Consider the following 57,671-nt stretch of genomic DNA (forward strand, 5'->3'; position numbering starts at 1 on the left):
AAAAAAAAACATCTATAAATTATATAGATGTTTTTTAGTCTACCTTCTAAAATTAACGAAGTATTAATTATAAAAGTAAAAATTCATTTCGATCCACGAATATATTACTATTTAAAATCTAGAAGCTAATAAAGTTGCTTCCTCTCTTAATAAATCATTTTTATCTTCTTTTGCCTTATTTATAAAATCCCAGGCCAATGCATCTGGTTGTTGATTCGTGTCAAACAAAATCTCACCTAATGCAACCATGACAGCAATTCTTGTACCTGCTTTCTTTACTGCCGTATTATATAGGGGAACCAATTCTTCTATTGGTACTTTTTTAGCAAATTCTTTAATTTTTATTTTAAGCGCTTCTCTCTTCTCTTCAGGTAAATTTGTATACTTCTTACCAGCTCTCTTTATTTCTTCTAAAGGAAGTATCTCTTTTTGCGTTTTAGGGATATTATTAGTTACTGTATTTGAATTTTTAGGCTGTGTTTTAGCCCAAGTATCTTTTAATCCAACTGTTTTATTAAAAACCAATGTATCTTCCGTACTATCTGTGTCGACATTAAAATATCCTAGTCGCTGAAATTGAAACTGCTCTAATGCCTTTGCATTTTGCACAGCGGGTTCTATATAACCTGTAAGAACTTTTAAAGAATCAGGATTGATGTAATCCATAAAACTTTTATCCTTATTTCCATCAGGAGCTTCGTGATTGAATAATCTATCATACACGCGTACTTCACATGCAATGGCATGTTTAATCGATACCCAATGTAATGTTCCTTTTACATTCCTTTTAGATGCTTCAGTACCACTACCCGACTTACTTTTTGGATCATAAGTACAGTGTATTTCAATAATATCTCCAGCATCATTTTTGACAACACTTTCTCCTTTAATGATATAAGCATTTTTAAGACGAACTTCTTTTCCTAATGTCAATCTAAAAAACTTTCTACCTGCTTCTTCTTTAAAATCTTCTCTTTCTATATACAATTCTCTAGAGAAAGGAACTTGTCTGCTTCCTGCATTTACATCTTCTGGATTATTCTCTGCTTCTAACCATTCTTCTTCTCCTTCAGGATAATTAGTAATTACCAATTTTACAGGATTTAAAACTCCCATAATACGGTGTGCTGTTTTATTAAGATCTTCCCGAACACAAAACTCCAATAGAGAAACATCAATTACATTTTCCCTCTTAGCGACTCCTACTGTATCCACAAACTTTCTGATAGAATTAGGAGTATATCCTCTTCTTCTCAAACCTGAAATAGTAGGCATTCTTGGATCATCCCACCCAGAAACAATACCTTCATTGACTAATTGTAGCAACTTACGTTTACTCATGATAGTATAACTTAGGTTTAATCTGGCAAATTCTCTTTGTTTAGGTCTTAATAAACTACTATCATAGATTTGATCCAAAAACCAATCATATAATTTTCTATGTGGTTTAAACTCTAATGAGCACAATGAATGTGATATATTTTCTATATAATCACTTTCTCCATGTGTCCAGTCATACATAGGATAAATACACCAATCATTTCCGGTACGATGATGTTCTTTCTTTAGAATTCTATACATCAAAGGGTCTCTCATTAGCATATTGGGGTCTGCCATATCAATTTTAGCTCTCACCACATGTGTTCCTTCTTCATATTTCCCTGCCTTCATATCTTCAAAAAGTCTTAGATTCTCCTCTACAGATCTATCCCTGTAAGGACTATTTGTACCAGGTTCCGTAGTAGTTCCTTTTTGAGCAGCAATCTCTTCAGAAGTTTGAGAATCAACATAAGCTTTTCCTTCCTTGATTAGTGCTACTGTCCAATCATATAATTGCTGAAAATAATCAGACGAGTAACATTCTTTATCCCATTCATAGCCTAACCAAGCAATATCTCTTTTAATAGCATCAACATATTCTTGTTCCTCTTTTGCCGGATTGGTATCATCAAAACGCAGATTAACCGGAGCATCATATTGCAACCCTAATCCAAAGCTGATTCCTATAGCTTTTGTATGTCCAATATGTAAATATCCATTGGGTTCCGGAGGAAATCTAAAGCGCAAATCATCCTTGCTCAAACCATTGGCAAGATCTTCTTCTACAATATGTTCTATAAAATTGAGTGACTTTTTATCTTCTATCATCAGTACGTTTAATAAACTACAAAATTACTAAATTTCTATACGAACTATCCTGCTTTACTATCAATAATACTGTAAGTTTTATCAATGAAATACGATTACTTATAAAAACAAATAATTATGAAAAACAATACAATACATAACAGTCATATTGGTAAAACGTATAAAGCACCAAAATATATAAAAAAGGAAGATTTTTGTCCTAATTGTTGGGGAAATCAAGAATATGAACATACTAGTTTATCTATGACATCTGTACAATGTCATAAAAACAATGTTCAGAAACCGCATTTTATTCAACGTTTCGTACAAACGTATATTGATGGTAACAGTAAACTATCTCAGTGTAAACACACAGTAAATAAATGTTAACTCGAGATAATCCGATAGAGATTATTTTTGTGTAGTATGAAGGAAACATTTATTTCAGGAATGTTCTACCTTTGCGTAAAAACAAATCACATTGGGTATAATTACATTACAAAATATCAAGGTCTACGCATACCACGGATGTTTAGTAGAAGAAAAAAAAATAGGATCTGATTACAGAGTAGATCTCAGAATAAAAGCTGATCTCACTAAATCAGCAAAAAGTGATCATCTTGCTGATACTGTAGATTATGTTCACCTCAATCATATTGTCAAAGAAGAAATGGCAATCCGATCAAAATTATTAGAACATGCTGCAGAACGAATTTTAAATCGTATCTTAGAGGAAATACCTTTGGTTAAAAAAGTTACTGTTGATCTTTCTAAAATAAACCCTCCTATTGGGGGAAATGTAGAAATGGTAACAATTACAAGAAGTAAAAAAAGATAATTTTATTTACGAATCGTTCTACAAAAACGTATAATTTTTTTTACATTTGCCAGCGAAACGATCAGGGTGTCGTGGCCGAGTGGCTAGGCAGTGGTCTGCAACACCATCTACAGCGGTTCGAATCCGCTCGACACCTCAAAAAAACCTTTATCAAATGATAAAGGTTTTTTTTATTTAATACGCTCTGTATTAATCTTTTCGATTCCTTTTTGGATATCTAATTTATCTTTTGGCAAGAACCCTTTTACGGTCATTATTATTCCACAGAGTATCAATATGAAGCCCAATAATTTCTTTATTTTAAAAATCCTTCTGGGTGTTAATTTTCTCTTTAATTGCTTTGCTAATATTATTTTTAGTAAATCTGTAGCAAAATAAACCCCAATTGTTACTCCAAAAAACAAAAACAACCTATTGGGATCATTATCCAGAGTAGGTCCTACAATAATAATTAAACCAAGCCAAAATACTAAAACACCAATATTTATAAAATTGAGTAAAAATCCTTTAACAAAAAGACTCAGGTAGTTATTCTTTTTTACTTTTAATCGATTAGGATCCAATGCTTCTCTACTCGGTTTTTTCAGATAGGTAATAAGTCCATAAACAACCAGGATCATCCCTCCAAAAACATATAATCCAGGTTGATTACTTAGGTTTTCTAATAACTGAAAACTAGTCAGGTAAGCAATTGCAATAAAAACTATATCAGCAAGAATCACTCCGAGATCAAAAGATATTGCTGCCTTTACTCCCTTAATAGCAGCAGTTTCGAGTAAAACGAAAAATACTGGACCTATTAAAAAGGCTAAAAAAAATCCTAATGGAATTGCTGCCTGAATATCTTGAAGCATAGTGCGTACTAAGTTTACTGCAAATTTAGAAAATACGATTTAGTTAACCTCTATTATTTTTCCTCCTAAAACTCTTTTTCCATCAATTTCTCTTGGATTACCATAGATCCGTATGGTTCCACCCGCAGTAGTTTTGGCAATCACAAAATCTGTAGCATAAATACTGGCATTTCCTCCAGCACTAATTCTGACATTGGTTACCTCTGATTGTAAATTTTTGGCTTCAAAACTCCCTCCAGAATTAATCATAATTTCCTGATCTGTGGCAATCCCCTTTAATTTTAAATGACCTCCAGAAATCGCTTTCACTAATAAATCATCTGTACGAATTGCTCCTTTGATAGAAGCTCCTTCCTGTGTTTTTAAAATCAACTTTTTATTGACTAATGTATCTCCTAAAAAAACTCTGGCTCCTTCATTCGCATCTATGATATCTATGTCTGTGTAATATACGGTTACTTTTGTTGTTTTATCACTACTCCAGAGATTATCGAGAGACATTCTTATTTTTAAAGTTCTGTTTTTTTCTACAATCTTAATTTGATCTTTTTGAATTCCTTCGATATCTACCCGATTCCATTGGCTTTTTTTTAGGGTAACAGGAATTTTATCAAATACTTTTAATTCATCGAAACTGTTAATTTCTCTTGTGATCATTCGCTGGGAATAAGAATACATTCCCATCAATAAACAAAGAGTCAACATTGCTTTTTTCATCTATATTTTTTACTAATTCTTACTCGATTATCGAAATATATGTTTTCATCTACTAAAGTAGATCACTTGTATCATATGATAGAAAACGAGATTAGAAATGTATTCTTATTCTTCAATTTCTTCTCTGCTTCCCTCTATGGTGAAATCCAAATGCATTTTTACGATATCAGCATTTTTAACTTTTACATATACTTCATCACCTAATTGATATGTTTTTTTAGTTTTTCTTCCCACTACTGCGTATTGTTCCTGATCAAAATCATATTCATCATCTCTCATATCCTTAATTCGCACCATTCCTTCGCATTTATTATCTATAATTTCTACATATATTCCCCATTCGGTAACGCCTGATATTACTCCCAGAAAACGCTCTGTTTCATGATCCTTCATAAACTTAATTTGCATAAATTTAATAGAGTCACGTTCTGCACTAGCTGCGAGATTTTCCATATCACTACTATGATTACATTTTTCATTGTATTCTTCTTCTGATACAGATTTACCGCCATCCAGATAATGTTGTAACAATCTATGTGCCATAACATCTGGGTATCGTCTTATTGGAGATGTAAAATGAGAATAGTAATCAAAGGCCAATCCATAATGCCCAATATTATGGGTTGTATATTCGGCTTTACTCATACTTCGTATTGCAAGGGTATCTACAAGATTCTGTTCTTTCTTTCCTTGTACATCCTTTAATAAAGTATTTAAAGAGCTCGTCGTAGACTTTCTGTCTCTTAGATCAAGCTTATACCCAAATCGTCCTATAATCGTCTGTAAAGAGGCTAATTTTTCATCATTTGGTTCATCGTGTACCCTATATACAAATGTTTTCTTGGGTGATTGTTTCCCTATGAATTCAGAAACTTTTCTATTAGCTAAAAGCATAAACTCTTCGATCAGTTTATTAGCATCTTTGGATGTTTTAAAAAATACACCAGTAGGTTCATTCTTATCATTGAGATGAAACTTAACTTCTACTTTATCAAAAGATATGGCCCCATCCCCCATTCTTTTTCGTCTCATAATCTTAGCCAATTCATCTAATTTCAGAATAGCATCAGCAACAGATTGATCTGCTGAATAGGTTTCTCCTGTCAGAGAAATTGTTGCAGGAATTTCATTTCCTTTAGTTTCTATAATATGCTGTGCCTCTTCATAAGCAAATCTGGCATCTGAATAAGTAACGGTTCTCCCAAACCACGATTGGATAATCTGTGCTTTTTCATTCATTTCAAAAACAGCAGAAAATGTATATTTTTCTTCATGAGGTCTTAAGGAACATGCATTATTAGATAAAATCTCTGGTAACATCGGTACTACTCTATCTACCAGATAAACAGAAGTAGCTCTTTCATAAGCTTCATCATCCAGGATTGTTCCTGGTTTTACATAATGAGAAACATCAGCAATATGAATTCCTACCTCATAATTTCCATTTTCTAATACCTGAAAAGATAATGCATCATCAAAATCCTTAGCATCTTTAGGGTCTATAGTAAAAGTAAGCGTATCTCTCATATCTCTACGCTTTTTTATTTCTTCTTCTTTGATCGTAGTATCAATAGCATTAGCATATGCTTCTACTTCTTCCGGAAATTCATAAGGCAACCCATATTGAGCGAGAATAGCATGTATTTCGGTATCGTGATCTCCTGGTTTACCCAATGTTTTTAAAACTGTTCCAAATGGAGATTCTGCATTATCCGGCCAATCGTCTAACCGTACTAATACCTTATCCCCATGTTCCGCTTTATGAATCTTATTCTTCGGTATAAAAATATCCGTGTACATTCTTGTATCAGGGATGGATACAAAAGCATAGTTCTTTTGGATTTCTATTACACCGACAAACTCATTTTTCTTTCGTTTAATGATTTTTGCAATCTCTCCTTCTATTTTTCCTTTTCTTCTTCTCTTATATACATAGACTTCTACTTCATCACCATGAAGGGCTTTATTCATTCCATTGGCAGGAATAAAAATATCATTTTCTAACTCCTCTACAATTACATACCCAGTTCCTTTAGAGGTAACATCCAAAATACCTGTATACATATGCACAGAACGGACAACTTTAAATTTTCCACGTTCCACTTCTTCTATTTCTTGCTTTGCAGCTAATTGGCTAAGTTTCTTTATAATTTGATTCCTACTACTTGGGTCATCTACACCAAACTTAGCTGCAAGTTGCTTATAGTTAAATGTTTTATTAGGTTCTGATTTTAATATTTTGAATATTTTACTGCTAAGATTTTCTATTTTGGGTGATTTCTTTCTTCCTCTTCTATTCTTTCTTTTCATTAATATCGTTTATGTTATATTTTATAAATGTAGTGCTTATACGTTAACATTCGCAATTTTAAGTTTAACTTTTACACTCCTTTTGATTATTATTTAATAGTAGCACATTTGGTTTTCTTTTCTCATTCTCCATATGACATTCTATTTCTTCTCAGGAAAAGCGATTTACTTACGATTATTCATAAAAATTTGTTTAATTTTAACATACCAAATTTACTTCTAAACCGTTATTTAATTATCCCTCATGCTCAAAATCAAAAAAATACATAAAATCATCGTATTCTTTATCTTAATTTTTTTATTAGGAGTATATACACTTTCCTTATACATAGAAAATACCATTGATCAAAAGAGTGAAATAAATACACAAAAAGAAATAGATCAAAAGGGAAATACAGATAGAGAAGCAACTAAAGTTAACTAACTATTAGTCTTTTATTTGTATATTTAGAAAATTCATATTCCTAATTAAATTAAATGAACCAACCCTACAGACAGAGCTATTATTACTTCGTTTACAGGTTAGTACATCTGAGCTAAAAACACAATCAAAATAACGGATGAAGGATTACGTAATTATAGCCACCTTTACTTTTCAGCACGAATATACGGTTTTAAAACTTCTTTTAGACAGAGAAGGCATCGATTATTTCTTTGAAAACGAAATTACTAACAGCGTTCTCCCTTTTCACACCAATTTAATCGCCGGAATCAATCTCAAAGTTCACCGGCGAGATCAGGAAAAAGCAGAACAAATAATCAGAGACTTCAATACCAATTCTCATCTACGAATCGTATAACTATTCAATACCATTCTTGTTATTAACATATATTACTATATACTTCTTTTTTTTTCTTTTTTTAAAAATTAAAATGATACTTATTATAGGCTGTTAATAGCGGTATAACTTTTTTAATTTTTTTTTGCTTTTTAAGTTGATTCATTTAGTAAAACAGATATGAACAAGATATACAACTTCTAATCTATTGATAATCTTGAAATAGATATAGGTTATCAACAGCTGTTAATAGCAAATCTATACTTTAAAAATTTAATATTTTGAATAAAAAATGAGCGTTAATAATGTACTTTTTCTACCTGAAAACTTCTCCAAAAAAAAAGGACTTATAATTTTGATTTAATAAAGTGATTGCTGTATTGAAATTTTGAAAAAGTTTTCCAAATAAACTTTATGAATTTTAGTAACTATTTATTCACATTAGCTATTAACAGAAATGATGTTTTATTAACAGGAGAAATGGTGTTTGCTGATTTTATAACAAATTTTTCTTTTTTATAGTATAGAATTAAAAATAAAACATTAATTATTAAATAGTTACGTGGTTATTAACAGGGTGTTGATTTCCTGGGGATCTATGTATTGAGACATATCTGTTTAATATTACCAGGAACCATTTCTATGTGAGTTGTGTAATTTATATTTTTTTACAGGCTAATTTTTAAGCTTTGAAGTATCTTTGCTCCTAATAAACTATATATAGGTATTGTAAATTACATTCCAGGTGTTAATAACCTCAAAAAGGTATAATTATTTGGGTGATTATATGATACTTAACTAATTAATTATTTTAAACAAAATGAAAATAGCGATAGGAAATGACCACGCAGGTACTGCATATAAATTTGCAATTGTTGCTTATTTGGAATCACAGGGTATCGAAGTTGTAAATTATGGTACTGATGAGGAAAGCAGTGTAGATTATCCCGATTTTGTACACCCTGTTGCAAAGGATGTAGATACCAAAGCAGTAGCGCTGGGTATATTAATTTGCGGGAGTGGTAATGGAGTTTCCATGACAGCTAACAAGTATAAAAACGTGCGTGCGGGATTATGCTGGACAAAAGAAATTACCGAGTTAACCAGGTTGCACAATGATGCCAATATTATTAGTATTCCGGCACGATTTACCTCTTTACCTCAAGCTTTAGAGATGGTAAAAACATTTTTAGCTACTGAATTTGAAGGAGGTAGACATCTGAATAGGGTGAATAAAATATCTAATTGTTAATATCTATGAGTGGAATTCATTTCGAAGTAAGAAATTTTGATCAATTATCTACGACTGTACTTTATGATATATTAAGGCTTAGAGCTGAGGTATTTGTAGTAGAGCAGGATTGTGTATATCAAGATTTGGATGGAAAAGATAGAAATGCATTGCATGTTATTGGATATAAGGACGAAAAAATTGTTGCTTATACGAGATTATTTGATAGTGGTGCTTATTTTGATGAAGCTACTAGCTTAGGTCGTGTTGTAGTAGCAGAAAACGAACGAAAGCACAAATATGGTCATGATCTTATTATAGCTAGTATCAAAGCTATTGAAGAACATTATCACACGTCTAAAATTAAGATTTCTGCACAGAAATATTTAATTAATTTCTATAAAAAACACGGTTTTAGTGTAGTAGGGGATGAGTATTTAGAAGATGGAATCCCTCATGTGGCAATGATAAGAGATTAAATGCATAATTTCAAAATATAAAAAGCTCGGTATTTACCGGGCTTTTTATATTTTATATCTTTTCTATTATCTACTAGATAATTTAGATTTAAATGTTTCTTGAGGCTTATAAAAATGGAGAAATCATTTAATTTTTAGAATTTTTTTATAATCAGAAAGGTTGCTAAGAATTTCTTTTCCTTTAGCAATTTCAGGATTGTGATTTACATAGTAAGAATACAATCCTTTTCTATAGAAATAACGTTTTATAATTTCATCTGTTAGTAGGGTAACTATTTCACTTTTATAGGTATCGAGTCCTTTTTCTTTAGATTTTTCAATAGCAGATAGTAAGGAAGTGTATTCCTGAGAGATAGTATTGTATATTTTTTCTTTTTTAGCAACTTCCAATGTTTTCTTCAGGGTACGTTCTGTTTCTGTTTCGAATGTAAATTCGCTTTCTTTTACAAACTTTTTAAAATCTTCGTAATCCTGATTCGTAAATGAAAAATTCTCACTGTTATCTAATTGATGACTATAGTAGTATTTAGTACCATAATCAAAAATGGCATTAGATCTTAATAATGCATTTGTAATATCACTGTATTTAGAGGTTGCTAATTCGATATCTGGCTGAATTCCTCCTCCATCATATACTTTACGACCATTACGGGTAGTAAAGGCTTTAAAATCTTTTTCATTGATGCGTACTGCATTGTTGTTTTTATCTCTATTCCAGTAATCCAATGCTTGAATACATCTACCACTTGGCGTGTAATACCTGGAGATAGTAATTTTTATTTGGGTTCCGTATGTCAACTTTTTAGGACGTTGTACCAATCCTTTTCCAAAACTTCTAGCACCGATAACAACACCTCTATCTAAGTCCTGAATACTACCGGCAACAATTTCACTGGCAGAAGCACTTCTACCATTAACTAATACTACTAATGGAATTTCTGTATCAACTGCTTTTTTCTTGGTATGATAAACTTTATTATACTTTTTTACAGTGGATTTAGTAGTTGTAATTAATTCTCCTTTAGGGACAAAAATATTAGTAACATTAACAGCTTCACTCAATAAACCTCCTGGATTTCCTCTCAGATCCAGAATGACTTTATTTGCTCCTTGAGCTTTTAGATCTTTTAGCGCTGCTATTGTTTCACTAGAAGCTTTACTATTAAATTTGGATAAGATAATATAAGCGGTATTATCGTCTAATAGTGTATAAAAAGGAACTGCATCTACTTCAATTTCTGATCGGGTAAGAGTCGTTGTTTTCGTTTCTCCCTGACGTTTATATGTGATTTCTACTTTTGTTCCACTTGCTCCTTTAAGCAGTTCTCCTGCATCTTCATTAAAATCAGCTATATTGATATCTCCGATTTTTATAATTTCATCTCCGGCTTTTAATCCAGCTTTATCGGCAGGATAACCTTCATAAGGTTCTACAATTACAATTTTTTTACTAAAAGTTCGTACCGAGGCTCCAATACCAGTATATTCTCCTGCATTTCTTATTTTAGAAGCCTCTACATCTTGTTCATTCCAATATTTAGTATAAGGATCCAGATCACTAAGCATTGCTTTTATGGCTGTATCCATTAATTCTGCAGGATTAGTTTCATCCACATAATTCATGTTTATTTCTTTAAACATAGTGGTGAAAATTTCAATTTGTTTTGCGATTTCAAAAAAATCAGATTTGAAACTGAAACTTGCCGTAAAAAGCAATATAAAAGCAGCGAGTATTGGATAAATAATTTTCTTTTTCATAGTAAGGGCGTAATTTTTAATCAAAAAGTCAGAATGATTCTTAATTTTTTCAATGAGACATTTCTTGTTCCACAAACTTGAGTAACACTTTTTTCATTTTGGATTCCAGAAACGCATAATCAGGTATTTCTTTACCAGTGTATAATAATAAAAAAGAAAAATAATCTGTATTCTTTTCTGTTACAAGATACTTATTTTTTCGGTAAGATTCCCGTAACAAGCGTTTTATATGGTTTCTGTCTACGGCTCTTTTAAAATTTCTTTTTCCGACAGAGACTCCTGCTTTTATAAGGGGAAGATCTTTTTGAGATTTTTTAGAATAAATAAGCCGAATAGGGTAAGCACTTACTGATTTCCCTTCAGAAAATAACAAGGTTATCTCCTTTTTACTTTTTAATTTCTCTTTTTTACCAAACGTTACTGACATATGAGACGAATGTACTAATTAGAATGTTTTTTGAAAAAAAAAAGCTTTTTAATCTACATTTTGAGACGAAATTCTCTTTAAACGATATACTTTATACTTTACTCGATTATAAAGAGGTGTTATATTCTAAGTTTTTTATGAAAAATATCATATCTAATGTGTTACTCTAAGACATTAAAAAAAGCCTTTTCTATTATTCAGAAAAGGCTTTTTTAATGTTAATCTTTATATAAGATTGACCAATTTTATTGTTTGAAACTATTATTTCCACTATTACTATCTGCCATTTTATTAGAAACATCGATAGTGATAGATTTTATAGTTGATTTTGGTTTTTCTATATCAAAAGAATACGTTGGATGTGCCCAAGTCCAATCGGGTTTTACAGTTCTTTTTAAAGAAGGAAAAGGATTCTCTTTTTCACCTCTCATAATACGCAATGGAATATAAAAAGATTCTTTAGTACCATCTGTATATTCTACATAAATATCCATTGGCATAGGAATTAATCCGATTCTTTCCAGAGTTACTTCCGTTTTGTTATCCTTTTCAGTAACTTCTTTTATTGCATAATCAATTTTACCCGTTGTCTGAGTCCAATCCACCAAATACCAATCTAATTGTATTCCGGATACTTTTTCTGCTATACGCTTAAAATCATTTGGAGTTGGATGTTTGAACTTCCATTCATCGAAGTATCTCTTTAGGGTTTTTGCTAGGTTTTCTTCTCCGATGATATATCCTAACTGTGATAAGAAAACACTTCCTTTGGAATATGCAGAGGCACCATAGGCTACATTTCTGTCATAATGATCTGCATAAGTACTTTGTGGTTGTTCTATTCCTGAATTGGCTAAACTGTAGTATCCTTTATAGATATTTTGTAGCGGATCTGATTTGGTACTGTTAAGAACTTTACTGGTAGCCAGTGTAGAAATATAAGTAGTAAAACCTTCGTCCATCCACTCGTGTTTTGTTTCGTTAGTTGCCAGAATATGCTGAAACCATGCATGTGCTAATTCATGAGCTGTAACACCGACAAGGCTATTTAATGTACGATTTCCTGTTATTAGTGTACACATAGCATATTCCATTCCACCGTCTCCTCCCTGAATTACCGAATATTGATCATATGGATAGGTACCTATATGTTCATTGAAGTATTTCATTAGTTCTACCGTTTTAGGCTGTAAAACCTTCCAGTTTTCCAGAATTTTTTCATCATTCTTATATAAGAAATGTAGGGTAGGTCCTTCAGGCATGGTTACTACATCATGAATGTATTCCGGATCAGCAGCCCAGGTAAAATCATGTACCTTAGGAGCGATAAAATGCCAGGAAAGTTTTTTTCCTTTTCTCTTAACCTTGGTTCCTTCTTTTTCATACCCATATCCGATTTCCTGAGGGTTTTGAAGGTATCCAGAGGCTCCCAGAATATAATTCTTGTCGATTGTTATTGTTACATCAAAATTACCCCATACGCCGTGAAATTCTCTAGCGATATAAGGATCTGCATGCCAGCCTTCAAAATCGTACTCCGCCATTTTTGGGTACCATTGTGTCATGGATAGTGCAACTCCTTCTTTATTATTACGACCAGAACGACGAATTTGAACAGGAACTTGTCCATCAAACTCCATTGAGAAGGTTGTTTTTTCTCCTGGGAGTATAGGTTCTTTTAAGGTTACTTCCAGTACCGTTCCTTCTGTAGTATGAGAAACTTCTTTTCCATTTTTCTTTAAGGAACTAACTTTCAGATATCCAATTTCTTCTGGAGTAAGTTTACTGATTCTATCCATTACTCTTGGATCCGGATCTGCTATGTTAAGTGATCTGACATCCATTTCACTTCCGGGTTGAAAGGCATTGAAATAAAGATGATAAAACACCTGATATAACGTATCAGGTGAGTTATTGGTGTATGTTAATTCCTGAGTTCCCTTAAACTTATAGGTTTCTACATCCATGTCCACTGACATTTTATAATCGACATGCTGTTGCCAGTACGTTGTATTATTCTGAGCGAACAGGGTAATAAATCCTAGTAAAAAACCTAAGAATGTTATTCTTTTTGATGTATTCATTACGTATTTTATCTGTTACTTCGACATTTTATCTGCCAGAATCAATGCATTATAAAGATTGACCATTTTCCCTGACTTTGATAATTCTGTAAATTTCCCAGTATTTGCAGGTTCCCCTCCAATTACTACTGTAGCATTTGTACTTAATCCACTATTCATAAGTACTTGTTTTACTTGATTAGCGCTTAATTTTGGGTAATAAGATCTTATTAAAGCAGCTACTCCGGCAACGGCAGGTGCCGCCATAGATGTTCCTTGTAAAAACTCATATGAATTATTAGGAGTGGTTGCCCATATTTTTACTCCTGGAGCAAAGGCATCTACATTGTTTTTTCCATAATTAGAAAAATTAGCAACAAGGCTAGATCCGTACTCATAATTTAATGCTCCAATGGTAATAAAGTTATTTGCTATTTCCGTTGTATTGTCTGTTTGATCATTAGGATATACTCGTTTTTGATCCAAATCTTCTGCTTCGTTACCAGCAGCATTAACAATTAATACATCTTTATCAGCAGCATATTTTATAGCATCCCACACCCATTCAGGATGAGTTGAATAGTATTTTCCAAAGCTGGTATTAATTACTTTTGCTCCATTATCTGCAGCATATCGAATGGCTAATGCAATGTCTTTATCGTATTCATCTCCGTCTGGTACTGCTCGAATGGCCATAATTTCTACATTTTTCGCAATCCCGTTTACTCCTTTACCGTTGTTTCTTTCAGCAGCAATAATTCCTGCTACATGTGTTCCGTGTTTGATATTATCTTTTGTAGGATCAGGTCCCATCACATTATTATTACCATAGGTAACATTAGTGATATCATCTACATTATCGCCAACGGTACTTCTTCCATCGTAATCAAGGTTTAGATTATAATTAAGACTGTTGGTAAAATGTTCGATTCCTTCTTTTAGATTTTTAGAAAAATTAACGATGTTTTCTCCTTTGTCTAAAAACTGAAACATTTGTGATAGAAAACCAACATATTGTTGCATTTCCGGGGTGTCAGCTTTTACAGAAAGTAACTCTTTTTGCGTATAATCTTCTTTTTTTAATATGGCAGAAACGGCTTTATGAGAGGCATTAGTTTGTTGTAAAATTTGCTCGTATCTCTCTTTATTAGAAAGTGCTTCCTGGTATTTTTTTTCATATTCAGCTTTTGCTTCAATATAATTTTGATATTCTTTTTTATCAGAAGAAGCTACCGAAGCCAGGTTTTTTCCCTGGTATTTTGGTTTTAATTTTTTTATAATTCGAACAAACTCCAGGTTTTCATCTTTGGAATCTCCTAAAAAATTCCACCCGTGAATATCATCGATGTATCCATTATTATCATCGTCTTTATTGTTTCCTTTAATTTCTTTGGTGTTAGTCCAAATAACACCATCTAAATCTTCGTGCTCTATATCAACACCGCTGTCAATTACAGCAACAATAACTTTTTTACCGGGTTTGTTTTTGATGATTTCGGTATAGGCTTTATTGACACTCATTCCAGGAATTGTATCTGACACTAAATCAAAAGAATTCCAGTTTTTATATTGTGTTTCTGTTAATGGTGCGTTTTTTAAAGGTATAGAATCTATATTTTCTATTGGAGTGGATACGAGTGTTGGTGCTCCACAACTTACTAATGCAAGTGATGATGAGATTGCAATTAGTTGCTTTTTAGAGATTAGGGTCATAATTGTTATTTGAATATGTCGTTACAGGTAAAAGTTTCTTTTAATCGTACTCCTTTTTCGGTGTGTTGTACTGTTATTATTTCATTATGTGCATCATGACCAAGCATTAGATACCAGTCATTATCAGCTGCATTTTCTAAAAATTGTTTTTTTTCTGGTAGTGTTAACAGAGGTCTGGTATCATATCCCATTACGTAGGGTAATGGAAGGTGACCAGCTGTAGGTAATAAATCAGCCATGTATACAATCGTTTTTCCTTTATAAGATACATGAGGGATCATTTGTTTTTCTGTATGTCCGTCAACAAATAGTATTCCAAAACCTAATTCAGATTCTTGCTGAAAAGGTGTTCCGGATCTTGATACGAAATGTAAATGTCCACTTTCTTGGATAGGAAGGATGTTTTCCTGAAGAAAAGAAGCTTTTTCTCTGGCATTTGGTTCGGTTGCCCATTGCCAATGATTCTCATTACTCCATACTTTTGCATTTTTGAAGGTCATTTCATACCCTGTTTTATCCTGGTTCCATTGAACTACACCTCCGCAATGATCAAAATGTAAGTGAGTGACAAAGACATCTGTAATATCATCTGGATGAAACCCTTTTCCTTTTAAGGATTTTTCCAAAGAGTGATCTCCCCAGAGTGAATAATAGCCAAAAAATTTATCAGATTGTTTATTTCCCATTCCCGTATCAACTAGAATGAGTCGGTTCCCTTCTTCAATTAAAAGGCATCTGGCAGCAATGTCAATCATGTTGTTTTCATCTGCCGGATTTGTTCTGGTCCAAAGTTTTTTAGGGACTACACCAAACATAGCTCCCCCGTCCAGTTTAAAGTTTCCTGCCTCTATAGCATGTAAATTCATTCTATATCGATTTATCGTATTTTAAACTTATCATACCTATCAATTTTGATAGGATATGTAGTGTCTATTCATAAAAAAAGTAAAAAATCTTTGCAAAATAGAAAAAAAGGCAAGGATCATCAGGTTTTTTGTAGACTTTTTAACAATATTTCATCATACGGATAATTTTAATACTTCATTTTATTCAATAGAATTACATTATCTACATAAAGTTTTATATACATATGTAGTTTATTGTGAAATTTATATTGTCAATTTTAGTTATTATAAATTTCTAATAAATAGACAGATAGGGAGTTTACGTGTTTAAGAAGGACTTTTTATAAGTATGAAGAAGAATGTTCTTTTTTATAGGATGTTATAAAGAAAAGAATCAGCTAATTAATTTATAGTATTTTAGCCCGATTGTAATTTATGTAGATACAAAAGTGCTTTAGCATTTTAGAAAAAAGGGATATTTGAGGAAGAAAAAGCACACTATTTTGACGATTTATAAAAAATTACGTTCTTTAAATTATTAAAACCGAATATACAGGAAAGAACATGTTAGAATTATCAGGGATTATTATTTTGGGGATTTTAGCACAATGGGTTGCTTGGAAATTTAAAATCCCGGCTATTTTACCATTGATATTGATAGGCCTTTTAGTAGGACCAATAGCTACATTATATACAGATGATCACACTAAATTAATTCAACCTATCTGGAATGGGAAAGAAGGACTTTTTCCGGGAGAAAGTCTTTTCTATTTTGTGTCATTGGCAATCAGCGTTATTCTCTTTGAAGGAGGGCTTACATTAAGAAGGAATGAAATACTTAATGTTGGTCCTGTAATTTTGAAGTTAATAACAATTGCGGTAGTAGTTACTTTTTTTGGAGCAGGATTAGCCGCTCATTTTATTTTTGATTTAAGTTGGCCAATTTCTTTTCTGTTTTCTTCGTTGATTATTGTTACGGGACCTACGGTAATTACACCTATATTACGAAATATACCTTTAAAAAAAGATGTTTCTACAGTTTTGAAGTGGGAGGGAATTTTGATAGACCCGGTAGGAGCATTGATAGCTGTTTTGGTCTTTGAGTTTATTAGTGTAGGGGAGAGCAGAGCTTATACTGTAACTGCGCTCATTGAGTTTGCTAAAATTGTACTTTTCGGACTGACCTTTGGTTTTACATTTGCTCATGGACTCGCTTTTGCTATTAAGAAAAATATTATTCCACATTATTTATTAAATGTTTTTACGCTGGCAGCTGTATTGGGTGTTTTTGTGTTATCTGATGCATTTGCACATGAGTCGGGCTTATTATCTGTAGTGATAATGGGAATGGTTTTGGGAAATATGAATTTACCAAATTTAGAAGAGTTATTGTATTTTAAAGAATCGATGAGTGTTCTACTCATTTCTATTCTTTTTATTCTTCTTGCGGCAAATATTAATATAGAAGATCTGGAGTTGGTTTATAACTGGAAAGCTCTTTTGCTTTTTGCAGTAGTAGTATTTATTGTACGACCATTAGGTGTTTTTTTGAGTTCGATGGGATCCGGATTAAAGACCAATGAAAAACTTTTTATTAGCTGGGTAGGTCCTAGAGGGATCGTAGCTGCTGGTATTGCTTCATTATTTGGCTTAAAGCTTGATAAAATTGGAGAAATCGGTGCTGAATATATAACTCCTTTAGTCTTTATGATTGTATTAGGGACGGTTCTACTGAATGCTACAACAGCTCGAATTTTTGCTAAACTTGTAGGAGTATTTCTTAAAAAATCCGAAGGAACTCTTATTATTGGAGCTTCTAAAATCTCACGACTTATAGCGGTATATTTAAAAAACAATAACCGACATGTCGTTCTGATAGATAGTAATCGTGAAAATGTCAAAAAAGCCAAAAACCTTGGATTAGAAGCTATAGAGGGAAATATTTATAGTGATCAGCTAAAAGATAATATAGAATTAAATGATATAGGTTATTTAATGGCCTTGACAGGGAATAGTGACATTAATAAATATGCAATTGATAAATTCAAAAATCAATTTGGGGAGCATGGTTCGTACAGATTAGTAACTTCAGAAGAAATGAATGATCCTGAAAATAATCCTGAAGCAGGATTGTTTTCCCATACAGATGATTATTACAGATTGATGGAATTGACAGAAAAATATCCTGGAATTTTAGAAATAAAAATAAAGGACAGAACTCATTATGAGACTTTAATCAATATGACCAAAGAAGATGAAAATATCATTCCCCTTTTTATTAGAGATAATGCCAATAAAATACAAATAATACCTTCATATAGCGATGAAGTTAAGAATATAGCAGAAGGAAGTTATTTGGCTTATTTAGGGAAGCCAATTGATATAGAAGTAGTTGATTAACAGCTGTGTATAAAGATGTATAAACGAATAGAATATTAATTTTTTGTTAAAATAATAAATATTCTATTATATTCGTATCCAGATAATTTCGATTTAATTACCCCCACATTATGAAAAAAACACTAATTATTATTGGCTGTTTGGCACTGGGATTTTCTTCTTGCGGAGAAGATGATGTCAAAACAAATCCATGTGAAGCGATTGATTCCGGATTGAGATTACCTGTAGAAGAAGCATTAAATGCATATACAGATGCTACCCCTAAAACAGAAACACTTTGTAAGCTGGTACAAGACGCTATACAAGCGTATAGAGATACTGAATGTGGTGCCGATGATGCTTATGAAACAGAATTAGGAGACGTACTCAAAGAATGCGCTACTATAGGACAGTGAGAATTTTATTAAATTAAGCAATAAATAACCCAAATCTAACCTAATTAATCATTGTATGAAAAAAAATGTATTCGCCTTAGCAAGTATGGCAGTGTTACTGCTATCATCCTGTGGGAATGATGATGATGGATCCAACAGTTGTAGAAGTTGTGATGTTTCTTTAATTGGAATATCAACTAAGGTTACTGTATGTGATATTGGCAATAACCAAGTAACAGTAGAAGCCTCTGTAGGAGGAGTAGTTTCTGATAAGCAAACTGTATCCCTACCAGAAGGAAGCTCTTTTGATTCCTACGCCACAGGTGCGTGTAATGGGACTATTGACCCTTTTAACTAATAAACAACGTGTTAATTTATCAATGACCGCTATATGCGGTCATTTTTTATTTGTATGAGTTCAAAGACTTTTTTCTTTTAACAATTATATATTACTTAGTATAATATCCAAATTCACTGAATTTTTTAGTTCGCAAAGTATTTTTAGAAAAATAATCGATTAATTTAGAAATAGCAGGGTTTTTAAGACTCTTTCTGGGATAAGATAATCCGACTTCTCTAAAATAGCGAGGACCATTATAAGGCTTTACCTGGAAACCGTACCATCCATCTATAAAATGTTCAGGTAAAAATGTGACACCTAATCCAGCCATTAAAAATGTAAGGGTTTCTGTTTTAGTGGCACAATTAGCAATAGTTACAGATTTTTTACTGGTATTGCTCAGAATAGACAGACATTGTTTATGTGCCTCACAAGGAGGACAATGAATAAATGATTCATGTTGTAGATCTTCGAGTTCTATAACATCTTTGGATAATAAATGATGACCATCTGGGATGCATAAGACATAATTCTCTTTCCATAGAGGAAGGAAAAGATCTTCTTCGTATTTCCATTCACGTACTAGCAAATTAATTTCACAATCTCTACCAATAGGGCGAACATCCCATTGCAAAGAATCTGATAAATGTGTAGCGGTTCTAAAGAATTGTTGTTTGTGCTCCTGAGGCAAGCTTTCTGCAACGCCAATAGTAATTTTATCTGTAAACTCTCGCTCTTTAAAAATATCAGATAAGGACGTAATTTCTCCTAATAGACGCTTCGCAATAGGGTAGAGATAATGTGCTTCAGTATTGATAATCACCCCTCTTTTATGTCGTATAAAAAGTTGTTTTCCTATTTCTTCTTCTAATTGTTTGATCCCGTTGGAAATATTAGGTTGGGATACAAAACATTGCTCTGCTGCACGGGTTAGGTTTTTTTGTTCATAGACTGCTATAAAGAAACGAAGTAAACGAGTATCCATAATTATTATTTATGATGATGATGCAAAATAGGTATTTTGAACCTGTTTTTATGTGATATACTTTTGTAAAAGTAAATAAAAGCAATCATTAAACATAGTAATCTAATATTATTATTATTTATAGTTATGATAAAAATAAATCTTAAAACAACAATTTGCTGTCTCATTTTAGGGATATCTGCGGTGATGACAGCGCAATCTTTAACCCATACAACTATGAAAACATCTGTAACCACATTTGGAACAATCTTTCATAAAAATTTACAAACAGGAAAAAACAAGGTGAATTTTACCAGTGAAGGAACTCGAATAGCCGGACATCTTTTTATCCCAGAAGGATATTCATCAGAAAAACAACAATCAGCAATTGTTGTCATTACACCAGCTAGTGGAATTAAAGAGCAAACCGCTGGAATTTATGCTGAGAAATTGGCTAAAAAAGGATTTATTACGCTCGCATTCGACCATAGAACTTATGGAGAAAGTGGGGGAGTTCCCAGAGCGATGGAAAATGCTCCAATGAAAGTAGAAGACATTAAAAATGCAGTTAGCTTTATAGGGACAATACCAGGAGTCGCCAAAGATAAAATAGGTGTTCTGGGTATTTGTTCAGGAGCAGGTTATAGTCTTCAATCTGCTTTTTTTGATCAGCGGATTCGATCGGTAGCAACTGTAAGTGGCTTTGTCGATTTTATAGATTATGGAATGGGAGGTGCTACTCAGTATATGAAAGAATTGTCAGGAGATAAAGTTGCTCAATTACAACAGCAGATTTCATGGGGTAATCAAGCAAGACAGCGGTATTATGAGACTGGAGAGGTTGTATTAGTAGAGGGGATCCCTCCGGCGAATAGTGGTCTTGGAAAATTCTGGGATCGGGCAGCTGATTATTATAGAAACCCCAAACGAGGAGGGCAATACCCTACATATAGTCCACTAAGAGCAGCAATGTCATTAGATACACGGTATTTCTTTAACCCTACAGAACACCTAGAATTAATGGCAGACAGACCCTTCTTAGCCATTATAGGAGAAAAAGCTCTATCAGCTTATTTTAGTGAGGTAGCTGTAGAAAGGGCCAAAGGAGATAAAGCGTTAGTAAAGATCAAAGAGGCGAATCATTTTGATCTGTATGACCAGGAACCTTATGTAAATCAGGCCGTAGAAAAATTAGTTCTTTTTTACCAACGAACGTTATAAAACCTCAATAAAAACCAACTTATATTGCACAAAAGAACATTCCTAAAAGGATGTTCTTTTGTATGATAAAATCTCATCTTACATATTGTAGATTATATGAATTAAGGATGAGCGGTATTTTTATGAATATCCCATGTCTGTTTATGAATTGTATACCAGTTGTGAGGAATTCCATCTAAATCAAATGTTTCTATAAGAGACAACCCTGTTTTTATCAATACTTTATTAGACCCTATGTTTGCAATATCAGCTGCTGCAAAAATTTCTTGTACACCAAGTTGTTCGAAACCATACTTAACAGCTTCTTTAGCAGTTTCTGATGCAATTCCTTTTCCCCAATATTTTTTTCGTAATCTGTACCCCAGATCGTAATAGCTTATTCCTTTTCGTAATGTTTGCTCATATTTTATACCTGCCCAGCCTATAAAATCACGTGTTGATTTATCAATGATTGCCCAGCGTCCTATACCATTTTCTTTGTATTGATTTCTGATAAATAAGATTGTTTCTTCTGCTTCTTTTATTGTTTGTATAGGTTTTTTCCCTAAGTACTCATGAACATCAGGATCAGAATCAAGATCAAAAATACCAGGAGCATCGGTCATTTCCAGATCTCGGAGAATAAAACGAGTAGTTTCAATATGAATTTTCATCAGGTCACTTATTTTCTTCTATATACTTAATATTTCCATTAATTGGTGCGATTTTGACAATATCACTTCCTTTAGAAAGATAAAAAATATAAGAACTGTTTTTTCCTACTATTTTTACAGTCTCTTTAGTATCATTTATAAAGGTTAGAGTGTCTTCATAAATGATCTTTTTTTCTTCTATTTTTTTAGAAACTCTAGATCCTGCTCCAACCCCTGTACCAACATAAAAACCAAGTAATCCGATCGAAAGCATAAACAAAGCGGTTTGTAGCAATTGTCTTTTTATTTCTGAAACAGAAGGGTTTTTAGGTTCAAATGTAAAAATTTTTTTAAACCATTGTTTGTCTTTCTTTTTTGCCAGATATAAAGGAATTCTAAAAACAGTGAAAACGACAATAAGGAATATGATGATACGTACCATACTGGAGGTTAGCCTTGCAATCGGGCTAATGAGAATATCCATAATAGAAGCATATTTTAGAATATCTACGCCTATCTGATTATAATAAAATGTTTCATTTAATATTCCCAGTAATATCAAATAGACATATCCGGCAGATAAATAGCCTTGAGATTCTTTAAAAAAAGAAGTGTTTTTCATTTTTTAATTCCCTTAATTAAAATTATTACTCGATAATCGAGAGGTATATGTTTTGAGTTTTGTTTCGAAATTAACATTTATTTCCTAAATAACACCTTGAATACTGATCTCGAGGTAGTTTACGAACTAAATAAAGAAACAGTTTTATAAACTCGTTATCAGTTGTACTTCCAGTTCCATAACTGGCATAAATCGACCTTTGATTGCTGTTTCGATGCGATCAATGATGATAAAACCGAGGTGTTGATAAAAGTTTACAGCATTCGGATCGGAATCTAATTGTATTTTCTGATATCCAGCTTGCTTGATACGACTTATAAAATCCTGCATCAGGAGCGTACCATACCCTTTTCGAATATAGATAGAGTCTATAAAAATATTATCCAATTTTACTATTCTTTTACTTATTGCTAAATATGAATAATACCCAATTAGTTCCTGAGCTATATAGAGCATATAAACTGGATTTTTGAGAATGTATTCCGGAGAAACAGTCAGGTCTTTTCTCCATTTTTTAATTTGTGCAGGTGTATAGTTCCAATAAGATTTAGATCGGATTGTCAAAGTCGTTAATTTTTGATGATCGGTATGAGATGCTTTAATGATATTCATATGTAATTATATATGAGAGATATATAAAAGAGTATAAATATAAAGAAAAGGATCTTTGATACATGGGATAAGTATTCTAACAAAAATCTACAGTTGCAATAAGCTTAATATGTTCTTTTGTAGGTTTGTCATGAGCTGATGATAAAGAGGAGAATATTGCACATTAAATAATAGAAATAAGGTATGTTTTTCCTAAAGAAGCTTTTCTAAGATTGTCTCTTCATTCTAAATCTAAGAAAAGAAGAGACAATCTTAGAAAAAGCAGAAATCAATTGTTTTGGCGTTCTCTACGTTTGAATTGTGCTATAATTTCATTTACATGTGCTTCTTTGATCTCTTCTTTAGTATATCCCTGTAGGTTTTTTAGGTATCCTGTAAATAAGTGACTTATATATAGAGGAGAGCGATTATTATTATTTCCTGAAGTATTGTGACACGAAAAACAATTCACGAGATTATCTACTGTTTGAGAATGAATAGACGTAGGGGAGAAGCCTACCTGTACATAGGTCTCCATCGTTATATTATACGCAGATACAGAACCTCTTGTAAGGTCTCCTTTTCTGGATTGTGAAAGGTTTCCTCCTAAAGAATCCAGAAGAGCTGTTTGCTGTTCTGTAGTTTCAAACCCTTCTGTATTTATCCAGATAGATCCGTTATAGAAATAGTTTTTCCATATATCTGTTAGTTGATTTTTTACATGCTCATTAATTGAATGAATGTTAGTAAAGTTCTCTGAGCCTTTTTGACTGGTTTCCATATATACCTGAACATTAAAAGATCCTTTCATTTCTTTTTTTACAGGAACCCCAAATTTATAAACAGAAAACACATTTTCATATATTCCATTACCAGAGGTAATATTTTTGACTGTTGCAGTACTGTCTTTATTGAAAAATAGATAATTAGAGGTACTTGTCACAGGAGCATCACTGGTAGGCGTCGCTTTATCCCAATCATATTTTGGTGCTAGTTTATCGTGTTCGAATGTAGCCCAAATAAATTCCGGGTGATTTTCTACAATACCAACAACATGCATCCCTAAAAGAGCGATTTTGGTTTTTTCCCCATTGATAATACCATCTGTAATGTAGTAGGTACTTGTATCTGCCAAAGCAGCGGCAGCTACCCAAGAAATTTTTAATTCTAATGCTCCTACAGGAAAAGAAATACCATTTACTTTTAAAGGATCTTCTTTTGCAATTGGCGCATAAGTTTTCATTGTTTCAAACAGTAACTTATTCACATGAATGGAATAATAAACGGTATCCGTTTTTTTATTAGCATTAACCATCTTATTGGTTTTTAGAATATCCGTTTTAGAACTCGCCTGAGCAATGTCTGTCAGTATAATTCCTTGACGTTGATCTAAAATCTCTCCATGAGAAGTGATCTGAAGAAGATGATCCTGAAAAAAAGGAACTCCATTTGTTTCATTGGTTAACCAAAGAAATTTTTGCCAGGACCATTGATGGAAATCGCAATTAGTAACAGTACTATTATCAGCAAATACGCTGGTAGGTCCTTCATTTGGTGGAGGTGTCTTTCTAATTCCTCCGGTTGTTTGAAACCAGGTACTATCAGCAATACAAGTATTGTCAATTTGTTCTTTATAGGTTGTTTTTTCTGCAGTTATCGTTTCATTATTTATTGTGTTTTTGTCCTTTTTATGATCGTTTTTACACGCCAGTAAAAAGGAGAACATCAAAATCAGAAGTAGTTTTTTATAGTGCATAATAAATGGATTAGGGTATACCATTTATGCATCAAAATCATATATATAGGCTACTTTATTTTCCTTTAGACTTCAAACTAAAATGGTATAGCTTTTAGTAGACTATAAATTTCTAATCTTGAGGAAACTTAAAAAAGAGTATAAATACCTGAAAATGAGAATTTTTTAATTAATTTTTATTTAAAATAAATAAAAATTAATTAAACTGTTAAAAAATAAACAAATACTTAATAGAATAGATGGTATCAATATGTAATTCTAAGCTAAAAAGCATACTTAAACCCTATTCCGGATAATTGTCTGATCTGGAAAGCGGAAGTAGCATTGTCATCATATATTGCCTGAAATGTAGAGTTGGCAGTAAATCGTTTGCTTATCAGCAAATCTAATTTGAATGTATAATCCAAATCGATATTAAAAGGATCTTCTATATAATTAGAATAGAGGTTTAAGGTATTTTCTATTTTTAAATTCTTCGAAATGTTAGTTTTAAAATTAGCAGCAACAGACCCTCCGAATTCGAAGCGAGAACTTTTGTATTTATCAACTCCAAAATAATCTCCATCGGCATAATCTTCAGCACTGGTAAACATATCGTTGACAATGGTAATTCGAGAGGTTAAGGGAGCGATATTGACAGTATATTTTTCTTTCTTTTTCCATAAGATACCAGGTCCGGATTGAAAACTAGCAGGAGAAAAAATACGAGTTTCCTCCGTTCTAATCGTTTCTTCTGTTCCTTCCTCTTTGCTATATGCATATCCTTTGATAAACTGTGTTTTGAAATTAGCGAAAAAAGAATAGTTCCAGGTACTTTCTTTAATTTGCTCACTTAATCGGGTATTGATCTCAATTCGATCATTGGTTTTTCTCAAAAAATTTTCCCCTTTTAAAAACGTCAGTCCAAAATCTCCATCAACTTTATTTTCCCAAATCAGCCCTTTTTTTCTATAAATAAGCTGATACAGGAAAGTGGTATTAGTTGCTACATTAGAGGTTCCTCCGCTCTGCCAATCTGCGTTAAAAGCCGTTTGATTAAACAATAAAGTAAAAGCACCTTTATTTTCCCATCCGATTTTTACCGTTTCTGTCTTCTTAGGGGTTACTTCTTCCAGAAGTTCTTTTAGGATTTTTGAAGACATCTCATCTGATGTTCCTTTTAATACGTTTTTTAGTGATTTCTTTAGTTTTGTTTTTACCGTGTCTTTTGGAGTTTCTTTTTTTTGATCCTGGCTTATTATTTTTTGGAAAGAAACTAACAGTAAGGTCAGTAACAGTACTCTTCTCATGACACTTATATTTGCATTAGGGGTGAAGGCAAATATAACAGAAGTCTGTAAGTTATTCAAAAGACATATTTATAATAAAAAAAGCCCGTTTTTCTTAAAAAACGGGCTTCTGTATAGCTAGATACTTTTTTACAATCCGTAGTTAATTCCAAGACCAAATACTTCTCTGATTTGGAAAGCGCTAACTGCATTATCATCATATATTGCCTGGAAGGTAATATTAGCAGATAAGTACTTATTGATAGTCATTACCAGGTTTGCTGTATAGTCAATATCTACATTCTGAGGATCCTCTAGATAATTAGAATATAAATTAAGGATGTTCTCCATAGATACATTTTCCATTAATTGGAATTTAGCGTATGCATTTACTGCAGCACCAAACTCAAAACGAGTTGTTTCATTCGCTTCTACTCCAAAATAAGGAACGTATGCGTCAAGAGCAGCCTGATCTGTTTCATCTACTTTGGTGAAATCTCCGTCTACAAAAATTAATCTTGCAGTAGCAGGAGCAATATTTACTTTCAGATTATCGCTTTTCTTCCATAACATACCTGGTCCGAATTGTAGATATGCAGGAGAAAAAATATGTGTTGTTTCTGTTCTGATTTCGTTTCCTTGGTCATCCTTTCCATATTCAAATCCTTTATCGAATTGTGTTCTGAAATTAATAAAGAAAGAATAGTACCAATTTGTTTCTTTGATTTGCTTACCTAGTAAAGAGTTAAATTCAAAACGGTCATTTGTCTTTCTGGTAAATTCCTGATCTTTTAATTTTGTAAGACCGTAATCTGCTAAGATTTTGTTATCCCAAGTAAGTTTTCCTTTTCTATAGTTAAAGTCATATGATAATCCCAGGTTTCCTGCAATGTTAGAAGTTCCCCCTCCGGTCCAATCATTGTTGAAAGCTGTTTGGTTAAATAAGAAACTGATGTTTCCTCCTCTTGTCCACCCATCTTTTGGTGGTTCATTTTTTGCATCGTCTTGTGCTAGTAAAATACTTGTACTAACTAAAAATGCCAATGTTAGAAATGTTTTTTTCATCGTTATAAAAAAATAGTTTTAAGTAGTTTTTCTTTGTTACTAATTCACTTTTTTTGTGCTGGCAAAGATACTTGAAGTTAAAACTTTCGATAGAAGAAGGCTACTTATGACGTAGTGTTTTCGACGAAAGAACAATTAATACGACAAAATACGCTTATTTTTTTTTAAACAGAGGAACAGCAGAACAAGCTTCTCCGTACATGATGCTTTTTGCTACAGGTTGTAATTTTTGAAGAATAGCGATATATGCTTCTTCTGGAACAGGTTTATTAGAACATCCTTTTATAATAATCATTTTGTCTTTGTAGGGAGTAGGGTCTATATGCTGTATAATCTCAGTATACAGAATTGTTTCAATGGATTGCAGGGTACCTACAACTACTTTTTTAGCATAGGGTGCCAGTGCACTGGTTACTAAAAGATAAGCCCATCCAGGTATAATTGCTTCTGAGGAACAATGTAATGCTACGTAGGTATCCTGATACGCACTCCAGTCATGAGAAGCGACCTGATCTCTAAAATCGTTCTCTTTTAGAATCAACCCTTCGTACAACCAATCTTTTATATCGAATTGCTGCCGTTTTCCAGTCGGGTAATATTCTTCTAAATCAAAAGTGATTAGTTTTTTATTATTTGCTACTCTATTTATGATTTCGTCTGCCATTTGAAATACCTTATGTGGTGTAATAAAACAATTTTATAACATTCCCAGTTCTAACTTTGCTTCTTCACTCATTAGATCCTGAGACCAGGGTGGGTCAAAAGTCAGTTCTACTTCTACATCTGTGACAGAATCAATTGATTTTGTTTTTTCTCTAACTTCTTCCGGGAGAGATTCGGCAACAGGGCAGTTGGGAGAGGTTAATGTCATCAGAATTTTTACCTCATAATCTTCATTGACAAAAACATCATATATAAGACCCAGTTCATATATATCTACAGGAATTTCTGGGTCATATATTGTTTTTAGAACCCCAACAATTTGTTCTCCCAGTGCATTTGTATCTATAGTATCACTCATTTTTTCTTTTTTTATATAATATTTTAATACTTGTCTCGAGGTTTTTTACTCGATAATCAAGATTTAAAACAGCTTATAGTTAAAACCTGAACTAAAATCACCTAATCTAATTGCGTTTGATAAGCTACTGCATAAAGTTTTAGTTGTTTTAGCATACTTGTCAACCCATTAGCTCTTGTAGGAGAAAGGTGTTCTTTTAATCCGATTTCATCAATAAAATCAGTATTAGCATCAATAATATCTTGTGGGTGCTGTCCAGAAAAAACACGAATTAAAATGGCTATAATACCTTTGGTAATAATAGCATCACTATCTGCTGTAAATTCTATTTTATTATCATTCATCTCAGCATGTACCCAAACTTTACTTTGACAACCTTTAATGATGTTATTTTCTGTTTTATATTTTTCTTCAATCAGCGGAAGTGATTTTCCTAATTCAATCATATATTCATATCGTTGCATCCAATCATCAAACATCCCAAACTCATCGATAATCTCTTCTTGAATTTCTTGTATTGACATATCCCTTTTTTTGACAAAAATACAACAAGTATTATTGCTTTTCAACAGTTTCTCCCAATGACAATATATAGGATACTAATGGAGCTATTTCTTCTGGGGGAGCACCATGATCAAATCCTGAGGAAATATATTCTTTTTCTTTATTAGAAATATAAAGCTGCGCATGGGCAGCCCCATCAAATAATCGGTTTTCTGTAGGAGCTTTTAGTTCTTGTAACTTGTCCAATTGGATCTTTTGGGTTAATAGGATGATGTTGTTCCAGTCTTCTGTTTTACAGGGCTGCTGTTTGCGTTGTTCATGATTTCTGTCAGTAGACACCAATAATACATTTTTATCCAGTTCTATTTGTAGATAAAATCCTCTGGATAATGCTTGATATCTAATTTTTACAATATTGTTTTGATGTTTTTGATCAGTATTGATTGTGGGGTTTGATGCAATATGTATTGTTTTGGTTTCTCTACAAGAAGAGGAGAGTAGTATAAATATTGTAAGATAGAAAATAGATAGCTTCATTTGTTGTTTGTGTGGTGTTAGAAATGCTAAAAGATACCAAAAAAGACGCCTTAATCAGACCTTTTATATAAATTTATGATTGCGTATTTGACTTACATAACAAAAGAACTTCTAAATCCTTCGTATTCGAATAGCACTCTCATTCTTCTCTTTTGACCTTTCGTAAACATATACATGTAGCTATCATTTATATAATCCATATGGTTCATTATCATATCTACACTGTACTGTCGGGTATCTAGCACATCCATGATTACGATCATTAGAGACTGGTGTATCAGCTACTCTGTCATCATAAGGACATCCTCCGTCGCCCCAGATATGTTGTAAGTTTAACCAATGAGCTACTTCATGAGTGGTGGTTCTTCCCTTATTAAATGGAGCGCGTACAATTTCTGTTGTTCCAAAAAATGTAGGTCTAACTACTACACCATTCGTAGCATCAGGACCCATTCCAGGAAATTGAGCGTATCCTAATGTGTCTCTTGATAAGTTACAAACCCAGATGTTTAAATATTTTTTGGATTTGCAATATCAATTCCTCCTCAGCTGGAGAGCTTCATATTGTCATAGTCTGGATTCCATGATCTTTTGTTTGTTCTCTTTTTGTTTATTTTTTCTAAACGAAATCGAAAGCCAGCATTTGCAACCAGATCTCTAAACTCTCTTGGTACTAGTGATACGTCACTATTGGTTTTGGAAAATCGTCATTTAATACATTGATTTGTGATTGAACCTGAGCATTACTAATGTTTTATTTATTAGTATTATAGAGAATATGAACAATTACAGGAATTTCAACAACCTCATTAGAAGCTTTTAGTTTTTTTAGAAAAACGTTTAATCTGTTCCTTAATGGTGGTCATTTTTTGGGTCAAATCAGGGTTTTGGGATAATTGTTTTTTTCAGTATTTCTGCAGAATGGCATTTTCTTTTGATTACTGCATTTTGTTCTGAATTTTCTGATGCGGCATCAGGAGTTAATGAATTAGCCTCTTTTTCGTAGGAGGTAAACAGAAGACTTAGCGCAAATGCACTGATGATTAGTCTTTTCATAATTAGATATGGTTTTAAGTTTATGTAGTGGCATAAACTTCTTCCTCGTCTTAATAGTATCCTGTTTGAGCTGATTAACTAATGATTAACTCCAAAAATTGAGTGTGATAAATTTATGTAAAAACATTAGAAATCAAATGATTATGCTTTTTATTCTGCATTTAGTAGAAATATAAACTAGGATAACATCATTTTTGCCTTTTTTACGGCAGCGACTAGTGCATCTATTTCTTCTTTTGTATTATAAAAAGAAAAGGAAGCTCTCACGGTCCCTGGGATTTTATAAAAATCCATAATGGGTTGTGCACAATGATGTCCGGTTCTAACAGCAATTCCTAATTTATCGACAATACTTCCTATATCATATGGATGGATAGTATCAATATTAAAAGAAATTACAGATGTTTTGTTTTTAGACGTTCCATAAATCTTTAATCCTTCTATTTCTGATAGTTTGGCTGTTCCATACGCTAATAGTTCTTGTTCATAGGCTGCGATGGCATCAAAACCAATTTTATTCATATAATCCAATGCTACCCCAAAAGCTATTCCTCCACAGATATTAGGCGTTCCTGCTTCGAATTTATGTGGTAAGCCAGCGTAGGTAGTTTTTTCGAAAGTAACCTGATCAATCATTTCTCCTCCTCCTTGATAGGGGGGGAGTTTGTTCAGCCATGTTTCTTTTCCATATAAGAGACCAACTCCTGTAGGACCGCATAGCTTATGCGCAGAGGCTACATAAAAATCTACGTCGAGTTCTTGTACATCTGGTTTTATATGAGGACAGGATTGTGCTCCATCGACCAATACAGCTGCACCTACTGCATGTGCTTTATCTATGATTTCTTTTATAGGATTTATAGTTCCTAATGCATTTGATATATGGTTGACAAATACCAACTTCGTCTTAGGGGATAAAAGCTGATCATAGATTTGCATAACAAGCTCTCCTTCTTCATTCATTGGGATTACTTTTAATACCGCTCCTGTACGCTCACAAAGCATTTGCCATGGTACAATGTTAGAATGGTGTTCCAGAGCAGAAACAATGATTTCATCTCCTTTAGTCAATAAGCTGGTAAATCCTGTTGCTACAATATTAATACTATGAGTCGTTCCTGCTGTCAGTATTATTTCATGAGCTTTTGCTGCATTGAAATGAGCCTGTACTTTTTTTCTGGCTATTTCATAGGCATCTGTTGCTTCCTGAGATAGGGTATGTACGCCTCTATGAATATTCGCATTATACTCGCTGTAATAAGATACGATTGCATCGATAACCACCTGTGGTGTTTGCGAGGTTGCTGCATTATCGAAATAGACTAAGGGTTTTCCATTTACTTCTCTATTTAGTATTGGGAAATCTTTTCTTATGGCTTGTACATCAAACATATTTTCTTTCTTTTTCAGCGGGACAAAGTTACGGTTTTACTAACAAAAGAAGCCAAATCTATAATGGATTTGGCTTCTTTTTGTATTGTTTTTTTGTAATCACTTAATTTATAAGTCAAAGCCTATATTAACACCTATTTTATTGGCGATAAGCTTATTGATTCTACTCTTTAGCTGAGGTATTTTTACACTTTCTAATACATTGTTGGCAAAAGCATACATCAACAGAGCTCTGGCTTCTCTTTCTCCTATTCCTCTTGACCTCATATAGAAAAGAGCATTTTCATCTAATTGACCAATGGTACAACCATGAGAACATTTTACATCATCAGCAAAAATTTCTAACTGAGGTTTGGAGTTAATAGATGCTTTATCACTTAATAAAATATTGTTATTTGATTGAAACGCATTTGTCTTCTGTGCTTCTTTATTAACAATGACTTGACCATTAAAGACCCCGGTTGATTTTTCATCAAAGATTCCCTTGTAATCCTGATGACTTTCACAATTAGGTTCTATGTGATGTACTAATGTATTGTGATCTACGTGCTGTTTTCCTTCTAGAATAGTGACTCCATTAAGAATAGAATCAATTCCTTCTCCTTTTTGGAAAAAGTTCAGATTGTTTCTGGTAATATTTCCTCCAAAAGAAAAGGTGTGTACAGAAGCAACACTCTGCGCTTGTTGTTCTATAAAAGTGCTGTCTATCAACGAGGCATTTTGATTATCATTTTGTATTTTATAATAATCTACAATGGCTCTTTTATCTGCAAAAATTTCCGTTACAGAATTGGTGAAAACAGGATTATCAGTCAAACTCTGATGTCTCTCTACAATTTGTACATGAGAATTTTCTTCTACTACAATCAAGTTTCTGGGTTGTAGCATTTGTTCTTCTTCTCTTCCTGTAGCAAAGTGTATGATCTGAATAGGTTTATCTGCCAAAACATTTTTTGGAATATAGATATAAGCTCCTTCTTCAGAAAAAGCAGTATTTAGAGATGTTATTCCGTCTTTTTTGGCTATTTTATCAAAATAATTATCGATAACAGGTCTATACTTAGAATTCGTTAGTGCTGATGACATCAGGCAGACATCCATCTTATCATGAGTAGTTTCTGATAAGTGAGAAGAATACTTTCCATCTACAAAAACGATTTTATAAGAATCCAAATCGTTTAAGAAGTACTTCTTAACATCTTTAAACGCTATAGTGTTTTCTTCTTTAGGAAAAATACTGTAGTCACGCTTTAAAATAGAGTTTAAGGACGTATACTTCCATGCTTCCTCCTTTTTTGAAGGAAATCCTTTTTGTTCAAAAACTTTAATGGCTTTGCTTCGAATGTCGTGTATAGGTGATTCTATATCGACATTGTTTTCGAAAACCAGAAAAGAAGATACCAATTTATCTTTCAACTCCATTATGCTTCCTTTATTTCTTCTTTAATCCAGTCATATCCTTTTTCTTCTAGTTCTAAGGCTAGCTCCTTCGTTCCGGATTTTACAATTTTACCGTCATGTAGTACATGTACAAAGTCAGGAACAATATAATCCAACAGACGTTGATAGTGAGTAATGACAATAATTGCATTGTCTTTACTTTTTAATTTATTGACACCATTTGCTACAATACGCAAGGCATCGATATCAAGTCCAGAATCAGTTTCATCAAGTATTGCCAGTTTTGGCTCTAGCATTGCCATTTGAAAAATTTCGTTTCTTTTTTTCTCTCCTCCGGAGAATCCTTCATTAAGAGATCTAGATAGAAATTTTCTATCGATTTCTAATAATTCGGATTTTTCACGAATCTTTTTCAACATATCTTTTGCTGACATCTCTTCCAGACCTTGTGCTTTTCTGGTTTCATTGATGGCAGTTTTCATAAAGTTAGTTACTGTTACTCCCGGGATTTCTACTGGATACTGAAATGATAGAAAAACACCTTTATGTGAACGTTCTTCCGGTGCAAGTTCTTCTATATCTTCTCCTTCTAAAAAAATATTCCCTTTTGTTATTTCATACTCTTCTTTTCCTGCAATAACACTAGCTAAGGTACTTTTTCCTGCACCATTAGGTCCCATGATTGCATGTACTTCTCCTGCATTAACATTAAGGTTAAGACTCTTTAGAATTTTCTTACCATTAATACTTGCATGTAAATCCTTTATTTCTAACATTTTATACAACTATCTTTAGTCTCCCCACGGAGATAATTATTCTTGTTTATTATTCGTGATTATGGTTTTGATGAGGATCTTCTGAGGATTTTATTTTTGTTGATAATTCAGAAGTTGGCTCACTAACACCAATAATTTCTTTTATTTCTACAATTTTCTCCCATCCTTCATTAGGATTAGGCTTTACTATTCCCTGTACTACAACAGGAACCATATCGTACTCTTCTCTTTGTAATGGTGTTGTCTTTTTGGACAATTCATATGCCATATCATTAATCTCCACTCCATAGACAGAATCCTGTACTTTTATCACTCCTACATCATCTATAAGAATAAACTCTCCTCGTATCAGAGTTGTTTCTCCACTATTGTTATTAGTATTTCCTTGTTTGCAAGAGAATATTACAAGGCTGATCAGAATTAATAAGAATGACTTTTTCATGAATGGTAGATTTGTTAGTTAGACATTTACCCTACAGAACCTTCCAGAGATATCTCCAGAAGCTTTTGAGCTTCTACCGCAAATTCCATGGGGAGTTTGTTCAGTACCTCCTTACTAAAACCATTGACAATAAGTGCTATTGCTTTTTCGGTATCAATACCGCGCTGGTTACAGTAGAATATCTGATCTTCTCCTATCTTGCTGGTAGTTGCTTCATGTTCTATTTGAGCGGTTTTATTTTTAGCTTCTATATAGGGAAACGTATGAGCTCCACATTCATTGCCCATTAATAGCGAATCACACTGAGAAAAATTTCTGGCGTTACTTGCTCTGCTATTAATTTGGACTAATCCTCGGTAACTATTTTGAGATTTTCCGGCTGAAATTCCTTTGGAGATGATTGTACTTTTTGTGTTTTTTCCAAGATGAATCATTTTGGTTCCGGTATCTGCCTGCTGGAAATTATTTGTTACAGCAATAGAATAAAATTCTCCTACAGAATTATCTCCTTTTAGTACACATGAAGGGTATTTCCAGGTTACAGCTGATCCTGTTTCTACTTGGGTCCATGAAATTTTAGCGTTTGTTTCGCAGATTCCTCTTTTGGTTACAAAGTTATAAACCCCTCCTTTTCCTTCAGCGTTTCCAGGATACCAGTTTTGCACGGTAGAGTATTTAATCTCAGCATCGTCTAGGGCTATTAGCTCTACTACTGCAGCATGCAATTGATTTTCATCTCTGGAGGGAGCAGTACAACCTTCCAGGTAACTCACATAGCTTCCTTCATCCGCTACTAACAGTGTACGTTCGAACTGACCTGTTCCTGCCTGATTAATCCTAAAATAAGTCGATAATTCCATTGGACATCGGACACCTTTAGGTATATAACAAAAAGATCCATCACTAAATACAGCAGAATTTAAAGCTGCATAAAAGTTATCTTTTTTAGGAACAACTGTACCGATATATTTTTTTACCAGTTCCGGATGATCCTGAATAGCTTCAGATATTGAACAAAAAATAATTCCTTTTTCTGCTAGCGTCTCTTTAAATGTCGTTGCTACCGATACGGAATCCATAACGATATCTACGGCTACTCCTGCTAGCTTTTTTTGCTCATCCAGTGATATTCCCAGTTTATTAAATGTCTCTAACAACTCTGGATCTACCTCGTCAAGGCTGTTATATTTTGGTTTTTTATTAGGGGCAGAGTAATACGATATATTTTGAAAATCAGGTTTTTCATAGTTTACATTTGCCCAATCTGGTTCTTCCATTTCTTTCCAGATTCGAAATGCATCTAATCGCCACTCTGTCATCCATTCCGGTTCTTCTTTTTTCTTAGATATTGCTCGTACAATATCTTCATTAAGTCCTACCGGAAAAGTTTCAGATTCTATATCCGTATAAAATCCGTATTCGTATTCTTTGTTCTCTAACTCTTTCTTTAAATCGTCTTCTGTATATGCCATCTTTCCCTTCCTGATATGTATTCAGGTTTCTTCTTTAAAATATTATAACGAAAAACTTTCTCCACATCCGCACGTTCTATTGGCGTTTGGATTGTTAAAAACGAAGCCTTTACCATTAAGACCTCCCGAGTATTCTAGTGTTGTTCCTACAAGATATAGGATACTTTTTTTGTCAACTATAATTTTTATACCGTTATCTTCAAAAAGCTTGTCTTCGGCTTCTTGATTTTTATCAAATTTCAAATCATATGACAATCCAGAACACCCCCCGCTTTTTACTCCAACTCGCACATAGTCCGTCGTAGCATCAAATCCGTCGTCATCCATGAGCTGAACTACTTTTTTTCTTGCTGTGTCAGATACTTTGATCATTTTTTAAATAGATTAGTTCTAAAATAGTATGCAAATATACTACATAAGTAGCTTTTATGCACAAAACCTAACATTAATCTATTATATAACTACATAGGGATTCGTTATAATGTGGTGTTTTAGAACTCAGAAAACCTGTCATCAGTGATAAAATCATCATCAGTAAGGGTTTTGAGAAAGGCGATAATTTGTTGTTTTTCCAAAGGGGTCATAGGTATGCCAAGGGTACCGTTTTCCTTTTTAAAAATGGGATCAAGTGTTTCAGAATCTTTTATGCCATCACTGTAATGGTCTAATACGTTTTCTAATGTTTTGAACCGTCCATCATGCATATAAGGAAAGGTTAATTCTATATTCCTTAAGGTAGGAACTTTGAACTTTAGTCGATCTTCATCTAATCCTGTTACCCGAATTCTGCCCTTATCATTATAGATAGTGTCTAATGGTAATCCATTATTTCTGTATGATTGATCTGTAAACAATGTTCCCTGATGACAAGAAGCACATTTGTTTTTAAATAAATCAAAACCTAGGGCTTCTTCCTCTGTAAAAACAGAGCCCTCATTTCTTTCTATTTTATCGTATTTGGAATTGGATGAAATCATCATCACAACAAATTGTGACAATGCCTTTAGAATGTTATCGGTATTTATTTTTTGATCTTTAAAAGCTTCTGAAAACAACTGGACATAAGTAGGTTCTTTTTCTAGTTTTTTGATAATATTAGAAAATGTTTCGTTCATTTCTACTTCTGCAGTAATGGGCACAATTGGTTGTAAATCGAGATGTGCTACCGCTCCGTCCCAGGTAAACTCTTTCATAAAAGCCAGATTGTGCAAAGGTTGCGCATTTCTTGTCCCTAATGCTCCATCTACTCCATGACTGACAATATGAGTATGATGTGTAAAAGCAAAATCCTGAATATGGCAGAATCCACATGAAACAACTCCATCTGAAGCGAGTTTTCCATCAAAAAATAGTTTTTTTCCTAATTCAAACCCTTTTTCTGTTGGAGGGTTTTTTGAAATATCGTAGGTAGGTTTAGGGAAATTGGAAGGAATATCAAAAGTTAATTTTGGATTCTCTGGGATAGGTGTATATTGATCTTTATCGGAACTGCATGCAGTTCCGATAAAGATCATACCTATATATAAAAATACTTTCAATTTAATTTTTTTACTCGATAACAGAGGTGTGAATGTTCCGAGATTGCATCCGGAACAAAATGTATTTTAATCAGATACCCGAAGGGTTATTTTGATTCAGCAGTAAACATTTTGCTTACATTTTCTGCTATTTTTGGTGCATTTTCAGGGTCTATCTGTATATCACTTTTTACAGTAAGTGAATGGGTGTTTGTACCATCAAATATTTTGGAAATATCTGCATTTAGTGTTATTGCAGGTGTTGTTCCTTTGTTTATAGTTAATGGTTGCGTCAGGTTCACTGTTACTTCTTTATAATTGTCCAGTGTTGTTCCGTGACTTCCTACATGAATAACAAATTCTTTTTCCGGTCCGTCATTCTCATTATATGTTCCTTCGAATTTAAGGAATTTATATCCTGCAGACCATGACCAAAGCATATTGTTTTCTTCTGCTGTAGGGATAAAGTTATTAACTCCATTTAATGGATAATTTGATTGATCGACTCCAAACCCAAACGAGATTTTGGTATACACGCCGCCTTCAATATCAGACAATGCTATTTTTTTTGATGCGTCAACTTCTTCATTAATTAAAAAATAACTTTTTTCTACGGGATATGCTACTTTGTCGCCATTTTCTTTAATAAGCACGATATTACTTATAATATACTTTAGCTCTGCTATTTTATAGGTTTCATTACTCTTATTTGTATAAGAAGTATTGTTTAGTTCAATGTTTTTTCCATCAATAACATTACTTACATTAATAGTCAGTGCTCCCGGTTCGAGATCGGTTGTACTATCATCATCACTTTTACAGGAGACAATACCTACTGCCAGTAATGCTATTAAAAAAAAGTTTTTCATGAGTTTGTTTTTTTTAGTTTTAAAAAAATAAAATGTGTGTTTGAGTAAAGAAAATAAATTTTGATTTCAGTTATCGTATCAAAATTTATTTTCTATATAAAGCCTCGCTTACTCATGACGAGGTAGTTTATTGGCACCGCCAAAGAGGATATTATTCCCATGACTTGCCTTGCAATTTATTTTTCAATAAATACCTTATGGGCTTACTCCGACGAGGTAATTTATTCTTATTTGTATTTTATAACGACGACATCTTTAACTCCTTTATTTGTAGTGATGTCGAAATCGCTACTTTCTGAATTTCCGACAATAATTATTTTTTTGTCTTTTGTTTCAATACAGCCATTACCGTATTCTGCTTCGGTTCCTCCTACGGTTTGACTCCATTTTACATTTCCATCGGGTCCTATGATCAAATTCCATATATCACTTTGCCCATTGTTTTTTGTCAGATCAACATCTCCACTTCTGGAGTTTCCTGTAATAATGAAATTTCCTTCTTTGGTTTTGTAAATACCTCTTCCTGTATCAAAAGCGGTTCCTCCGATGGATTTTTTCCATTGTATACTTCCTTTATCATCAATCTGTATGATCCATAGATCAGCATTTCCTTTAGGGTTTGAAATATCCCCATCTTCACTTCTAGAGTCCCCTATGATCAGGTATTTTCCATTGCCTGCTGCAGCGATTGCATAGCTAATATCAATCTGAGATCCACCGTATGATTTTTCCCATACTTTCGTTCCTTTGGCATCTACTTTTACAGCCCAAAAATCATAACTTCCTTTGCTGTTAGAGATGTCAAAATCTTCACTTTCTGAGGATCCTATCATGATAAATCCTTGATCTTCTGTTTCTATAACGTCATAACTACGGTCATTATTGGATCCTCCAAAATATCTTCTCCATTGTTTTTCTCCATTGGCATCCAGTTTGATACCCCAGAATTCTCCTACTCCGTGTTTTTCATTTTTGTTTTTGTCATCATTCCCTCCGCCATCACTGGCAGTAACGTCTAAAAATCCAGTAATAAAAAAACCACCATCTTTGGTTTGCAAAGCAGAAAAAGCACGGTCGATTCCGGGAAATCCAAAACTTTTTTCCCATTCTAATGTTCCTGAGCTATCTGTTTTTAACACCCAATAGTCTTGTAATCCGGCATTAACAGACACATCACCATCCGTACTTCTACTATATCCTACCATTACAAAACCACCATCGTTGGTTTGGATTATTTTTTCTGCTCTTTCATCACCGGTTCCGCCATATGTTTTATTCCAGAGAATTTCTCCTGATGGACTTAGTTTTAATAGCCAGAAGTCACTATCGGTGGCTGTTTTTCCTGTTATATCTCCATCAATACTTTGGGTATATCCGGCAACAGCATAACCCCCATCAGTAGTTTCTACTACTGACAGGGCATTATCTTCATTGCTACCTCCATATGTTTTTACCCATTCTATATCCCGTTCAATCTTTTCGTCGACTTTTGGGGGAGTACCTTCATCATCATTACTACATGAGCTTATTGCTGTTAGTGTAATAACAAAGGCAATAGTATAGATAGAAATCTTTGAAGTATTCATTATTTTTCTGTTTTAACAAACTATTTTTTTATAAATCGTTTGGTTACTACTTGATCTTTTGTTTCGAGTTTTAAGAAGTAGTTTCCGGTTCTTAAGTTAGAAATATCGATGCTATTTTTTAAAGCGCCACTTTTTATTTTTTGTCCAATGACATTTCTTATTTCAAAAGTGAAATCTTCATCGCTTCCTGTTACAACGTTTAAGATATTTCCTGTTGCCGGATTTGGATAAATAAATAATGAACCGATTTCTTCTACATCGAATTGTTTTGAAGCAGATCTTCCTGTTCTAATAGAAATATTATCAATAGCAATATCTGCTTGCCAGGTTCCTCCTGTGGTTCTGTTAAATCTCAGTTTCACTCCTTGACCCGCATATGAAGACAAATTAACGCTTTGTGTATTCCAGGAATTTCCTTGGTTTCCAGTTTTACTCCAGAGTTCTGACCAGGTTGCCCCATCATCAGTACTGGCTTCTAACTTAATATCTCCCATATCGGAAGAACCGTACATGTGATAAGAGAAAGAGAATGTTGCGGCAGAAACATTGGATAAATCAAAGCAAGGAGAGGTTAAAATTGCTTGTTTATTAGGGAAGCCTGTTCCTTGAAAAGAAGCCTCTACAAAGATATAATAACTACCTTGTGCTGCAGATGATGGTCCGGTATTTCTAGAAGGTGTACCATTTTGATCTACAGTCCAATCCAGATTATCATTTGTTGACTGTGTCCAAGCACCAATACTATTTTCAAAGCTTTCGGAGTATGGAAATGAAGAAATTCCCGTTGTACATCCTGGTTCTCCACCACCACCATTTCCTTTGGTAAGGATAACGGTGTAATCTTCTACTTCTCCATATTGGAAAGACTCACAGGAAGTAGGAATTCCATTATACTTCATAGAAACCCGCATTCTGGTAGCTCCTTCTGCTGCATTAGAAGGAATGGTAAAACTTCCTGTAACAGGGCTGTTTTTTGTAGCACTTTGTGTCCACACTTGCTCTCCCTGATCAGTAAAGTCTCCATCCTGATTTAGATCAATCCACACGCTATATGCTTCATTGTATACAGTTCCTGTCCAGGTAGGTGTTATCGAAATAGTATGAGTATCTCCTTTTTTTAATTCTGTGGATACCGAAGTGTGATCTCCATAACCTCCTGAAGAAGCTGCTGTCGTATTATTGATATCTCTAAGATTAACATTACTGATGTATTCATCAGAAGTAGTTTTTCCATTAGAGGCACAATAGGTGATCTGTACCTGTTTTGTAGTAAATCGTACTGAACTACTATAGTTTGATGTTTGATTAGAAGAACATTTACTTCGTACTTGCGCTTCATACTCCGTATTTTCGGTAAGACCTGATAAGGTAGTAGAAGTAGCAGAAACAGCATTGGTTGTCCAGGAAGATGTTCCTGTTTTTCTATATCTGATATCATATGTAGCACCAGATACAGCTCCCCAGCTCAGGGATGCAGATGTAGCATTGACATTGGTAGTTGCTAAAGATGTTGGAGTTGTTGCCTGACAAGAAGAGCCGCTGCTTTTTTTGACTAAGAAGAAACCTCCTTGAATATCACTAATTACGATATTTCCACTACTGAAATAAGGATACACATTCCATACCCCATCCATTGTAACACTATTGCTAGAAGGATAGGAGTCGAAATAACCAACTTCTGTCATATTTTTAGACCCGATATTACTGATATCAATGACCCGTAATCCGGCGCGATAATTCGCTAAGTAGAAGAGATTTCCTTTTACATATCCATTATGATCTGTGGATGCAGTAGGACCAAAATAGTTGAAATGGAATTTAGGGTTGTCTAAATCTTGAAAATCAAAAATGATAGTTTTAGTGTTAAACCCTACCCCTTGCTCATCTAATTCATCTCCTAGAATAAAATATCTCATATCATCTGTGAACCATCCTTGATGAGTATATTTTACATCAGAATACTTGATAGTAGAAATTGTTTTAGGGTTTGATTTGTTTGTGATATCTGCAATAACGATTTCTATCTCATTACTTCCGATAAGAATTTCTTTTCCTACATAGTCCTGATCTGGACCATTATACGTTACTACTTGTGCATCATGAGTATAGGCTCTTTGTCCACCTGATAAAAACCCACCTGCATTTTTAGGATTTTTAGGATCTTGAATATTAATAAAAAGGGGCCCTCCTTTATAAGGTCCCGAATTTCTTTGTGCTCCTACAACATAGGTAAACCCAGTATCTTCGTTAATAACGATATTGTGCGCATTTCCGAATTCTGTATATCTGGTATCTGCGGTAAAGGTACGTGGAGGGTTTGACACGTTTCTTAAACGGGTCAGATCAAAAACCTGCATTCCATGTCCTGATGCTTCACTAACGATAAATGCGTGATCTTTGTATACTTTGATGTCTCTCCAGGTACTATTACTGGTAGCGGTTGGTAATTTTCCTAAATAAACAGGGTTAGTTGGATTGGAAGCATCTATAAATGCAGTTCCGTTATTTAATCCTATAATAGCGTATTCTTTTCCTGTTTGCGGATCTGTCCATCCCCAGCTATCATTACCCATAGAGGCGTTCATTGTTGATAAGGGAATATGTGACATCAGGTCGTAACCTTTACAGGGGTAGTTCCCTGCTTTTCCATTGACACATGGAGTTTGTGCATAGCCAAGAAAGACTGTACACATTAATAATAATGTAGTCTTAAAAGTTTTCATTGAGTTTGTGATTGTGTGTTAGATTTTAAAAATGATTATTTGTGTTTATTTCATAGGCAGGAATTTGTTTTAATTAGTATTCTTTTTAAGTATATTTTATATGTTAATGAAAAATACGTTTTGCAGATTATAGAACGTTTTTACGAATTAAAAAATAAAGGGGTGGAAAAGGAAGGTTTGATTTCATACATTTGGTTTTAAGGGGTATATAATAATTACAAATATATAACTTTTTAATAATCAATGCTTCATATATTAAATTTTTATCATTTTTTTGCGTACTAGTATAAAACCTGAATTGATATCACTAATCACAATATTGCCACTTTTGAAAAAGGGATATACATTCCATGCTCCTTTAAAATCAGCAGCATTACTAGTAGGAAAAGTATCAAAAAAGCCGATTTCGGCAATGTTTTTATTTGCGATATCAGAAATATCAATAACCCGCATTCCTGCCTGATAATTAGCTAGATAAAACAAGTTTCCTTTTACATATCCATTGTGATCAATCGCGGAGGTTGTCCCTGTAAACATCATATGTTCCTGCGGAACATCCAGGTCTTCCATATTAAAAATAATAGTTCTGGTATTAAATCCTTCTCTTGTCTCATCCAGTTCATCTCCAAGTAGAAAATACTTCATATCTTCGGTAAACCACCCTTGGTGTGTATACCCAACCTGAGCGTAACTAATAGTAGATATTGCTATTGGGTTAGATTTATCTGTTATATCTACAATAGCCAATTCGTTTTCATTACTTCCGATTAATATTTCTTTACCTATATAACCCGGATCAGGTCCGTTATAAGTGATTACCTGCGCATCATGGCTATATGCTTTTTCTGCATATCCTCCTTCATTTTTGGGAACTAGCGGATTTTGTATATTTATAAAAAGAGGTCCTCCATTGTACAAAGCTTGTGAACCATTGAGGTTTTTTGCTCCTACCACATAAGCATATCCCGATAGTGGATTAATAACAATATTATGAGCACTACCAAAATCGGTATAATGTACATCTGCAGTAAAGGTTGTTGCTTCTCCGGCATTTCGCAATTTAGTTAAATCAAATACCTGCAGACCATGTCCTTTTGCCTCACTCACTATAAATGCAGTATTATTATATACTTTGACATCTCTCCAGGAACTGGATACGGTAGCGGTTGGTAATTTGCCAATATATCGCGGGCTTTCTGGTATGGATATATCTATAAAGGCAGTTCCATTATCGAGACCAATTAGTGCATATTCTTTATTGGTTACAGGATCAGTCCATCCCCAGCTATCATTTCCGGTTTCGGCATTCATTTGTTCCAGTGTAATATGGGAAACAAAATCGTATCCTTTGCAAGGATACTTACCAGCTGCGATTCCATTTTCACAGGGAATTACTCCCTGATTAGTCATTTCTATAATTTGTTCATTACCAGAAGTATCATCTCTACTACAATTACAGAATAATATACAGATGATACTTAGAAGGGGAGATAGTAGGTTTTTTTTCATAAGGTTTGGGACTAAAAAAGAAAGATTCTCACCAGAATATGCGAACAAAAAATGTTTTTTTAATTCTTGAAATTATGGTAATAACGTACTTTTATGATTGTTAAAAATACAAAATATTTGATTATCAATTAAATACGCTTTTTTGTTTTAAATCATTTTTTTATTCAATAATCAAATTTTAAATGCTTTGAGAATGATTCTGAAATTAACATTTGTCTCCTTTATATGGTTTTATATACTTATATCTAGACAGTTTACTCAGAAAAATAAGAAGTGTATTTTTTTGTATTTTCTTTAGTTAAATTTGCTTTCTTGGCTACCTTTGCAGCATGATTGAAGACAAGAACACCCCCCGGACACAATTATCAGAATTAGGAGAGTTTGGATTGATAGAACATTTAACCCAAAACTTTACAATTTCTCAGCCATCTACCTTATATGGTATAGGTGATGATGCTGCTGTTTTGGACTTTAATCAAAAAAAATGTGTGCTTTCTACAGATTTATTAGTAGAAGGAGTTCATTTTGACCTGGCGTATGTACCTTTAAAACATTTAGGGTATAAAGCTGTTATGGTCAATCTTTCTGATATTTACGCCATGAATGCTACGGCGTCTCAAATTACGGTTTCTATTGCTGTTTCTAATCGGTTTACTTTAGAGGCTTTAGAAGAATTATATGAGGGAATATACGCAGCGGCTAAACTATATAACGTGGATGTTATAGGAGGAGATACGACATCGTCTACTTCGGGATTAATTATAAGTATTACCGCGACTGGTTTCGCCGAAGAAGATGCTATCGTGTATAGAAATGGAGCGAAAGACGGAGATTTATTAGTGGTAACAGGAGATCTTGGTGCTGCATATCTGGGATTGCAGGTTTTGGAAAGAGAGAAACAGGTTTTTAAGGTAAACCCAAATGTACAACCAGATTTAGATCAGTATTCTTATTTAATAGAAAGACAATTAAAACCTGAAGCAAGAAAAGACATGCCTGGTTTATTAAAAGCACTAGAGGTACAGCCAACCAGTATGATTGATATTAGTGATGGTCTTTCTTCAGAAGTAATACATCTTTGTACCCGTTCTAAAGTAGGGGTTAATTTATACGAGGATAAAATTCCATTGGATCCTGCAGTTATTTCTACATCAGAAGAGTTTAATCTAAATAGTACAACAGTTGCTTTGAACGGTGGTGAAGATTACGAATTACTATTTACCATTGACCAAAATGATTATCCAAAAATTAAGGCAAACCCTAATCTTACCGTTATAGGTCATATAGTGGATGAGAAAAGTGGTATTGGTTTAGTAACCAGAGCGAATGAGAAAATAGAGCTCAAAGCGCAAGGATGGAATCCTATTAAAGAATAATTAATTAAAAAAAGAAAGCTTATCCTTCTGCACGTTTCAGTTTTTTAGCGTGTACATAAGCGATAGCTTCATTTATTTCTTTTAGTTTTGGTGTCATAATTTCCAGTTTTCCTTTGCTGTTTGTGGTTACTTGCTCTCCACAATGGGCACAGGTATATTCTTTAATATGATGTGTCACTTTTTTGGATAATTTATAACTATGACCAAAAAGGGAACAGTAGATTTTAGAGACGGTAAATGACGAATTTGGGGTTGGGGATTTCATCTATTATTTTGTTAAAAGTTCATTATCAGTACAATAATACTATTTTTTTTTGATTAATGTAGGATTTATGTAGGAAATTTTAAAAAATAAGTCTTTTTTATGTCTTTTTAACGTGAAAATAATGCTTTTTATCCACACAGTTATTAACTATTATACTAAAAATTGCCTTATAGTGATACTTTCACATTTTTAAAAATTGTTGCATGCTCTCCAAAAATTTGGATTGATTTTCCAGATAGGTCATATGTCCTCCTGAGAAACCAATCAGATCTACTTTACACCTGTTGCTTTCTTCTATAGCCTGTTCAAAGGATAAAACAGGATCTTTTTTTCCTGCGAGCATTATTTTTTCTCCTTCGAAAGAAGATAAGATATGTGTTCTGTCTTTTCGTATTTTCATACCTTCGAGAGCAGATATAATTCCTTGTAATGGAGTTTGGGAAGCTGCTTCCTTAATTTTTATAATCTCCTGATAAAGTCGCGCTCTGTTTTCTTTAGCAAATAAATTAGCAATAGCCATGCTTGTATATGCCTGAGGATTATTTTTTACAATTTGTATAGCACGTTCTCTGTTTATTTTTCGTTCTTTACTGTCAGGAAAGGAAGTAGAATTAAGAAGTACAATTCGATCTGTATATAATGGGAATTCTTCTATAAATGCCAAGGCTACATACCCCCCCATAGAGTGACCAATTAATGTTACCTTCTCAACATTAATGACGTCTAATACTGCTTTTAGTGACTTTGCCATTTCTTCCATCGTATGTATATACCCTATACATCCGGATGCTCCATGTCCTAAAAGATCGATAGTAATACATTGGTATTTATTTATAAAGTGTGGAGTAATTTGATTCCACATACTGCTGTTTTCCAAAAAACCATGAAGAAATACAATAGCTTCACCTTCTCCCCTGGTATCATAATTAATTTTTACTCCTTTATAGGTCAAATCCATTTGTATCTTTTATATTTAAGTGCTAAACCTAATTAAATGCAGTTAAATAAAGAAACTTTTGTTACCGGATTTGCACTATTTTCTATGTTCTTTGGAGCAGGAAACTTGATTCTTCCTCCAAACCTTGGTATAAAATCCGGAGACCTATGGTTATGGGTATCTATTGGGTTTATTATTTCGGCAGTTATAATTCCTATTTTAGGAATTATAGCCCATGCGAGACTACAGGGAACTTTATTTGATTTTGGAAAAAAAGTATCTCCGTTATTTAGCTATATATACTGTATTATAATTTATTGTATTTCCATTGTATTACCCTCCCCGCGTACAGCTTCTGTTACACATGAAATGGCAATTGCTCCTTTTCTGGGAACACCTTCCTGGTTAACCAGTAGTATTTATTTTGCGCTTGTTTTGTTTTTTGTTCTCAATAGAAATAAAATAGTAAATGTATTGGGGAAATTTTTAACTCCGATCATTTTCTTAGTCATTCTTTCTATTATTTTTATTGGTATTTTTTCTACTCATACTCCTATGAATCCATCTATATTTGATACACCTTTGGTTAATGGGATTCTGGAAGGCTACCAAACTTTTGATGCTATTGGAGCCGTAGTTGTCGGAGGAGTAATTATTATTTCTGTAAAGACAAAATATGATACAGACTATAACGCTAATAAAAAACTGATTAGATCGGCAGGAATGATTGCCGGTATCGGACTGTTAGTTATTTATACTGGGATGATCTATACCGGAGCACTATATAATTCTTTTTTTGATACTCAGATTAGCAGAACCGAATTACTACAGGGATTAAGCTTTGAGACATTGGGAGTGATCGGGAGAGTAGGGTTAAGTGTTTTAGTCGCTCTGGCTTGTTTTACAACAGCAGTGGGGATTGTTACCGGAACATCTGATTTTATGAAATCTTTTTTTGGAAACTCTCAAAGAGCATATGTTATTACAGCTATAATAGGTTGTTTATTAGGAGTAATCGTGGGTCAATTTGATGTTCATCATATTATTGTAATAGCAATTCCTGCTTTGATGTTTTTATATCCTGTAACAATTGTACTCATTATACTGAATATCTTACCAGAAAGGCTTTCAGCCCCTGTTGTTTTTAGATCTGTCGTATTTATAACCATTCTATTTAGTGCATTGGATTTCTTTGTAGCAATAGGATATGAAGGGTTTGTACAGCCAATTTTGGAAATTCTTCCCTTAGGTTCTTATAATTTTGCTTGGATTTTCCCCGTAATTATTACATTTGCAGTAACTAACATTTTCTTTAAGGGGAAAAATAAATAAAAGTATAAGGGAAAAAACTACTATCTATTTAAGAAAAATACTTATTAAATGACACAATTCATTGTGGTCATAATCATACATTAATGGTGATTGTGATCCAATAGGGCTTAGTGACATAAAATTCGTTTTTAGGAAGTTTATTTTCTAAAAGGAACAATCTTTTGCATTAATTTTTCTGTTGATATAGGCTTATCAAAAATTCCCATTTTTTTTATTACACCAGTTAAAGGCTATCGTTAGTACGATACATGCTCTCATTGTTTTATAAAATTTATTAATCGAAGAGAAAGTGCATGTTGTCGATATCAATCAGTTGATAATCTGATATATACAAGAATAATGAAATCTTGTGTATACCTTTTTAAAACATTATTTATTAGAAAAAATTACTTTGTAAATGAAAAAATGTACCTATTTGATGATGCTTATGGCATTGTTAGTATCTTGTAATGATGATGATTATGATCCGCTGGGTCCTAGTATTGTGGACGATCAGCTGTTAGAAATTCTACAATCGGTTTCTAATAATGAAGGAGTATCCTATTTTATACTTCCTGATAGTGAGGATTTCTCAAAAATACCTCAAGATCCCTTAAACCCACTTACCAAAGAGAAAGTAGAATTAGGTAAATTATTAATTCATGAAACCGCAACAGGAGGGAGTCCCAAATTTTCTAAAATGAAGGGAACCTACTCTTGTGTTTCTTGTCACCATGCTGCTGCAGGTTTTGCTGCAGGGATTAGGCAAGGAAAAGGAGAAGGAGGTTCAGGCTTTGGTATACGTGGAGAAGGAAGAGTCATAGCAGAAGGGATGCCTATAGATATGCTCGATATTCAGCCAATAAAATCTCCAACAATATTAAATGTTGCATATCAGGATATTATGTTGTGGAATGGACAATTTGGAGGAACCGGAACCAATGCAGGAACGGAGATTGGCTGGACCAATATCCCTGAGAATAATTTAGGACATCAAGGAGTAGAGGTACAAGCAATCAAAGGACAGGGAGTTCACAGAATAAAAGTAGATGAAGAATTTGTAAACACCTTTGGATATAAAAATTTGTTTGATGCTGCTTTTCCATCAGTAGAAGAAGAAGACAGATATTCTACACACAATGCTGCATTGGCAATTGCAGCATATGAGCGAACTTTACTAGCAAATCAAGCTCCCTGGCAAGAATGGCTAAAAGGGAATTACAAAGCGATGAATGATGCGGAGAAGAGAGGAGCTATTGCCTTTTTTAGTAAAGGAAAGTGTTATGAATGTCATTCCGGACCGGCACTAAATGATGTTGCGTTTTATGCTTTCGGGATGGGAGATTTCGATAATGCTTCAGATGCGATTGTTACAGATATGGAAGGATTTGATAGAGTGAAAAAAGGTAGAGGAGGCTTTACCAAAAATGCAAATGATAATTATAAGTTTAAAACACCCACACTGTATAATATAGCGGATCATGGATTCTATGGTCATGGAGGAACATTTACTTCTGTCAAAGATGTGGTTACTTACAAAAATAAGGGAGTACCTCAGAACAATGAAGTTCCCAAAGAAAGCCTGGCTCCCCAGTTTGGAAATATAGAATTATCCGAAAAAGATATTATAGATATTACTGCTTTTATCGAGTCTGGGCTTAAAGACCCTAATCTTACCAGATATGTTCCGGAAAAAACAGGATCGGGAAATTGTTTCCCTAATAATGATGAGCAGTCAAAAATAGATACAGGATGCGATTAATGTATACTGTTTTTATTGCAAAGTAGTCAGCCACCAGGTGTTGCCGAAAGGATCTAATAATCCGGCAACTCTGGTGTCATCATTTTCTTCCATAGGTGCCATTACTGAAGTTGCTCCCATTTCAATACCCCTATAGTATACCTGATCAGAATCATTGACGTAAATATACATGGAGATTTGCTCTGCGGGATAATTTTTATTCGCTTCAGTAATAATTAATGTACTGGTGCCTATCAGTACCTCTGAGTGTAGTATTTTATGATTTTTATCTACCCTGCGTATCATTTCCTGTGCATTAAACAATCGCTTTATAAATTCTACAAACTCATCTGCTTTTTCTATAACTAAATACGGCATGACTTGTTGATGTCCAGCCATTAGCTTCATACGATTCATAACCCTTTTTTTTATAGATGCAAACGCCTGTTTTTAATAAATATTCTGATATACATCAAAGAAATAAGAGTAGTGATTATAAACAATATTCTGAATAAGATATTTATCTGATTATCGAGCTGATTTACCCGTGAACAAATTGACTAAGTAACTCTATTAAAAAAAGAAGCATTCGTTGGAAACAAATTTTCGATTTTAAAGCTCGTCTTGGGGTAGCACACCCTTTGGTATGGTCAATAAAAAAGGGACTGTTTACAGTCCCTTTTTATTTTATATTCGTTCAATAATTTATGAATTCATAAGTTCTTCTATTTCCTCTGCCTCTATAGGAATATTTTCCATCAGATTGAAGGGGGCTCCTGTTTCTTGTATAACAACATCATCTTCTATTCGAACTCCAAATCCTTCTTCGGGTAAATAAATTCCAGGTTCTACTGTAAATACCATATTCGCTTTCATCGGTTCAGTTAAGATCCCATAATCATGCGTATCCAATCCAATATGATGCGAAGTTCCATGCATAAAATATTTTTTATAGGCCGGCCAATCAGGGTTTTCATTTTGTACATCAGCCTTATCCAGTAATCCAAGTCCTAAAAGTTCTGATGTCATTAATTTTCCTACTTCTACATGGTATTCTGCCCACATTGTTCCTGGTACTAATAATTTAGTAGCTTCTTTTTTAACTCGCAATACTGCATCGTATACGGCACGTTGTCTTTCTGTATATTGTCCAGACACAGGAATAGTTCTGCTGAGGTCACTTTTATAATTTGCATATTCTGCAGCAATATCCAGTAAGATGAGATCTCCGGCTTTACACTCTTGATTATTCTCTATATAGTGTAGTACATTGGCATTATTTCCACTAGCAATAATAGGTGTATATGCAAACCCTTTAGATCGGTTGTTTACGAATTCATGTAGCAGCTCTGCTTCCAGATTATATTCCCATACTCCGGGTTTTACATAACCTAATAATCGTCTGAATCCTTTTTCTGTAATATTACAAGCGGTCTGCATCAGATCCAATTCTATCGGATCTTTTACAGATCGTAACCTTTGTAAGATAGGATTACTTTTTGCTACAGAATGAGCAGGATATTTTGCTTTCCACCATTTTGTAAAACGATCTTCTCTGGTTTCAGTTTCTACATTCGAGCGGTAATGTTCATTCGTATTTACATATACTGTATCACACTGTGTCATGATCTCAAAAAATATTTTTTCCAGATCTTGTAACCAATAAACAGTTTTAATACCCGAAGTCTCAAATGCGCGTTCTTTGGTCAGTTTTTCTCCCTCCCAAACAGCAATATGCTCATTTGTTTCTTTTAGAAATAAGATTTCTCTGTGTTTTTCATGCGGAGCATCCGGAAACAAAACCAAAATACTCTCTTCCTGATCCACACCACTTAGGTAAAAAATATCCCTGTGTTGTTCAAATGGCATGGTACTATCAGCACTAATTGGATAAATATCATTACTGTTAAAAACAGCAAGACTATTTGGTTTCATCTGAGACATGAAATTCTTTCTGTTTTTTATAAAAAGATTTCTGTCTATCGGGTGATACTTCATATGTCTGTATTTTTTGTTTACTAATGTCAGATGCACCTATCAGTATACTTCGCCGAAGAAAAACGCAGGATTCTGATAGATTGATGCTTCTTATTGAATTTTTTCAAAAATACTAAAGCTATATCTATGAATTGTTAAACAATATGTAAAAATTTTGACACAATAGTAACAATCCATATTTTCAGGCGATTAATCTTGATTATAAGCTTATTAGCCTATGATCACATCAATTTTAACGAGTTATTTCTTTATTGAAAAAACAATTTTATGAAGTCATTTATACCCTATTTTATGATCGCTTGTTCTGTAAGTGCCACTTTTGCCCAGCAAAAGCCGACTTCTGCAGAAACAATACAACAGTCGCTGATTCAAAAAAAACAGCTTGAAGAACAATCATTGGTTAAAAACATTCCATTTGAAAACATTGGTCCCTCTGTTATGAGTGGAAGAGTAGTGGATTTGGATGTCAATCCCAAAAACCCTTCAGAATTTTATGTAGCCTATGCATCCGGAGGATTGTGGTATACTGCCAATAACGGAACTACTTTTGATCCGGTAATGGATACTGCAGAAACCATAAATATAGGTGATATTGCTGTAGATTGGAAAAAACACACCTTGTGGGTAGGTACAGGAGAGAATAATTCCTCCAGATCTTCTTACGCAGGAACCGGGGTTCTTACTTCTGATGATAAAGGAAAAACCTGGAAAAATGTAGGTCTTACAGACTCTCATCACATAGGAAGAATCCTATTAAATCCAACAAATCCTGATGAGATTGTTATAGGGGTTGCGGGGCATTTATATTCTCCGAATGAAGAAAGAGGGATTTATAAAACCACTGATGGAGGAAAAACCTGGAAAAAAACACTCTTTATAGATAAACACACAGGAATCATTGATGTAGCGTATGCTCCGAATAATTTTAATGTTATGTATGCGGCAGCCTGGCAAAGGGACCGTAAGGCTTGGAATTTTACAGGGAATGGTATTGGATCTGGTATTTATAAAAGTACAGACGGCGGAAATAGTTGGAAGAAAATAACAACTCCTCAAAGTGGTTTTGTTACCGGAGAAGGAGTAGGAAGAATAGGACTCGCTGTTTTTGATGAGGAAACAGTATATGCAATTCACGATAATCAGTTTAGAAGAAAAAAAGAAAAAGAAGCAAAAAAAACAGCAGATCTGACCAAAGATGATTTTAAAACAATGAGTACTGCTGATTTCTTGAAATTAGAAGACAAAAAATTAAATGCATACCTAAAAACATATGGTTTTCAGGAAAAATACAGAGCCAAAAATGTTAAGCAGTTAGTGAAAAATGGTATGGTAAAACCTATCGATTTGGCAAAGTACTTAGAAAATGCAAATTCCTTATTGTTTGACACTCCGGTTGTCGGAGCAGAAGTATACAGAAGTAACGATGGAGGAAATAGCTGGAAAAAAACACATTTAGATTACCTGGATGATATCTATTACAGTTACGGATACTATTTTGGTCAGATACAAGTGAATCCAGCAAACAAAGAACATATTTATATTTCCGGGGTTCCTATTCTAAAATCAAAAGACGGGGGAAAAACATTTACGAGTATTAGCAGAGAGAATGTCCATGCAGATCACCACGCATTGTGGATTAACCCTGTAAATCCAAATCATCTGATCAACGGAAATGATGGAGGAGTGAATATTACTTATGATGATGGAAAAAATTGGATAAAATCCAATCAACCAAGTGTCGGTCAGTTCTATGCAATTAATGTAGACTATGAAAAACCATATAATATCTATGGAGGATTACAGGACAATGGAGTATGGGTAGGTTCTAGTACAGCAAGAGAGAATATGTCCTGGCATCAGAGCGGTCATTATCCATGGGAAAGCTTATTAGGAGGAGATGGAATGCAGGTACAAATAGACAATAGAAATTCAGATATAGTATATACCGGATTTCAATTCGGAAACTATTTTAGAATTGATAGAAGTACAAAAAAGAGAACGTACATACAACCAAAACACGAATTAGGAGAAGCACCTTATCGATTCAATTGGCAGACACCTATTCTGTTATCAGCTCACAACCAGGATATTTTATACCTCGGAGGGAATAAATTAATGCGCTCAATGAACCAGGGAGATGATTGGACAGCTATTTCCAAAGATCTGACCGCTGGAGGAAAGAAAGGAAATGTTGCCTATGGAACATTGACAACCATTGCGGAATCTCCATTTCAGTTTGGGCTTTTATACACGGGTAGTGACGATGGAAAAGTATATGTTTCTAAAAATTCTGGAGGAAGTTGGACAGATATCTCTGGGACATTACCTTCTGATTTATGGGTGAGCAGAGTGGTGGCTTCCAGACATAAGAAAGAACGTGTATACCTAAGCCTAAACGGGTACCGTTTTGATGATTTCACCACCTATTTATATGTTAGTGAAGACTATGGATCCAGCTGGAAAAGTATTGCGTCGAATCTTCCTTCAGCTCCTGTAAATGTAATACAAGAAGATCCCAAAAATGAACATATTCTCTATGTCGGAACGGATAATGGTGCTTATGTATCTTTGGATAGGGGAATATCATGGCAGCTTTTTTCCAATGGAGTTCCCAGTGTAGCAGTGCATGATATTGTAGTGCAATCAGAAGCAAATGATTTATTGTTGGGTACGCATGGAAGAAGTATTTATAAAACAAATATAGCCCCATTACAATCCCTCGAAACATCAAAACTAACGACTCCTCTTAGCGTTTTTGCAACTACTCCGGTACAATGGTCATCCCGATGGGGAACTACCTGGAGTAAGTGGTTCGAACCTTATGAACCGGAAACGATCTTTAAATTTTATACGGCAGCAGCAGCAAAAGCAAATATAAAAATCAAAACAGCTTCTGGAGCAGTAATTCATACAATTACACATACTGCAGATAAAGGGTTTAACTATGTTTCTTATGATTTATCAGTTACTGAAAAAGGGAAGAAAGCTATCGAAAAAGAATTTCCAGATGATAGAGTAGAAAAGAAGAAAAACGAAAAGTATTATTTACCTACCGGAACCTATACCATAGAGGTGACTGCCGGCGGGGTATCCAAGAGTACACCATTTGAAATTAAATAAAGGGAATACTATTAAAAAAGTCAAAAAAACATAATTAATGTAAGAAAAGAAGGGGCATTTACCCCTTCTTTTTTTTAACGATTTCTTTCTGCTTAAATAATAGGTAATAAATTCTTATCTTGTTTGATGATATACTCTTAACCTATTTTTTAATGACGCAAAATGACATTTTTAATGACGCGATTCATAGCTTTAATACTAGTTACTGGGAGCTATGCACACAATCTTACGAAGAAGTTTGGTCCGAGAATTTTTATAAAACACTCGGTTATATAAAGGAAGAACTTCATTTTTCTATAGATTATTTTTTAGATCATTTAATACATGAAGAAGACGCCGATATTTTCAAAGATAACTTCTTTAATTATTGTAAAAATGATGTAGATTTCAAACAACACCTCCAAATTCTTAATAAAAACGGACAATATCAATTATTCAAATGTGTAACGAATAATGAGCTACCCCCAGAGCTCACACCGGAACGACATTATATTTTCTTTTTTGAAATCCTTTTAGACCCGGGACAAGCCATTACCCAGGATAATTTTTATTTTAAAGAAACAGCTCAAATGACTGCTACCGGTAGCTGGTATGTCGATTTTGTAAAAAAACAAAGCTATTGGGATTTCGAAACAAAAAAAATACTGGAATATCCGGATGATTATATCCCTTCATTACGAAATTCTGCTCAGTATTATCCAGAAGATTGTAGAGAACAGGCTGCCAGCCTTTTTTTTAGATGTGCGATGAACGGAACTCCCTTTAATACCGAAATCAAAATGATTACGGCCAACGAAAGGGTTTTTTGGGCAAGAGCCATTGGAAAACCTATTTATAATAAGAAAAAAGAAATTGTAGGAATACGGGGAGTGTTTCAAGACATTGATGAGGTTAAGAGAAAGGAGTTACAATTAAAAAAATCTCTAAATACCATTACCTCTCAGAATTCCAGATTATTGAATTTTGCTCACATTGTATCTCATAACCTGCGGTCACATACCAGTAACCTGTCTTTATTAGTTCAGTTAATAGAAGATATAAAAGATCCCGAAGAGAAAAACAGTTTGATACACGAGATTCGAAATATTTCAGAAAGCCTCAATACGACCATTGCTCACCTCAATGAAATTGTAGCGATTCAAAATAATAAACATCAGGAAAAAAAGAAGGTGAACTTTATAGATACCTATGATGTAGTGATGAATGGTATTAAACATTTAATAGCGGAACACAATGCGGAAATCTATACGGATTTTAGCCAATTAGATGGAGTTTCTTTTCTCCCTGCGTATTTAGAAAGTGTTTTTTTGAATTTGATTACAAATGCAATTAAGTACAGACACCCCGATAGAAATCCGGTGATAAAAATCAAAAGTTTTCTCGATGAAGGGAATATGTCATTAGAGTTTACAGATAACGGTAGTGGAATAGACCTGCATAAAGCAGGAGATAAACTTTTCGGGATGTATAAGACCTTTCATGACCATAAAGATGCAGTGGGCATAGGGTTGTTTCTAACCAAAAATCAAATAGAAGCGATGGATGGAAGAATTAATGTAGAAAGTATTGTAGGTAAGGGGACTACATTTATCATAGAATTTTAGTATTATTGAATATGGATAAACAAATAGAATTAGCTTGTATCATTGATGATGATAAAATCTATGTCAATCTGGTAAAACGAATCATAGAAACCAGGCATCTATGTAATAACCTATTGATTTTTAAAGATGGGAAGGATGCGCTAACTTATTTTGAAACCCTACTCAACCATATGGATCAGGATAGTATTCCTGAAATTATTTTTCTGGATCTTAATATGCCTATCATGGATGGATGGGAATTTTTAGAAGGTTTTACTAAAATTAAAAACAAATTTGGAAAAGTCATAACCCTGTACATTGTAAGTTCTTCTATAGACCCGAATGATATAGAACGTGCCCGGGGGATTCAATCTGTCAAGGATTATCTGGTCAAGCCTGTGACGATAAAAGAATTAGAATCCATCTTTCATGACACGATAAAACAATAGTTATACATTCTATAAAAAGAGTCCTTTCGAATTGAACTCTTTTTTATGAAATAGGGACTGCTCTATTGTTTCTCGAAAAACAGATCAGGCCCATCTAAAAAAGAAATACCAATTGTCATGACACTATTTGTAGTATCAAATGACCAGTCAGAATCGTTTATCTTTATATAACAGATATCATTCATCTCCGTTTTATTGATACAAGAAATACTAATTAAATAAGTATGATCCCCAGCATCGTGCCAGTTACTTTTCTTTTCTAATCGAAGAATACCTTCTTCCATAAAGTGGTAGATGATGTTTTCTTTAGAAAAATCAGTTTCTACGATTTTGCCATCTCCACTGTAATCAAACTGCTTTGATTTCATCAATTTCCATTCTCCTAGAATACCGGTATCAGGAGTGCCGGAGTCATCATCACCTGAGCAGGCAAATAAAACAAAAAGAGATGCGATTAAAAGGATGCTTTTTTTCATCATGGGTTTATGGGATTTTTGCTGTTATACCTATGAGATGAGCAAGCCGGTAAAAGGTTGTTTTATTCAAGTGTTAAAAACACCTTAATACAGCTGTAATATTAACGGATAAAAATGTAATTTATTGTTTTTCAAAGGTTTTGTATAAAGGTGTAATGCCTCAAGACTTGCCCTAAAACTGAAAATTTGTTTCCAAGGAAAACCTTATGGACCTGTCTGAGGTAGTTTACTTGTTT

General features: G+C 33.6%; 53 protein-coding genes, 1 tRNA gene and 1 pseudogene (1 of these 55 running past the window's edge). 16 read left to right on the forward strand and 39 right to left on the reverse strand.

The window, feature by feature from the left end:
• Positions 1–111 precede the first annotated feature (111 nt).
• On the reverse strand, positions 112–2,148 hold the full coding sequence (locus tag ACFSTE_RS00005; protein WP_378257795.1) for a glutamine--tRNA ligase/YqeY domain fusion protein: 2,037 nt from the start codon (positions 2,146–2,148) through the stop codon (positions 112–114).
• A gap of 460 nt (positions 2,149–2,608) precedes the next feature.
• Here ACFSTE_RS00005 and folB point away from each other — a divergent pair, with 460 nt between their 5' ends.
• Complete coding sequence (folB, locus tag ACFSTE_RS00010) at positions 2,609–2,965, forward strand: dihydroneopterin aldolase (protein ID WP_176028181.1); 357 nt, start codon at positions 2,609–2,611, stop codon at positions 2,963–2,965.
• Positions 2,966–3,030: 65 nt separating this feature from the next.
• A tRNA-Cys gene (locus ACFSTE_RS00015) sits at positions 3,031–3,101 on the forward strand.
• A gap of 34 nt (positions 3,102–3,135) precedes the next feature.
• Here the strand turns inward: ACFSTE_RS00015 and ACFSTE_RS00020 are convergent.
• From ACFSTE_RS00020 to rnr, 3 genes are all read right to left on the reverse strand, one after another.
• Positions 3,136–3,819: a LysE family translocator gene (locus tag ACFSTE_RS00020; RefSeq protein ID WP_176028180.1), complete on the reverse strand. Its 684-nt coding sequence runs from the start codon at positions 3,817–3,819 to the stop codon at positions 3,136–3,138.
• Between the two features lie 39 nt (positions 3,820–3,858).
• Positions 3,859–4,536: a head GIN domain-containing protein gene (locus tag ACFSTE_RS00025; RefSeq protein WP_176028179.1), complete on the reverse strand. Its 678-nt coding sequence runs from the start codon at positions 4,534–4,536 to the stop codon at positions 3,859–3,861.
• A gap of 105 nt (positions 4,537–4,641) precedes the next feature.
• Entirely contained in the window at positions 4,642–6,846 is a 2,205-nt protein-coding gene (gene rnr / locus ACFSTE_RS00030; protein WP_176028178.1) for a ribonuclease R, read from the reverse strand.
• A gap of 244 nt (positions 6,847–7,090) precedes the next feature.
• Between rnr and ACFSTE_RS00035 the strand changes: the two genes are divergently transcribed.
• From ACFSTE_RS00035 to ACFSTE_RS00050, 4 genes are all read left to right on the forward strand, one after another.
• On the forward strand, positions 7,091–7,270 hold the full coding sequence (locus tag ACFSTE_RS00035) for a hypothetical protein (RefSeq protein ID WP_176028177.1): 180 nt from the start codon (positions 7,091–7,093) through the stop codon (positions 7,268–7,270).
• 136 nt (positions 7,271–7,406) lie between these two features.
• Complete coding sequence (locus ACFSTE_RS00040; RefSeq protein ID WP_176028176.1) at positions 7,407–7,646, forward strand: DUF2007 domain-containing protein; 240 nt, start codon at positions 7,407–7,409, stop codon at positions 7,644–7,646.
• 799 nt (positions 7,647–8,445) lie between these two features.
• The gene (gene rpiB, locus ACFSTE_RS00045) at positions 8,446–8,877 is read left to right on the forward strand and encodes a ribose 5-phosphate isomerase B (protein WP_176028175.1); all 432 of its coding nucleotides are present in this window, start codon (positions 8,446–8,448) and stop codon (positions 8,875–8,877) included.
• 5 nt (positions 8,878–8,882) lie between these two features.
• Entirely contained in the window at positions 8,883–9,335 is a 453-nt protein-coding gene (locus ACFSTE_RS00050; protein ID WP_176028174.1) for a GNAT family N-acetyltransferase, read from the forward strand.
• 123 nt (positions 9,336–9,458) lie between these two features.
• Here ACFSTE_RS00050 and ACFSTE_RS00055 read toward each other — a convergent pair whose 3' ends face one another.
• From ACFSTE_RS00055 to ACFSTE_RS00075, 5 genes are all read right to left on the reverse strand, one after another.
• Positions 9,459–11,093, reverse strand: coding sequence for a S41 family peptidase (locus ACFSTE_RS00055; RefSeq protein ID WP_176028173.1), 1,635 nt, complete (start codon positions 11,091–11,093; stop codon positions 9,459–9,461).
• A 49-nt stretch (positions 11,094–11,142) separates the two neighbouring features.
• Positions 11,143–11,520: a ribonuclease P protein component gene (gene rnpA / locus ACFSTE_RS00060; protein ID WP_378257801.1), complete on the reverse strand. Its 378-nt coding sequence runs from the start codon at positions 11,518–11,520 to the stop codon at positions 11,143–11,145.
• A 245-nt stretch (positions 11,521–11,765) separates the two neighbouring features.
• Positions 11,766–13,604: a M1 family metallopeptidase gene (locus ACFSTE_RS00065; protein ID WP_378257803.1), complete on the reverse strand. Its 1,839-nt coding sequence runs from the start codon at positions 13,602–13,604 to the stop codon at positions 11,766–11,768.
• A 15-nt stretch (positions 13,605–13,619) separates the two neighbouring features.
• A complete protein-coding gene (locus ACFSTE_RS00070) occupies positions 13,620–15,296 on the reverse strand; it encodes a S8 family peptidase (protein ID WP_176028170.1) in 1,677 nt (558 codons plus the stop codon).
• Between the two features lie 5 nt (positions 15,297–15,301).
• The gene (locus tag ACFSTE_RS00075) at positions 15,302–16,162 is read right to left on the reverse strand and encodes an MBL fold metallo-hydrolase (protein WP_378257805.1); all 861 of its coding nucleotides are present in this window, start codon (positions 16,160–16,162) and stop codon (positions 15,302–15,304) included.
• Positions 16,163–16,705: 543 nt separating this feature from the next.
• Here ACFSTE_RS00075 and ACFSTE_RS00080 point away from each other — a divergent pair.
• From ACFSTE_RS00080 to ACFSTE_RS00090, 3 genes are all read left to right on the forward strand, one after another.
• Positions 16,706–18,541, forward strand: coding sequence for a cation:proton antiporter (locus ACFSTE_RS00080; protein WP_378257807.1), 1,836 nt, complete (start codon positions 16,706–16,708; stop codon positions 18,539–18,541).
• Positions 18,542–18,651: 110 nt separating this feature from the next.
• Entirely contained in the window at positions 18,652–18,936 is a 285-nt protein-coding gene (locus ACFSTE_RS00085) for a hypothetical protein (protein ID WP_176028167.1), read from the forward strand.
• 55 nt (positions 18,937–18,991) lie between these two features.
• The gene (locus tag ACFSTE_RS00090; RefSeq protein WP_176028166.1) at positions 18,992–19,273 is read left to right on the forward strand and encodes a hypothetical protein; all 282 of its coding nucleotides are present in this window, start codon (positions 18,992–18,994) and stop codon (positions 19,271–19,273) included.
• Between the two features lie 91 nt (positions 19,274–19,364).
• Here the strand turns inward: ACFSTE_RS00090 and ACFSTE_RS00095 are convergent, their stop codons facing one another.
• A complete protein-coding gene (locus tag ACFSTE_RS00095) occupies positions 19,365–20,240 on the reverse strand; it encodes a LysR family transcriptional regulator (RefSeq protein WP_176028165.1) in 876 nt (291 codons plus the stop codon).
• Between the two features lie 216 nt (positions 20,241–20,456).
• Here ACFSTE_RS00095 and ACFSTE_RS00100 point away from each other — a divergent pair, with 216 nt between their 5' ends.
• On the forward strand, positions 20,457–21,440 hold the full coding sequence (locus ACFSTE_RS00100; protein ID WP_217704365.1) for an alpha/beta hydrolase: 984 nt from the start codon (positions 20,457–20,459) through the stop codon (positions 21,438–21,440).
• A gap of 101 nt (positions 21,441–21,541) precedes the next feature.
• Here the strand turns inward: ACFSTE_RS00100 and ACFSTE_RS00105 are convergent, their stop codons facing one another.
• The 23 genes and pseudogenes from ACFSTE_RS00105 to ACFSTE_RS00215 all read right to left on the reverse strand — a co-directional run bounded on the left by ACFSTE_RS00105 (position 21,542) and on the right by ACFSTE_RS00215 (position 44,179).
• Complete coding sequence (locus tag ACFSTE_RS00105; protein ID WP_176028164.1) at positions 21,542–22,093, reverse strand: GNAT family N-acetyltransferase; 552 nt, start codon at positions 22,091–22,093, stop codon at positions 21,542–21,544.
• Positions 22,094–22,097: 4 nt separating this feature from the next.
• Complete coding sequence (locus tag ACFSTE_RS00110) at positions 22,098–22,694, reverse strand: hypothetical protein (RefSeq protein WP_176028163.1); 597 nt, start codon at positions 22,692–22,694, stop codon at positions 22,098–22,100.
• Between the two features lie 144 nt (positions 22,695–22,838).
• Positions 22,839–23,306: a GNAT family N-acetyltransferase gene (locus ACFSTE_RS00115; RefSeq protein ID WP_378257811.1), complete on the reverse strand. Its 468-nt coding sequence runs from the start codon at positions 23,304–23,306 to the stop codon at positions 22,839–22,841.
• 268 nt (positions 23,307–23,574) lie between these two features.
• A complete protein-coding gene (locus ACFSTE_RS00120) occupies positions 23,575–25,041 on the reverse strand; it encodes a hypothetical protein (RefSeq protein ID WP_378257813.1) in 1,467 nt (488 codons plus the stop codon).
• Positions 25,042–25,304: 263 nt separating this feature from the next.
• Positions 25,305–26,330 (reverse strand): DUF3078 domain-containing protein, encoded by a 1,026-nt coding sequence (locus ACFSTE_RS00125; RefSeq protein WP_378257815.1) that lies wholly within the window; start codon positions 26,328–26,330, stop codon positions 25,305–25,307.
• Positions 26,331–26,459: 129 nt separating this feature from the next.
• Positions 26,460–27,374 carry a DUF3078 domain-containing protein gene (locus ACFSTE_RS00130; protein WP_176028159.1) on the reverse strand — a complete coding sequence of 305 codons (915 nt, stop codon included), beginning with the start codon at positions 27,372–27,374 and terminating at the stop codon, positions 26,460–26,462.
• A 154-nt stretch (positions 27,375–27,528) separates the two neighbouring features.
• Complete coding sequence (locus tag ACFSTE_RS00135) at positions 27,529–28,038, reverse strand: DUF2480 family protein (RefSeq protein WP_176028158.1); 510 nt, start codon at positions 28,036–28,038, stop codon at positions 27,529–27,531.
• 33 nt (positions 28,039–28,071) lie between these two features.
• Positions 28,072–28,395 (reverse strand): SUF system Fe-S cluster assembly protein, encoded by a 324-nt coding sequence (locus ACFSTE_RS00140; RefSeq protein WP_176028157.1) that lies wholly within the window; start codon positions 28,393–28,395, stop codon positions 28,072–28,074.
• 101 nt (positions 28,396–28,496) lie between these two features.
• Positions 28,497–28,919, reverse strand: a complete 423-nt coding sequence (locus ACFSTE_RS00145) for a SufE family protein (protein ID WP_176028156.1) — start codon at positions 28,917–28,919, stop codon at positions 28,497–28,499.
• 31 nt (positions 28,920–28,950) lie between these two features.
• Positions 28,951–29,436 carry a hypothetical protein gene (locus tag ACFSTE_RS00150; RefSeq protein WP_378257818.1) on the reverse strand — a complete coding sequence of 162 codons (486 nt, stop codon included), beginning with the start codon at positions 29,434–29,436 and terminating at the stop codon, positions 28,951–28,953.
• Positions 29,437–29,619: 183 nt separating this feature from the next.
• Positions 29,620–29,949 (reverse strand): annotated as a pseudogene (locus tag ACFSTE_RS00155) (M43 family zinc metalloprotease); the annotation flags it as partial.
• Between the two features lie 366 nt (positions 29,950–30,315).
• Positions 30,316–30,492 (reverse strand): hypothetical protein, encoded by a 177-nt coding sequence (locus ACFSTE_RS00160; RefSeq protein ID WP_378257822.1) that lies wholly within the window; start codon positions 30,490–30,492, stop codon positions 30,316–30,318.
• A gap of 177 nt (positions 30,493–30,669) precedes the next feature.
• Entirely contained in the window at positions 30,670–31,884 is a 1,215-nt protein-coding gene (locus tag ACFSTE_RS00165) for an aminotransferase class V-fold PLP-dependent enzyme (RefSeq protein WP_176028152.1), read from the reverse strand.
• A 108-nt stretch (positions 31,885–31,992) separates the two neighbouring features.
• A complete protein-coding gene (gene sufD, locus ACFSTE_RS00170) occupies positions 31,993–33,306 on the reverse strand; it encodes a Fe-S cluster assembly protein SufD (RefSeq protein WP_176028151.1) in 1,314 nt (437 codons plus the stop codon).
• Positions 33,306–34,061, reverse strand: coding sequence for a Fe-S cluster assembly ATPase SufC (gene sufC, locus ACFSTE_RS00175; RefSeq protein ID WP_176028150.1), 756 nt, complete (start codon positions 34,059–34,061; stop codon positions 33,306–33,308). The genes sufD and sufC overlap by 1 nt, the downstream gene beginning before the upstream one ends.
• Positions 34,062–34,110: 49 nt before the next feature.
• Positions 34,111–34,503: a hypothetical protein gene (locus ACFSTE_RS00180; RefSeq protein WP_176028149.1), complete on the reverse strand. Its 393-nt coding sequence runs from the start codon at positions 34,501–34,503 to the stop codon at positions 34,111–34,113.
• Between the two features lie 26 nt (positions 34,504–34,529).
• Positions 34,530–35,975, reverse strand: a complete 1,446-nt coding sequence (gene sufB / locus ACFSTE_RS00185; RefSeq protein ID WP_176028148.1) for a Fe-S cluster assembly protein SufB — start codon at positions 35,973–35,975, stop codon at positions 34,530–34,532.
• Between the two features lie 42 nt (positions 35,976–36,017).
• Complete coding sequence (locus tag ACFSTE_RS00190) at positions 36,018–36,347, reverse strand: HesB/IscA family protein (protein ID WP_176028147.1); 330 nt, start codon at positions 36,345–36,347, stop codon at positions 36,018–36,020.
• 119 nt (positions 36,348–36,466) lie between these two features.
• Positions 36,467–37,513, reverse strand: a complete 1,047-nt coding sequence (locus tag ACFSTE_RS00195; RefSeq protein ID WP_254884112.1) for a cytochrome-c peroxidase — start codon at positions 37,511–37,513, stop codon at positions 36,467–36,469.
• 86 nt (positions 37,514–37,599) lie between these two features.
• Positions 37,600–38,361, reverse strand: a complete 762-nt coding sequence (locus ACFSTE_RS00200) for an MbnP family protein (protein WP_378257826.1) — start codon at positions 38,359–38,361, stop codon at positions 37,600–37,602.
• Between the two features lie 227 nt (positions 38,362–38,588).
• Positions 38,589–39,947 (reverse strand): hypothetical protein, encoded by a 1,359-nt coding sequence (locus ACFSTE_RS00205; protein ID WP_176028145.1) that lies wholly within the window; start codon positions 39,945–39,947, stop codon positions 38,589–38,591.
• 20 nt (positions 39,948–39,967) lie between these two features.
• Positions 39,968–42,670, reverse strand: a complete 2,703-nt coding sequence (locus ACFSTE_RS00210) for a choice-of-anchor B family protein (protein WP_378257828.1) — start codon at positions 42,668–42,670, stop codon at positions 39,968–39,970.
• A 255-nt stretch (positions 42,671–42,925) separates the two neighbouring features.
• Entirely contained in the window at positions 42,926–44,179 is a 1,254-nt protein-coding gene (locus tag ACFSTE_RS00215; protein WP_378257830.1) for a choice-of-anchor B family protein, read from the reverse strand.
• Between the two features lie 329 nt (positions 44,180–44,508).
• Between ACFSTE_RS00215 and thiL the strand changes: the two genes are divergently transcribed.
• Positions 44,509–45,555: a thiamine-phosphate kinase gene (thiL, locus tag ACFSTE_RS00220; protein ID WP_176028142.1), complete on the forward strand. Its 1,047-nt coding sequence runs from the start codon at positions 44,509–44,511 to the stop codon at positions 45,553–45,555.
• A gap of 19 nt (positions 45,556–45,574) precedes the next feature.
• On the opposite strand, the gene ACFSTE_RS00225 is transcribed toward thiL, so the two are convergent.
• Positions 45,575–45,820 (reverse strand): hypothetical protein, encoded by a 246-nt coding sequence (locus tag ACFSTE_RS00225; protein WP_176028141.1) that lies wholly within the window; start codon positions 45,818–45,820, stop codon positions 45,575–45,577.
• A gap of 181 nt (positions 45,821–46,001) precedes the next feature.
• Positions 46,002–46,778, reverse strand: a complete 777-nt coding sequence (locus ACFSTE_RS00230) for an alpha/beta fold hydrolase (protein WP_378257832.1) — start codon at positions 46,776–46,778, stop codon at positions 46,002–46,004.
• Between the two features lie 36 nt (positions 46,779–46,814).
• On the opposite strand from ACFSTE_RS00230, the gene brnQ reads away from it, so the two are divergent.
• Positions 46,815–48,089: a branched-chain amino acid transport system II carrier protein gene (gene brnQ / locus ACFSTE_RS00235; RefSeq protein WP_378257834.1), complete on the forward strand. Its 1,275-nt coding sequence runs from the start codon at positions 46,815–46,817 to the stop codon at positions 48,087–48,089.
• A gap of 397 nt (positions 48,090–48,486) precedes the next feature.
• Positions 48,487–49,830, forward strand: a complete 1,344-nt coding sequence (locus tag ACFSTE_RS00240) for a cytochrome-c peroxidase (protein WP_176028138.1) — start codon at positions 48,487–48,489, stop codon at positions 49,828–49,830.
• 12 nt (positions 49,831–49,842) lie between these two features.
• Here ACFSTE_RS00240 and ACFSTE_RS00245 read toward each other — a convergent pair whose 3' ends face one another.
• Both ACFSTE_RS00245 and ACFSTE_RS00250 read right to left on the reverse strand, forming a co-directional pair.
• A complete protein-coding gene (locus ACFSTE_RS00245; RefSeq protein ID WP_176028137.1) occupies positions 49,843–50,226 on the reverse strand; it encodes a hypothetical protein in 384 nt (127 codons plus the stop codon).
• A gap of 288 nt (positions 50,227–50,514) precedes the next feature.
• On the reverse strand, positions 50,515–51,807 hold the full coding sequence (locus ACFSTE_RS00250) for an aminopeptidase P family protein (protein WP_176028136.1): 1,293 nt from the start codon (positions 51,805–51,807) through the stop codon (positions 50,515–50,517).
• Positions 51,808–52,074: 267 nt separating this feature from the next.
• Between ACFSTE_RS00250 and ACFSTE_RS00255 the strand changes: the two genes are divergently transcribed.
• The 3 genes from ACFSTE_RS00255 (at position 52,075) to ACFSTE_RS00265 (ending at position 56,959) form a co-directional block, all read left to right on the forward strand.
• A complete protein-coding gene (locus ACFSTE_RS00255) occupies positions 52,075–54,927 on the forward strand; it encodes a VPS10 domain-containing protein (protein ID WP_378257837.1) in 2,853 nt (950 codons plus the stop codon).
• 152 nt (positions 54,928–55,079) lie between these two features.
• Positions 55,080–56,531 carry a sensor histidine kinase gene (locus ACFSTE_RS00260; protein WP_176028134.1) on the forward strand — a complete coding sequence of 484 codons (1,452 nt, stop codon included), beginning with the start codon at positions 55,080–55,082 and terminating at the stop codon, positions 56,529–56,531.
• An 11-nt stretch (positions 56,532–56,542) separates the two neighbouring features.
• Positions 56,543–56,959, forward strand: a complete 417-nt coding sequence (locus ACFSTE_RS00265; RefSeq protein WP_176028133.1) for a response regulator — start codon at positions 56,543–56,545, stop codon at positions 56,957–56,959.
• A 62-nt stretch (positions 56,960–57,021) separates the two neighbouring features.
• On the opposite strand, the gene ACFSTE_RS00270 is transcribed toward ACFSTE_RS00265, so the two are convergent.
• Both ACFSTE_RS00270 and ACFSTE_RS00275 read right to left on the reverse strand, forming a co-directional pair.
• Positions 57,022–57,438 carry a hypothetical protein gene (locus ACFSTE_RS00270; RefSeq protein WP_378257839.1) on the reverse strand — a complete coding sequence of 139 codons (417 nt, stop codon included), beginning with the start codon at positions 57,436–57,438 and terminating at the stop codon, positions 57,022–57,024.
• Between the two features lie 223 nt (positions 57,439–57,661).
• Positions 57,662–57,671, reverse strand: partial view of a DUF5689 domain-containing protein gene (locus ACFSTE_RS00275; protein ID WP_378257841.1) — the 3' portion only. Its footprint extends 1,406 nt past the window's final position; the window shows 10 of its 1,416 coding nt (coding positions 1,407–1,416); its start codon lies beyond the right edge, outside the window; its stop codon occupies positions 57,662–57,664.

The organism is Aquimarina hainanensis, assembly GCF_042684685.1.
Classification (GTDB): Bacteria; Bacteroidota; Bacteroidia; order Flavobacteriales; family Flavobacteriaceae; genus Aquimarina; species Aquimarina hainanensis.

Bases quoted from the DNA above. Each gene is read 5' to 3' on its own strand.
- ACFSTE_RS00005 (WP_378257795.1), bottom strand. From the start codon at position 2,148: ATGATAGAAGATAAAAAGTCACTCAATTTTATAGAACATATTGTAGAA.
- ACFSTE_RS00020 (WP_176028180.1), bottom strand. From the start codon at position 3,819: ATGCTTCAAGATATTCAGGCAGCAATTCCATTAGGATTTTTTTTAGCC.
- ACFSTE_RS00025 (WP_176028179.1), bottom strand. From the start codon at position 4,536: ATGAAAAAAGCAATGTTGACTCTTTGTTTATTGATGGGAATGTATTCT.
- rnr (WP_176028178.1), bottom strand. From the start codon at position 6,846: ATGAAAAGAAAGAATAGAAGAGGAAGAAAGAAATCACCCAAAATAGAA.
- ACFSTE_RS00035 (WP_176028177.1), top strand. From the start codon at position 7,091: ATGCTCAAAATCAAAAAAATACATAAAATCATCGTATTCTTTATCTTA.
- ACFSTE_RS00040 (WP_176028176.1), top strand. From the start codon at position 7,407: ATGAAGGATTACGTAATTATAGCCACCTTTACTTTTCAGCACGAATAT.
- rpiB (WP_176028175.1), top strand. From the start codon at position 8,446: ATGAAAATAGCGATAGGAAATGACCACGCAGGTACTGCATATAAATTT.
- ACFSTE_RS00050 (WP_176028174.1), top strand. From the start codon at position 8,883: ATGAGTGGAATTCATTTCGAAGTAAGAAATTTTGATCAATTATCTACG.
- ACFSTE_RS00055 (WP_176028173.1), bottom strand. From the start codon at position 11,093: ATGAAAAAGAAAATTATTTATCCAATACTCGCTGCTTTTATATTGCTT.
- rnpA (WP_378257801.1), bottom strand. From the start codon at position 11,520: ATGTCAGTAACGTTTGGTAAAAAAGAGAAATTAAAAAGTAAAAAGGAG.
- ACFSTE_RS00065 (WP_378257803.1), bottom strand. From the start codon at position 13,604: ATGAATACATCAAAAAGAATAACATTCTTAGGTTTTTTACTAGGATTT.
- ACFSTE_RS00070 (WP_176028170.1), bottom strand. From the start codon at position 15,296: ATGACCCTAATCTCTAAAAAGCAACTAATTGCAATCTCATCATCACTT.
- ACFSTE_RS00075 (WP_378257805.1), bottom strand. From the start codon at position 16,162: ATGAATTTACATGCTATAGAGGCAGGAAACTTTAAACTGGACGGGGGA.
- ACFSTE_RS00080 (WP_378257807.1), top strand. From the start codon at position 16,706: ATGTTAGAATTATCAGGGATTATTATTTTGGGGATTTTAGCACAATGG.
- ACFSTE_RS00085 (WP_176028167.1), top strand. From the start codon at position 18,652: ATGAAAAAAACACTAATTATTATTGGCTGTTTGGCACTGGGATTTTCT.
- ACFSTE_RS00090 (WP_176028166.1), top strand. From the start codon at position 18,992: ATGAAAAAAAATGTATTCGCCTTAGCAAGTATGGCAGTGTTACTGCTA.
- ACFSTE_RS00095 (WP_176028165.1), bottom strand. From the start codon at position 20,240: ATGGATACTCGTTTACTTCGTTTCTTTATAGCAGTCTATGAACAAAAA.
- ACFSTE_RS00100 (WP_217704365.1), top strand. From the start codon at position 20,457: ATGAAAACATCTGTAACCACATTTGGAACAATCTTTCATAAAAATTTA.
- ACFSTE_RS00105 (WP_176028164.1), bottom strand. From the start codon at position 22,093: ATGAAAATTCATATTGAAACTACTCGTTTTATTCTCCGAGATCTGGAA.
- ACFSTE_RS00110 (WP_176028163.1), bottom strand. From the start codon at position 22,694: ATGAAAAACACTTCTTTTTTTAAAGAATCTCAAGGCTATTTATCTGCC.
- ACFSTE_RS00115 (WP_378257811.1), bottom strand. From the start codon at position 23,306: ATGAATATCATTAAAGCATCTCATACCGATCATCAAAAATTAACGACT.
- ACFSTE_RS00120 (WP_378257813.1), bottom strand. From the start codon at position 25,041: ATGCACTATAAAAAACTACTTCTGATTTTGATGTTCTCCTTTTTACTG.
- ACFSTE_RS00125 (WP_378257815.1), bottom strand. From the start codon at position 26,330: ATGAGAAGAGTACTGTTACTGACCTTACTGTTAGTTTCTTTCCAAAAA.
- ACFSTE_RS00130 (WP_176028159.1), bottom strand. From the start codon at position 27,374: ATGAAAAAAACATTTCTAACATTGGCATTTTTAGTTAGTACAAGTATT.
- ACFSTE_RS00135 (WP_176028158.1), bottom strand. From the start codon at position 28,038: ATGGCAGACGAAATCATAAATAGAGTAGCAAATAATAAAAAACTAATC.
- ACFSTE_RS00140 (WP_176028157.1), bottom strand. From the start codon at position 28,395: ATGAGTGATACTATAGATACAAATGCACTGGGAGAACAAATTGTTGGG.
- ACFSTE_RS00145 (WP_176028156.1), bottom strand. From the start codon at position 28,919: ATGTCAATACAAGAAATTCAAGAAGAGATTATCGATGAGTTTGGGATG.
- ACFSTE_RS00150 (WP_378257818.1), bottom strand. From the start codon at position 29,436: ATGAAGCTATCTATTTTCTATCTTACAATATTTATACTACTCTCCTCT.
- ACFSTE_RS00160 (WP_378257822.1), bottom strand. From the start codon at position 30,492: ATGAAAAGACTAATCATCAGTGCATTTGCGCTAAGTCTTCTGTTTACC.
- ACFSTE_RS00165 (WP_176028152.1), bottom strand. From the start codon at position 31,884: ATGTTTGATGTACAAGCCATAAGAAAAGATTTCCCAATACTAAATAGA.
- sufD (WP_176028151.1), bottom strand. From the start codon at position 33,306: ATGGAGTTGAAAGATAAATTGGTATCTTCTTTTCTGGTTTTCGAAAAC.
- sufC (WP_176028150.1), bottom strand. From the start codon at position 34,061: ATGTTAGAAATAAAGGATTTACATGCAAGTATTAATGGTAAGAAAATT.
- ACFSTE_RS00180 (WP_176028149.1), bottom strand. From the start codon at position 34,503: ATGAAAAAGTCATTCTTATTAATTCTGATCAGCCTTGTAATATTCTCT.
- sufB (WP_176028148.1), bottom strand. From the start codon at position 35,975: ATGGCATATACAGAAGACGATTTAAAGAAAGAGTTAGAGAACAAAGAA.
- ACFSTE_RS00190 (WP_176028147.1), bottom strand. From the start codon at position 36,347: ATGATCAAAGTATCTGACACAGCAAGAAAAAAAGTAGTTCAGCTCATG.
- ACFSTE_RS00200 (WP_378257826.1), bottom strand. From the start codon at position 38,361: ATGAAAAACTTTTTTTTAATAGCATTACTGGCAGTAGGTATTGTCTCC.
- ACFSTE_RS00205 (WP_176028145.1), bottom strand. From the start codon at position 39,947: ATGAATACTTCAAAGATTTCTATCTATACTATTGCCTTTGTTATTACA.
- ACFSTE_RS00210 (WP_378257828.1), bottom strand. From the start codon at position 42,670: ATGAAAACTTTTAAGACTACATTATTATTAATGTGTACAGTCTTTCTT.
- ACFSTE_RS00215 (WP_378257830.1), bottom strand. From the start codon at position 44,179: ATGAAAAAAAACCTACTATCTCCCCTTCTAAGTATCATCTGTATATTA.
- thiL (WP_176028142.1), top strand. From the start codon at position 44,509: ATGATTGAAGACAAGAACACCCCCCGGACACAATTATCAGAATTAGGA.
- ACFSTE_RS00225 (WP_176028141.1), bottom strand. From the start codon at position 45,820: ATGAAATCCCCAACCCCAAATTCGTCATTTACCGTCTCTAAAATCTAC.
- ACFSTE_RS00230 (WP_378257832.1), bottom strand. From the start codon at position 46,778: ATGGATTTGACCTATAAAGGAGTAAAAATTAATTATGATACCAGGGGA.
- brnQ (WP_378257834.1), top strand. From the start codon at position 46,815: ATGCAGTTAAATAAAGAAACTTTTGTTACCGGATTTGCACTATTTTCT.
- ACFSTE_RS00240 (WP_176028138.1), top strand. From the start codon at position 48,487: ATGAAAAAATGTACCTATTTGATGATGCTTATGGCATTGTTAGTATCT.
- ACFSTE_RS00245 (WP_176028137.1), bottom strand. From the start codon at position 50,226: ATGAATCGTATGAAGCTAATGGCTGGACATCAACAAGTCATGCCGTAT.
- ACFSTE_RS00250 (WP_176028136.1), bottom strand. From the start codon at position 51,807: ATGAAGTATCACCCGATAGACAGAAATCTTTTTATAAAAAACAGAAAG.
- ACFSTE_RS00255 (WP_378257837.1), top strand. From the start codon at position 52,075: ATGAAGTCATTTATACCCTATTTTATGATCGCTTGTTCTGTAAGTGCC.
- ACFSTE_RS00260 (WP_176028134.1), top strand. From the start codon at position 55,080: ATGACGCAAAATGACATTTTTAATGACGCGATTCATAGCTTTAATACT.
- ACFSTE_RS00265 (WP_176028133.1), top strand. From the start codon at position 56,543: ATGGATAAACAAATAGAATTAGCTTGTATCATTGATGATGATAAAATC.
- ACFSTE_RS00270 (WP_378257839.1), bottom strand. From the start codon at position 57,438: ATGATGAAAAAAAGCATCCTTTTAATCGCATCTCTTTTTGTTTTATTT.